Source organism: Rhodobacter maritimus (assembly GCF_058747975.1).
Map to the genome: position 1 here is coordinate 2,274,566 of NZ_CM179095.1, position 57,030 is coordinate 2,331,595.

General features: G+C 67.1%; 50 protein-coding genes (2 of these 50 only partly in view). 20 read left to right on the forward strand and 30 right to left on the reverse strand.

Annotation, left to right across the window (positions count from 1 at the left end; translation table 11 throughout):
* On the reverse strand, positions 1–402 hold the beginning of the coding sequence (locus AC4PTO_RS11625) for a DUF808 domain-containing protein (RefSeq protein WP_492728633.1). 570 nt of this gene lie to the left of the window's left edge; only the first 402 of its 972 coding nucleotides appear in the window; its start codon is at positions 400–402; its stop codon lies beyond the left edge, outside the window.
* A gap of 236 nt (positions 403–638) precedes the next feature.
* Here AC4PTO_RS11625 and cobS point away from each other — a divergent pair, with 236 nt between their 5' ends.
* The 5 genes from cobS to AC4PTO_RS11650 all read left to right on the forward strand — a co-directional run bounded on the left by cobS (position 639) and on the right by AC4PTO_RS11650 (position 7,216).
* The gene (gene cobS / locus AC4PTO_RS11630) at positions 639–1,625 is read left to right on the forward strand and encodes a cobaltochelatase subunit CobS (RefSeq protein WP_492728635.1); all 987 of its coding nucleotides are present in this window, start codon (positions 639–641) and stop codon (positions 1,623–1,625) included.
* Between the two features lie 18 nt (positions 1,626–1,643).
* The gene (gene cobT / locus AC4PTO_RS11635) at positions 1,644–3,518 is read left to right on the forward strand and encodes a cobaltochelatase subunit CobT (RefSeq protein WP_492728637.1); all 1,875 of its coding nucleotides are present in this window, start codon (positions 1,644–1,646) and stop codon (positions 3,516–3,518) included.
* Between the two features lie 9 nt (positions 3,519–3,527).
* Positions 3,528–5,336, forward strand: a complete 1,809-nt coding sequence (locus AC4PTO_RS11640; protein WP_492728639.1) for an aminopeptidase P family protein — start codon at positions 3,528–3,530, stop codon at positions 5,334–5,336.
* A 114-nt stretch (positions 5,337–5,450) separates the two neighbouring features.
* Positions 5,451–6,830, forward strand: coding sequence for an FAD-binding oxidoreductase (locus AC4PTO_RS11645; protein ID WP_492728641.1), 1,380 nt, complete (start codon positions 5,451–5,453; stop codon positions 6,828–6,830).
* Positions 6,827–7,216, forward strand: a complete 390-nt coding sequence (locus tag AC4PTO_RS11650; RefSeq protein WP_492728643.1) for an SgcJ/EcaC family oxidoreductase — start codon at positions 6,827–6,829, stop codon at positions 7,214–7,216. The genes AC4PTO_RS11645 and AC4PTO_RS11650 overlap by 4 nt, the downstream gene beginning before the upstream one ends.
* 7 nt (positions 7,217–7,223) lie before the next feature.
* On the opposite strand, the gene recN is transcribed toward AC4PTO_RS11650, so the two are convergent.
* The 12 genes from recN to ftsW all read right to left on the reverse strand — a co-directional run bounded on the left by recN (position 7,224) and on the right by ftsW (position 21,240).
* On the reverse strand, positions 7,224–8,873 hold the full coding sequence (gene recN / locus AC4PTO_RS11655) for a DNA repair protein RecN (RefSeq protein WP_492728645.1): 1,650 nt from the start codon (positions 8,871–8,873) through the stop codon (positions 7,224–7,226).
* 51 nt (positions 8,874–8,924) lie between these two features.
* Entirely contained in the window at positions 8,925–9,770 is an 846-nt protein-coding gene (locus AC4PTO_RS11660) for an outer membrane protein assembly factor BamD (RefSeq protein WP_492728647.1), read from the reverse strand.
* Between the two features lie 186 nt (positions 9,771–9,956).
* Positions 9,957–10,874: a UDP-3-O-acyl-N-acetylglucosamine deacetylase gene (gene lpxC / locus AC4PTO_RS11665; protein ID WP_492728649.1), complete on the reverse strand. Its 918-nt coding sequence runs from the start codon at positions 10,872–10,874 to the stop codon at positions 9,957–9,959.
* Between the two features lie 224 nt (positions 10,875–11,098).
* Positions 11,099–12,736, reverse strand: coding sequence for a cell division protein FtsZ (gene ftsZ / locus AC4PTO_RS11670; RefSeq protein ID WP_492728651.1), 1,638 nt, complete (start codon positions 12,734–12,736; stop codon positions 11,099–11,101).
* Between the two features lie 201 nt (positions 12,737–12,937).
* Complete coding sequence (ftsA, locus tag AC4PTO_RS11675) at positions 12,938–14,272, reverse strand: cell division protein FtsA (RefSeq protein WP_492728652.1); 1,335 nt, start codon at positions 14,270–14,272, stop codon at positions 12,938–12,940.
* Positions 14,269–15,201, reverse strand: coding sequence for a cell division protein FtsQ/DivIB (locus AC4PTO_RS11680; RefSeq protein ID WP_492728654.1), 933 nt, complete (start codon positions 15,199–15,201; stop codon positions 14,269–14,271). The genes ftsA and AC4PTO_RS11680 overlap by 4 nt, the downstream gene beginning before the upstream one ends.
* Complete coding sequence (locus tag AC4PTO_RS11685; RefSeq protein WP_492728656.1) at positions 15,189–16,112, reverse strand: D-alanine--D-alanine ligase; 924 nt, start codon at positions 16,110–16,112, stop codon at positions 15,189–15,191. Before AC4PTO_RS11685 ends, AC4PTO_RS11680 begins: the two co-directional genes overlap by 13 nt.
* A gap of 40 nt (positions 16,113–16,152) precedes the next feature.
* On the reverse strand, positions 16,153–17,103 hold the full coding sequence (gene murB / locus AC4PTO_RS11690) for a UDP-N-acetylmuramate dehydrogenase (protein ID WP_492728657.1): 951 nt from the start codon (positions 17,101–17,103) through the stop codon (positions 16,153–16,155).
* A 174-nt stretch (positions 17,104–17,277) separates the two neighbouring features.
* Positions 17,278–17,526: a DUF2484 family protein gene (locus tag AC4PTO_RS11695; RefSeq protein WP_492728659.1), complete on the reverse strand. Its 249-nt coding sequence runs from the start codon at positions 17,524–17,526 to the stop codon at positions 17,278–17,280.
* 33 nt (positions 17,527–17,559) lie between these two features.
* Complete coding sequence (gene murC / locus AC4PTO_RS11700) at positions 17,560–18,969, reverse strand: UDP-N-acetylmuramate--L-alanine ligase (RefSeq protein WP_492728661.1); 1,410 nt, start codon at positions 18,967–18,969, stop codon at positions 17,560–17,562.
* Positions 18,966–20,072: a UDP-N-acetylglucosamine--N-acetylmuramyl-(pentapeptide) pyrophosphoryl-undecaprenol N-acetylglucosamine transferase gene (locus AC4PTO_RS11705; protein ID WP_492728663.1), complete on the reverse strand. Its 1,107-nt coding sequence runs from the start codon at positions 20,070–20,072 to the stop codon at positions 18,966–18,968. Before AC4PTO_RS11705 ends, murC begins: the two co-directional genes overlap by 4 nt.
* A 1-nt stretch (position 20,073) precedes the next feature.
* Positions 20,074–21,240 (reverse strand): putative lipid II flippase FtsW, encoded by a 1,167-nt coding sequence (ftsW, locus tag AC4PTO_RS11710; RefSeq protein WP_492728665.1) that lies wholly within the window; start codon positions 21,238–21,240, stop codon positions 20,074–20,076.
* Positions 21,241–21,441: 201 nt separating this feature from the next.
* Here ftsW and AC4PTO_RS11715 point away from each other — a divergent pair, with 201 nt between their 5' ends.
* Positions 21,442–21,876 carry an HIT family protein gene (locus AC4PTO_RS11715; protein ID WP_492728667.1) on the forward strand — a complete coding sequence of 145 codons (435 nt, stop codon included), beginning with the start codon at positions 21,442–21,444 and terminating at the stop codon, positions 21,874–21,876.
* Between the two features lie 3 nt (positions 21,877–21,879).
* Here the strand turns inward: AC4PTO_RS11715 and murD are convergent, their stop codons facing one another.
* From murD to AC4PTO_RS11760, 9 genes are all read right to left on the reverse strand, one after another.
* Positions 21,880–23,280, reverse strand: a complete 1,401-nt coding sequence (gene murD, locus AC4PTO_RS11720; protein ID WP_492728669.1) for a UDP-N-acetylmuramoyl-L-alanine--D-glutamate ligase — start codon at positions 23,278–23,280, stop codon at positions 21,880–21,882.
* A gap of 91 nt (positions 23,281–23,371) precedes the next feature.
* A complete protein-coding gene (gene mraY, locus AC4PTO_RS11725; RefSeq protein ID WP_492728671.1) occupies positions 23,372–24,454 on the reverse strand; it encodes a phospho-N-acetylmuramoyl-pentapeptide-transferase in 1,083 nt (360 codons plus the stop codon).
* Complete coding sequence (locus AC4PTO_RS11730; RefSeq protein WP_492728673.1) at positions 24,454–25,911, reverse strand: UDP-N-acetylmuramoyl-tripeptide--D-alanyl-D-alanine ligase; 1,458 nt, start codon at positions 25,909–25,911, stop codon at positions 24,454–24,456. The genes mraY and AC4PTO_RS11730 overlap by 1 nt, the downstream gene beginning before the upstream one ends.
* A complete protein-coding gene (locus AC4PTO_RS11735) occupies positions 25,911–27,407 on the reverse strand; it encodes a UDP-N-acetylmuramoyl-L-alanyl-D-glutamate--2,6-diaminopimelate ligase (protein WP_492728676.1) in 1,497 nt (498 codons plus the stop codon). The genes AC4PTO_RS11730 and AC4PTO_RS11735 overlap by 1 nt, the downstream gene beginning before the upstream one ends.
* A gap of 53 nt (positions 27,408–27,460) precedes the next feature.
* Entirely contained in the window at positions 27,461–29,242 is a 1,782-nt protein-coding gene (locus AC4PTO_RS11740) for a peptidoglycan D,D-transpeptidase FtsI family protein (RefSeq protein WP_492728678.1), read from the reverse strand.
* Complete coding sequence (gene ftsL / locus AC4PTO_RS11745; RefSeq protein WP_492728679.1) at positions 29,239–29,598, reverse strand: cell division protein FtsL; 360 nt, start codon at positions 29,596–29,598, stop codon at positions 29,239–29,241. The genes AC4PTO_RS11740 and ftsL overlap by 4 nt, the downstream gene beginning before the upstream one ends.
* On the reverse strand, positions 29,595–30,572 hold the full coding sequence (gene rsmH / locus AC4PTO_RS11750; RefSeq protein ID WP_492728681.1) for a 16S rRNA (cytosine(1402)-N(4))-methyltransferase RsmH: 978 nt from the start codon (positions 30,570–30,572) through the stop codon (positions 29,595–29,597). Before rsmH ends, ftsL begins: the two co-directional genes overlap by 4 nt.
* Before the next feature lie 3 nt (positions 30,573–30,575).
* Positions 30,576–31,040, reverse strand: a complete 465-nt coding sequence (locus tag AC4PTO_RS11755) for a division/cell wall cluster transcriptional repressor MraZ (protein WP_492728683.1) — start codon at positions 31,038–31,040, stop codon at positions 30,576–30,578.
* Between the two features lie 633 nt (positions 31,041–31,673).
* Positions 31,674–32,744: an Mrp/NBP35 family ATP-binding protein gene (locus AC4PTO_RS11760; protein ID WP_492728685.1), complete on the reverse strand. Its 1,071-nt coding sequence runs from the start codon at positions 32,742–32,744 to the stop codon at positions 31,674–31,676.
* 264 nt (positions 32,745–33,008) lie between these two features.
* On the opposite strand from AC4PTO_RS11760, the gene AC4PTO_RS11765 reads away from it, so the two are divergent.
* Both AC4PTO_RS11765 and AC4PTO_RS11770 read left to right on the forward strand, forming a co-directional pair.
* Positions 33,009–33,224, forward strand: a complete 216-nt coding sequence (locus tag AC4PTO_RS11765) for a DUF1127 domain-containing protein (protein ID WP_492728687.1) — start codon at positions 33,009–33,011, stop codon at positions 33,222–33,224.
* A gap of 501 nt (positions 33,225–33,725) precedes the next feature.
* Positions 33,726–34,508 (forward strand): 23S rRNA (adenine(2030)-N(6))-methyltransferase RlmJ, encoded by a 783-nt coding sequence (locus AC4PTO_RS11770; RefSeq protein WP_492728689.1) that lies wholly within the window; start codon positions 33,726–33,728, stop codon positions 34,506–34,508.
* Positions 34,509–34,517: 9 nt separating this feature from the next.
* Here the strand turns inward: AC4PTO_RS11770 and AC4PTO_RS11775 are convergent, their stop codons facing one another.
* Together AC4PTO_RS11775 and folE2 are read right to left on the reverse strand one after the other, a co-directional pair.
* Positions 34,518–36,875, reverse strand: a complete 2,358-nt coding sequence (locus AC4PTO_RS11775) for an ATP-dependent helicase (protein ID WP_492728691.1) — start codon at positions 36,873–36,875, stop codon at positions 34,518–34,520.
* A gap of 114 nt (positions 36,876–36,989) precedes the next feature.
* Positions 36,990–38,087 carry a GTP cyclohydrolase FolE2 gene (gene folE2, locus AC4PTO_RS11780; protein ID WP_492728692.1) on the reverse strand — a complete coding sequence of 366 codons (1,098 nt, stop codon included), beginning with the start codon at positions 38,085–38,087 and terminating at the stop codon, positions 36,990–36,992.
* A gap of 221 nt (positions 38,088–38,308) precedes the next feature.
* On the opposite strand from folE2, the gene AC4PTO_RS11785 reads away from it, so the two are divergent.
* On the forward strand, positions 38,309–39,133 hold the full coding sequence (locus AC4PTO_RS11785) for an FkbM family methyltransferase (protein ID WP_492728694.1): 825 nt from the start codon (positions 38,309–38,311) through the stop codon (positions 39,131–39,133).
* 34 nt (positions 39,134–39,167) lie between these two features.
* Here the strand turns inward: AC4PTO_RS11785 and metZ are convergent, their stop codons facing one another.
* Positions 39,168–40,343, reverse strand: a complete 1,176-nt coding sequence (gene metZ / locus AC4PTO_RS11790; RefSeq protein ID WP_492728695.1) for an O-succinylhomoserine sulfhydrylase — start codon at positions 40,341–40,343, stop codon at positions 39,168–39,170.
* Positions 40,344–40,481: 138 nt separating this feature from the next.
* Here metZ and AC4PTO_RS11795 point away from each other — a divergent pair, with 138 nt between their 5' ends.
* Entirely contained in the window at positions 40,482–41,174 is a 693-nt protein-coding gene (locus tag AC4PTO_RS11795; RefSeq protein WP_492728697.1) for a glutathione S-transferase N-terminal domain-containing protein, read from the forward strand.
* Here the strand turns inward: AC4PTO_RS11795 and AC4PTO_RS11800 are convergent.
* From AC4PTO_RS11800 to AC4PTO_RS11810, 3 genes are all read right to left on the reverse strand, one after another.
* Positions 41,171–41,773 carry an inner membrane-spanning protein YciB gene (locus AC4PTO_RS11800; protein WP_492728699.1) on the reverse strand — a complete coding sequence of 201 codons (603 nt, stop codon included), beginning with the start codon at positions 41,771–41,773 and terminating at the stop codon, positions 41,171–41,173. The two genes, AC4PTO_RS11795 and AC4PTO_RS11800, sit on opposite strands and share 4 nt — an antisense overlap.
* A 114-nt stretch (positions 41,774–41,887) precedes the next feature.
* Complete coding sequence (gene ftsY / locus AC4PTO_RS11805; protein WP_492728701.1) at positions 41,888–43,015, reverse strand: signal recognition particle-docking protein FtsY; 1,128 nt, start codon at positions 43,013–43,015, stop codon at positions 41,888–41,890.
* Between the two features lie 92 nt (positions 43,016–43,107).
* Positions 43,108–43,746 (reverse strand): lysoplasmalogenase family protein, encoded by a 639-nt coding sequence (locus AC4PTO_RS11810; RefSeq protein ID WP_492728703.1) that lies wholly within the window; start codon positions 43,744–43,746, stop codon positions 43,108–43,110.
* A gap of 105 nt (positions 43,747–43,851) precedes the next feature.
* Between AC4PTO_RS11810 and AC4PTO_RS11815 the strand changes: the two genes are divergently transcribed.
* Together AC4PTO_RS11815 and AC4PTO_RS11820 are read left to right on the forward strand one after the other, a co-directional pair.
* A complete protein-coding gene (locus AC4PTO_RS11815) occupies positions 43,852–44,985 on the forward strand; it encodes an alkane 1-monooxygenase (RefSeq protein WP_492728705.1) in 1,134 nt (377 codons plus the stop codon).
* An 85-nt stretch (positions 44,986–45,070) separates the two neighbouring features.
* Positions 45,071–45,487 (forward strand): hypothetical protein, encoded by a 417-nt coding sequence (locus AC4PTO_RS11820; protein ID WP_492728707.1) that lies wholly within the window; start codon positions 45,071–45,073, stop codon positions 45,485–45,487.
* A 6-nt stretch (positions 45,488–45,493) separates the two neighbouring features.
* On the opposite strand, the gene xseA is transcribed toward AC4PTO_RS11820, so the two are convergent.
* A complete protein-coding gene (gene xseA / locus AC4PTO_RS11825; protein WP_492728708.1) occupies positions 45,494–47,035 on the reverse strand; it encodes an exodeoxyribonuclease VII large subunit in 1,542 nt (513 codons plus the stop codon).
* Positions 47,036–47,117: 82 nt separating this feature from the next.
* Here xseA and purD point away from each other — a divergent pair, with 82 nt between their 5' ends.
* Both purD and AC4PTO_RS11835 read left to right on the forward strand, forming a co-directional pair.
* Positions 47,118–48,380, forward strand: coding sequence for a phosphoribosylamine--glycine ligase (gene purD / locus AC4PTO_RS11830; protein ID WP_492728710.1), 1,263 nt, complete (start codon positions 47,118–47,120; stop codon positions 48,378–48,380).
* 195 nt (positions 48,381–48,575) lie between these two features.
* Positions 48,576–49,565 (forward strand): hypothetical protein, encoded by a 990-nt coding sequence (locus tag AC4PTO_RS11835; protein WP_492728712.1) that lies wholly within the window; start codon positions 48,576–48,578, stop codon positions 49,563–49,565.
* Positions 49,566–49,665: 100 nt separating this feature from the next.
* Here the strand turns inward: AC4PTO_RS11835 and AC4PTO_RS11840 are convergent, their stop codons facing one another.
* Positions 49,666–51,045 (reverse strand): L-serine ammonia-lyase, encoded by a 1,380-nt coding sequence (locus AC4PTO_RS11840; protein ID WP_492728713.1) that lies wholly within the window; start codon positions 51,043–51,045, stop codon positions 49,666–49,668.
* 206 nt (positions 51,046–51,251) lie between these two features.
* Between AC4PTO_RS11840 and rpiA the strand changes: the two genes are divergently transcribed.
* The 6 genes from rpiA to AC4PTO_RS11870 all read left to right on the forward strand — a co-directional run.
* Positions 51,252–52,037 carry a ribose-5-phosphate isomerase RpiA gene (rpiA, locus tag AC4PTO_RS11845; protein ID WP_492728715.1) on the forward strand — a complete coding sequence of 262 codons (786 nt, stop codon included), beginning with the start codon at positions 51,252–51,254 and terminating at the stop codon, positions 52,035–52,037.
* Positions 52,038–52,163: 126 nt separating this feature from the next.
* Entirely contained in the window at positions 52,164–53,528 is a 1,365-nt protein-coding gene (gene gorA / locus AC4PTO_RS11850) for a glutathione-disulfide reductase (RefSeq protein WP_492728717.1), read from the forward strand.
* A 67-nt stretch (positions 53,529–53,595) separates the two neighbouring features.
* Positions 53,596–54,771, forward strand: coding sequence for an FtsH protease activity modulator HflK (gene hflK / locus AC4PTO_RS11855; protein ID WP_492728718.1), 1,176 nt, complete (start codon positions 53,596–53,598; stop codon positions 54,769–54,771).
* Complete coding sequence (hflC, locus tag AC4PTO_RS11860; protein WP_492728720.1) at positions 54,771–55,658, forward strand: protease modulator HflC; 888 nt, start codon at positions 54,771–54,773, stop codon at positions 55,656–55,658. The genes hflK and hflC overlap by 1 nt, the downstream gene beginning before the upstream one ends.
* Complete coding sequence (locus AC4PTO_RS11865; RefSeq protein WP_492728722.1) at positions 55,655–55,852, forward strand: DUF2065 domain-containing protein; 198 nt, start codon at positions 55,655–55,657, stop codon at positions 55,850–55,852. Before hflC ends, AC4PTO_RS11865 begins: the two co-directional genes overlap by 4 nt.
* Positions 55,853–55,984: 132 nt before the next feature.
* Positions 55,985–57,030, forward strand: partial view of a DegQ family serine endoprotease gene (locus tag AC4PTO_RS11870; protein ID WP_492728724.1) — the 5' portion only. 424 nt of this gene lie beyond the right edge of the window; 1,046 of the gene's 1,470 nt are visible here — the first part of the coding sequence; the start codon lies at positions 55,985–55,987; its stop codon lies beyond the right edge, outside the window.

A 57,030-nucleotide genomic window follows, 5' to 3' on the forward strand; every position in this document is an offset into this window, starting at 1 on the left:
CAGCGGATCGCCCTCCGGCGCGACATGGCCATCGGCATAGGGCGCGTGCGGCCGGAACAGATGATAGACCTTCTCGGCCCCCTCGAAACACAGATAGCTGCCGCCCAGCATCAGCAGGGGAACGATGGCCCAGGGCGCGAAGGCCGACAGCAAAAGCGCCGCGGGCAGCAGGATCAGAACCTTGTTGCGGATCGAGCCGAAGGCGATCTTGCCGACGATCGGCAACTCGCGCGCAGGGGCAAAGCCGTGAACGTATTTCGGCGTGACCGCGGCATCGTCGATCACCGCCCCCGCCGCCTTGGCGCCCGCCTTGGCCGCCTGCCCCGCAATATCGTCGACCGAGGCCGCGGCGACCTTCGCAATCCCCGCCACATCGTCCAGAAGCGCCAACAAACCACTCATGCCAAACCCCTATGCGTTTTGGGAAAACTAGGGGGCGCGACGCGGCCTGACAAGGCGTCAGGCGATCCGCGGCGCACAAGCGGGCCGCCCGCGCCCGCCCTTGTGCGGGCCGCCGATCCCTGCGCCGCCCCCCGGCACCGGCTTGTGTCAGGAACAATCGCCCCCTTGCGAAGCCCCTACCGATGGTCCACTAATTCCGGGTTAAGCCGCGCAGGCTCGGCACAGCTCAGGAAACGATGGCGGACGGTATGCTGGATCAGAACGCAAAACCCACCGAGGAAATCTCTGTTCGGGAAATCTTTGGAATCGATACGGAAATGAAGGTCAGGGGGTTTTCTGACCGCAGCGAGCGCGTGCCGGATGCCGATCCCACCTACAAATTCGATCCCGATACCACCCTCGCGATTCTGGCGGGCTTTGCCTATAACCGCCGGGTGATGATCCAGGGCTATCACGGCACCGGCAAGTCGACCCATATCGAACAGGTCGCGGCGCGGCTGAACTGGCCCTGCGTGCGCGTCAACCTTGACAGCCATGTCAGCCGGATCGACCTGATCGGCAAGGACGCGATCAAGCTGGTGGACGGCAAGCAAGTGACGGTGTTCCACGAAGGCATCCTGCCCTGGGCGCTGCGCAACCCCACCGCGATCGTCTTCGACGAATACGATGCGGGCCGGGCGGACGTGATGTTCGTGATCCAGCGCGTGCTGGAGGCGGACGGGAAGCTCACGCTTCTAGACCAGAACGAGGTGATCACGCCGAACCCCTATTTCCGCCTTTTCGCCACCTCGAACACGGTGGGCCTGGGCGACACGACGGGGCTTTATCACGGCACGCAGCAGATCAACCAGGGCCAGATGGACCGCTGGAGCCTTGTCGCCACGCTGAACTATCTCAGCCATGATGCGGAAACCGCGATCGTGCTGTCGAAGAACCCGCATTACAACACCGACAAGGGCCGCAAGACGATCAGCCAGATGGTCCATGTCGCCGACCTGACGCGCACGGCCTTCATGAACGGCGACCTGTCCACCGTCATGAGCCCACGCACCGTCATCGCATGGGCGCAGAACGCCGAGATCTTCCGCAATGTGGGTTACGCGTTCCGCCTCACCTTCCTGAACAAATGCGACGAGCTGGAACGCCAGACCGTGGCCGAGTTCTATCAGCGCCTGTTCGACGAGGAACTTCCCGAAAGTGCCGCCGCGCAGAGCATCCGCTAAGAAGGCATCCGGTGCGGCATGAAACCCTCTGACAACCCTGCGGATCCGTTCAAGAAAGCCCTGGCCGAGGCGACCAAGACCCTCGCCCATGACGGCGAGCTGACGGTGACCTATTCGGTCGATCCTCCGGGGATGGCGGGCGACACGATGCGCCTGCCGCAGGTCAGCCGCCGCATGACCCGCGACGAGGTCTTGCTTGCGCGCGGCACGGGCGATGCGCTTGCGCTGCGCCGCCGTTATCACGACGCGGCCACGTTCACGCGCTACACGCCCTCGGGGCAGATGGCGCGCGATCTGTTCGAGGCGATGGAGATGGCCCGCTGCGAGGCGCTTGGCGCGCGCGAGATGCCGGGCACCCTGACCAATATCGACGCCAAGATCGCCCATGAGGCCGAGCGCAAGGGCTATGGCCAGATCCGCAACCAGCAAGAGGCGCCGCTGGCCGTGGCCGCAGGGTATCTGGTGCGCGAAATGGCCACCGGGCGCAAGCTGCCCGCGGGGGCGGCCAACGTGCTTGAGCTGTGGCGCCCGTTCATCGAACAGACCGCGGGTGGCGATCTGGAAAACCTCGATCATGTGCTGGACGATCAGGCCGCCTTCGCGCGGCTGGCGCGTCAGGTAATCGCCGATCTGGGCTATGCCGACCAGTTGGGCGACGATCCCGATCAGGACCAGGACGACGACGGCGACGAGGATCAGGCAGAAGAAGACGAGGAATCCGGCGACAACCAGGCGCGCGACCAGTCCGAAGAGGACGAGGCCGAAGCCTCGCCCGAACGCTCGCAAGAGGAAACGCAGGACCAGACGCAGACCACCGTCAGCATGGACGACCTTGCCGATCAGGAGATGGGCGAAGAGGTGGACATGCCGCAGGCCGATGCGCCGCTGGAACCGCCGCCGCCCGCGCCCCATTCGCAGGCCGACCCGAACTATCAGGTCTACAGCACCGAATGGGACGAAGAGATCCGCGCCGAAGAGCTTGCCGAACCGGCCGAGCTGGAGCGGCTGCGCGCCTATCTCGACCAGCAGCTCGAACCGCTGAAGGGCGCGGTGTCGCGGCTGGCCAACAAGTTGCAGCGCAGGCTTCAGGCCCAGCAGAACCGCAGCTGGGAATTCGACCGCGAAGAGGGCATCCTGGATGCCGGCCGCCTTGCCCGCGTGGTCGCCAACCCCACGACGCCGCTGTCCTTCAAGGTCGAGAAGGACACCGAGTTCCGCGATACCGTGGTGACGCTGCTTCTGGACAATTCCGGCTCGATGCGCGGACGGCCGATCTCGATCGCGGCGATCTGCGCGGATGTGCTGGCGCGCACGCTGGAGCGCTGCTCGGTCAAGGTCGAGATCCTGGGCTTCACCACCCGCGCCTGGAAGGGCGGCCAAAGCCGCGAGAAGTGGCTGAACTCGGGCCGTCCGCAGCAGCCGGGGCGGCTTAACGATCTGCGCCACATCATCTACAAATCCGCCGATACGCCCTGGCGGCGGGTGCGCGAAAATCTGGGCCTGATGATGAAAGAGGGCCTGCTGAAGGAAAACATTGACGGCGAGGCGCTGGAATGGGCGCATCGGCGCATGCAGGCCCGCCCCGAGGCGCGCAAGATCCTCATGGTGATCTCGGACGGGGCGCCGGTGGACGATTCCACCCTGTCGGTGAACCCCGCGAACTACCTTGAAAAGCACCTGCGCGACGTGATCGCCATGGTCGAGCGGCGCCGCGCGGTCGAACTGATCGCCATCGGCATCGGCCATGACGTGACGCGCTATTATCAGCATGCCGTCACCATCACCGATGTCGAGCAACTGGCCGGTGCGATGACCGAACAGCTTGCCGGCCTGTTCGATGCCGATCCGCGCGCCAGGGCCCGCCTGATGGGCATCGGCCGCGCCGGACGCTAGGGGCCGGCGATGTTTCAGGACTTTACCGCGCAAAGCCGCCCGCAGGATGGACCGCCGCGGCTTGCCGCGCTGCGCGCGCGGCTTGCCCTGGACGGGCTTGACGGCTTCATCGTGCCGCGCGCGGACGCCCATCAGGGCGAATATGTCGCCCCCCGCGATGCGCGTCTGGCCTGGCTGACCGGCTTTACGGGATCGGCCGGGTTCTGCATCGTGCTGCCCCGGTCCGCAGGGGTCTTCGTCGACGGGCGCTACCGCGTGCAGGTCCGCGCCGAGGTCGACCTTGCGGCCTTCACCCCCGTCGACTGGCCCGAGGTGAAGTCCGGCCCCTGGCTGCGCGAGGCGCTTCCCCGGGGCGGGCGCATCGGCTTCGATCCCTGGCTGCACACCCAAAAGGACATTGCCGATCTGGAAGAGGCGCTGGAGGGCAGCGGCCTTGTTCTGGTGCCCTGCGCGCATAATCCGGTCGACGCGATCTGGCCCGACCAGCCCCCGCCCCCCGCCGCGCCCGCGCGCATTCACCCCGCCGATCTGGCCGGGTGCGACAGCGCCACCAGGCGCGCCGATCTGGCGCAGGGGCTGCGCGCGGCCGGGGTACAGGCCGCCGTCATCACGCTTGCGGATTCGCTGTGCTGGCTTTTGAACATCCGCGGCGCCGACATTCCGCGCAACCCGGTGGTGCAGGCCTTCGCCATCCTGCACGATACGGGCCATCTGACGCTGTTCGCCGATGGCGCGAAATTCGACGCGCCCCTGCGCGCGCATCTTGGCCCCGAGGTGACCCTGCGCCCGCCTTCGGCCTTTGCCGCCGCCTTGCGCAGCCTGCCCGGCCCGGTGCTGGTCGACCCCGCTTCTGCGCCGCTTCAGGTCTCGGCCGAGATCGCGGGCGAAGGCACCGAAATCCACTGGGCCCAGGACCCCTGCATCCTGCCCAAGGCGGTGAAGACCGGGGCCGAGATCGCCGGGATGAAGGCCGCCCATGCCCGCGACGCGGTGGCGATGGTCGAGTTCCTCGCCTGGCTCGACGCCGAGGCACCCAAGGGCGGGCTGGACGAGATTGCCGTGGTCACCGCGCTTGAAGGCTTTCGCCGCGCCTCGAACGCGCTGACCGAGATCAGCTTCGACACGATCTGCGGTGCGGGCCCGCATGGCGCGATCGTGCATTACCGGGTGAGCGAGGCCACCAACCGCCCCGTCCGCCCCGGAGAGATCCTGCTGGTCGATTCCGGCGGGCAATATGCCGATGGCACCACCGACATCACCCGCACCGTGGCCGTGGGCCCCGTGCCCGAAGAGGCCCGCGCCCCCTTCACCCGCGTCTTGCAGGGCATGATCGCGCTGTCGCGCATCCGCTGGCCGAAGGGGCTTTCGGGGCGCGATCTCGACCCGCTGGCGCGGGCGCCGCTGTGGATGGCGGGGCAGGATTACGACCATGGCACCGGCCATGGCGTGGGGGCGGCGCTCTGCGTCCATGAGGGGCCGGCGCGCATCTCCCGCATCTCGGAGGTGGCCCTGCGGCCGGGCATGATCCTGTCCAACGAGCCGGGCTATTACCGCGAGGGCGCCTTCGGCATCCGCATCGAGAACCTCGTTCTGGTGCGCGAGGCCGCCGCCCTGCCCGGCGCGGACGACCGCGCGATGCTGGAATTCGAAACCCTGACCTGGGTGCCGATCGACCGCCGCCTGATCGACCCCGCCCTTTTGTCGGGGGCCGAGCGCGCCTGGCTGGATGCCTATCACGCCGAGGTCCTGCGCCGCGTCGGCCCGCATGTCCAGGACGGCGCGCGGGGCTGGCTGACGGCGGCCTGCGCCCCGCTCTGAGTGACCCGGCGGCCCCGGCTTGGCGGGAAGGCGCCCGCCGCCGGCCATGGGCCTTTCCCTTCCGCGTGCAAAGACCTAAACCCGAAAACAGACCCCAGCGGAGCCATTGTCTCGATGCCCCATGATGCCGCCATTGCCGAACTTTCCCGCCTTCTGGGCGCGCGCCTGAGCGTCACCCGCGCCGAACGCGACCAGCACGGAACCTCGGAAAGCTGGTATCCGCCCACCCCGCCCGACGCGGTGGCATTCCCCGAGAACACCGAAGAGGTGTCGCAGATCATGAAGATCTGTTCGGCCCATAGCATGCCGGTCGTGGCCTGGGGGGCGGGCACCTCGCTTGAGGGGCACGCCCTGGCCGCGCAGGGCGGGCTTTGCATCGACTTTCGCAAGATGGATCTGGTGCTGGAGGTTCTGGGCGATGACATGCTGGCGGTGGTGCAGCCCGGCATCACCCGGCAGGCGCTGAACGACGAATTGCGCGCCACCGGCCTGTTCTTTCCGGTCGATCCGGGCGCGAACGCCACGCTCGGCGGCATGGCCTCGACCCGCGCCTCGGGCACGACGACGGTGCGCTACGGCTCGATGCGCGACAATGTCGCCGCCCTCGAGGTGGTGCTGGCGGACGGGCGGATCATCCGCACCGGCAGCCGGGCGGCGAAATCGGCGGCGGGCTATGACCTGACCGCGCTGATGGTCGGCGCGGAGGGCACGCTTGGCATCATCACCGAGCTGACCTTGCGCCTGCATGGCCAGCCCGAGGCGGTTTCCACCGCCGTCTGCGCCTTCGACACGCTGGATGCGGCCGTCGAAACCGTGATGCGGACGGTGCAGCTTGGCATTCCCGCCGCGCGGATGGAGTTCGTCGACGAGGATGTGGCGCGCGCCTTCAACGCCTATGCCCGCGCCGAGCTGCCGGAAAAGCCGCATCTTCTGGTCGAGTTCCACGGCTCGCCCGCGGGCGTGGCCGAACAGGCCGAGCGTTTCGGCGAGGTGGTGGCCGAGATGGGCGGCGCCGATTTCGACTGGGCCACCACGACCGAGGACCGCACCGCGCTTTGGCGCATGCGCCACGGCGCCTACCCGGCCTGCCTTGCGCTGCGGCCCGGCTCGGTCGGGCTGGCCACCGATATCTGCGTTCCGATCTCGCGCCTGTCCGAGGCGGTGCGCGCGGCGCGCGACGACATCGCCGCCGAGGGGCTTCTGGGCCCGATCGTCGGGCATGTGGGCGACGGCAATTTCCATGCGCTGCTGCTTCTGGAACCCGGCAATGCCGAGGACATGGCCCGCGCCAAGCGCGTGGCCCGCAAGATGAGCGAGCGCGCCCTTGCAATGGGCGGCACGATCACCGGAGAGCATGGCATCGGCATGGGCAAGCGCGCGCTGATGGCCGATGAGCACGGCCCCGCCTGGCAGGTCATGGGCGCGATCAAGGCCGCGCTTGACCCGCAGGGCCTCCTCAACCCCGGAAAACTCGTGCCCGGAGAAAACGAATGAGCCTGTCTTCGCCCGCCGACCTGCCCCGCTTCTTCGCCGCCTCCTGGGGTGCGCGGGATGCGCGGGCGCTTGCCGGGCTGTTTGCCGAGGATGCCGATTTCTTCAGCCTCACGGGCGGCGCGGCCGAGGGCCGGGGCGAGATCACCGAGCTTCTGGCCGGAGAGCTGGCCGGCGCCTTCGCGCGCGCGCGCCTTGTCACCGGCAAGACCAGGCTGCGCCCGCTCGGGCCGCATGCGGCGGTGGTGCTGCAACGCTTCGTGCTGACCGGTATCGTGCATGCCGACGGCTCGGACGCGGGCCGGATCGGCGCGCTTCTGGCAGCGACGATGGTGGCAACGCCGGACGGATGGGACATCGTCTCGGCCCAGTTCGTGGCCGAAGGATAAGGCCCGCTCAGCCCGCCAGCAGGGCCTCGGCGGCGGCGCGCGCGGCCGCGCTGACCTCGGCGCCCGAGATCATGCGCGCGATCTCGTCCACGCGCTCGCCCTCGGCCAGCGGCACGACGGTGGATGTGGTCATGCCGCCCTGCACCCGCTTTTCCACGCGCCAGTGATGCCCGCCCCGCGCCGCGACCTGCGGCGAATGGGTGACGACAAGCACCTGCGCGCCCTCGGCCAGGCGCGCCAGACGCCGCCCCACGGCATCGGCCGTGGCCCCGCCGACGCCGCGGTCGATCTCGTCGAAGATCAGCACAAGCGCGTCCGCGCCGCGCGCCAGCACCACCTTGAGCGCCAGAAGAAAGCGCGACAACTCTCCGCCCGAGGCGATCTTGTTCAGCGGCCCGGCCGGCGCGCCGGGATTGGTGGCCACGCTAAAGGCCACGGCATCGCTGCCCTCGGGGCCAGGATCGCCGGGTGTGACCTGCGTGGTGAAGACCGCGCGCTCCATGCGCAGGGGCGCAAGCTCGGCCCCCATCGCCGTGTCGAGGCGGGCGGCCGCCGCATGCCGGGCGGCGCCCAGCTTCTGCGCGGCCGTCGCATACTCCGCCTCGGCCGCCGCAAGCGCCGCGCCAAGCGCGCGCAGGTTCCCCTCGCCCCCGTCCAGCGCCTGAAGCCGGGCGCGCAGGCCCTCGGCGAAACCGCCCAGATCGTCGGCCAGAACCTCATGCTTGCGGGCAAGCGCGCGGATCGCAAAAAGCCGCTCTTCGCAGGCCTCGAGCGCATGCGGATCGAAGGACAGCGCCTCAAGCGCCTCTTCGACGCCCTGCGCCGCTTCGCCCAGTTCGATCAGCGCGCGATCAAGCGCGGCAAGCGGCGCGTCAAGCTGCCCCTCGGCGCGGTCGGCCACGCCCTGCAACCAGCGATCGGCATCGCGCATCGCGCCCTCTGCCCCTTCAAGGCCAAGGGCCTGAAGCGCGCGCGCGACATCGGCGCGGATCCGCTCTGCGCCCTGCATCAGGCGGCGGCGGCGGTCCAGTTCGGCCTCTTCTCCGGGCCGGGGATCAAGCTTGTCCAGCTCGGCCACGGCATGGCGCAGGAACGCCTCTTCGCCGCGCACCTCGGCCAGGGCCGCCTCGGCAGCGCCCAGCCTGCGCCGCGCCTCGGCCCGCCCCTGCCAGGCTGCCCGGACCGCGGCAAGAAGATCCTCGTGCCCCGCGAACGCATCCAGCATGGCGCGGTGCCCGCGCGGATTGAGCAAACCGCCATCGTCCTGCTGGCCGTGCAGCTCGACCAGGGTTTCGGACAGGCTGCGCAATACCTCGCCCGAGACGCGGCGGTCATTGACGAAGGCGGTCTTGCGCCCGTCGCCGCCATTCACGCGCCGCAGGATCAGCTCATCCCCGCCGGGCAGCCCGGCATCGGCAAGGATCGCATGCGCCGGATGACCCGCCGGCAGGTCGAACACCGCCGTGACCTCGCCCTGCGCGGCCCCCTTGCGCACCAGGTCGGCGCGCCCCCGCCAGCCCAGAACGAAGCCCAGGCAATCCAGCAGGATCGACTTGCCCGCCCCGGTCTCGCCGGTCAGCACGTTCAGGCCCGGCCGGAAGGCAAGCTCCAGCCGGTCGATGATCAGCATGTCACGGATTTCAAGAGCCCGAAGCATCCTTGCCCCCGCAGCACATCCCTTCGCACCACCCCGCCGGGTGCCGCGCCGTCAGAGCCACTGGCCCTTGATGACCTGGCGATAGACCTTCGCCAGCCAGCTGTCGCCCTTCGCCTCAAGCGCAAGGCCGCGCCCGGTCAGCAGCTTGTAGCTGTCCTGATAGAAGGGCGAGGCCTGGAAGTTGTGGCCGAGGATCGCGCCCGCGGTCTGCGCCTCGTCGGTCAGGCCAAGCGCCAGATAGGCCTCGACCAGCCGGTGCAGCGCCTCGGGCGTGTGGGTGGTGGTCTGGAAATCCTCGACAACCACACGGAAGCGGTTGATGGCCGCCGTATAATGCCCCTTCTTGAGGTAGTAGCGCCCGATCTCCATTTCCTTCGCGGCCAGATGGTCGAAGGCAAGGTCGAATTTCAGAATCGACGAGCGGGCATATTCGCTGTCGGGATATTCCTCGATCACGGCGCGCAGGGCCTGAAGCGCCTGGAAGGTCAGGCCCTGATCGCGGCCGACCTCGTCGATCTGGTCGTAATAGGACAGCGCGAGCAGGTATTTGGCATAGGCCGCGTCTTCGTCACCCGGATAGGTGTCGATGAAGCGCTGCGCACTTGCGCGCGAGGCCTCGTAATCCTTGGCGCGGTGCTGGGCGAAGGCCTGCATGATCAGCGCGCGCTTGGCCCATTGCGAATAGGGGTAAAGCCGCTCGACTTCGGAGAAGTAGCGCAGCGCCTCTTCGGGGCGACGCGGGCTGCCGACCTCAAGCTCGTATTCCCCGCGTTTGTAGATTTCCTCGGCGGTGAAGCTTTCCAGCGGCGGCTCCTTGTTGCTGCCGCCACAGGCTGCAAGCGTCGCAACCAAAACAAGACTTCCGACCAGTTGAGCCGCCGATCTGCCGCGCGCCATGTCCTGCCCTATCCCGTTTCTGCTTTGGTTCTGCATTGCGTGGTGTGGAGTCACCCAAACCGCAAGCAGCGGTTTCGCCCGTCCTAGCACAGAAAAATCCGCTGCGCAAAACGCCTTTCGCACCAAAATGAAGGAGATATGCGATGCCCGCGACACCGGGCAGGACGGCCATGCATCCCGCGGCGCTCAGCGCGCGGCAACGGCCGCGCGGCAGACGCCCGCGCCGGGCAGGCTGTAGGCTTGGGCGGGGGTGCAGGTTTCCCATTCCCACGCGTCGGAATCGGCGAACAGCGCGCGCAGCAGGCGGTTGGTCATCGCATGGCCCGCCCGCGTGCCGGTATAGCGGCCCAGCACCGGCGCACCGGCCAAGGCCAGATCGCCAAGCGCATCCAGCATCTTGTGGCGCACGGCCTCGTCGCTGTGGCGCAACCCGCCGGGCGAGAGCACCCGGTCGCCATCGAACACCACGGCGTTTTCATAGGTGCCGCCAAGCGCAAGGCCGTTGGCGCGCATCGCGTCGACATCCGACTGGCGGCAGAAGGTGCGGCTGTCCATCAGTTCGCGCACGAAAGCGCCGTTGGCCATGTTCAGGTGCTTTTCCTGATGGCCGATCGCAGCATCGGTGAAGTCGATGGAAAAGTCGATCTCAAGCGCCGGGGCGGGCTCCAGCCGTGCCACGGCTTCGCCTTCGCGCACCTCGACGGGTTTGCGCACGCGGATCGCGCGCAGCGGCGCGCCCAGATTGCGCAGGCCCTTCGCCATGATGCCGCGCACGAACGGCGCGGCCGAGCCGTCAAGGATCGGAACTTCGGGGCCGTCGATTTCGATCAGGGCGTTGTGCACGCCCGCGCCCACCAGCGCGGCCATGATATGTTCAATCGTCGAGACGCGCACGCCGTCGGCATTCTCGATCAGCGTGCACAGGCGCGAGGGCGTGACCACATCCCAAAGCGCGGGGATACGGGGGCTTGCATCGGTGATGTCGGTGCGCAGGAATACGATGCCATGCCCGGCCGGTGCCGGGCGCACAACCATGCGCACGGGCTTGCCCGAGTGAAGACCCACACCCTCGAAAGTCGCGGCCGTTGCGATTGTCGTCTGCACGATCATGCCCTTTCACTGCTCGGTCGCTTCCATGGTCCAGGCCACGGCATTGCGACGCAGCATCAGGTAAACATGGCTGCCCTGCATCACAATTCACTCTTTGTAACGCAGTGAAACATTGCCGCCGCCGTTTGGCAGAACCCCGCCGAGCACGACACAACGCACTGAATAAAAACAAAAAATGGCCGGGAAACCCCCGGCCATATTCATGCTTTTGTGAAGCCTTAATTTGCCTGACGACGCAGGAATGCCGGGATTTCGATGCGGTCCTGCTCGGCACTGGCTTCGGCATCATCCTCATAGGCATGGTGCTGCGGGGCCGCCGGGCGGGGCTGTTGCACGGGGCGCGGAGCAGCCGCAGGTTCGGCCGCGTCACCATGGCCGGTCATCCGGTTGATCAGCGAATTGATCCCGAAGCGCGGTTTTTCGGCCTGCGGCGCGGGGGCCGGCGCGGCCGGGCGCATGGCCGTCATCGGCGATTGCGGCGCCATCGGGCGGCTTTGCGCGGGGGCCTTGTTCACGGCCGCCTGGAGGCGCGCAAGGGCCTCGGGCGACGGCGTTCCGGGTGCGCGCGGACGCGGGGCCACGAATTCGGCCGCGTCATCCTCGACATGCAGATCGCGCGGGGCGGGCTGCTGGGGCTGCTGCGGACGATAGGCGGGGGGCGGAAGCTCGGCTTCGGGCTCGGGCGCGCGGGGAGCGGTAGCCGCCGGCGCGGGCGCCGGGGCAACCGCGTCGAAAAGGTTGCGCTCTTCGGCCGGCTGCGGGGCCGCTTCGGCCGCCACGGCGGGTTGCACGGCCACGGCCGCTTGCGGGGCCTCGGCCACCGGCGCTTCGGCCGGGCGCAGCGGCTCGGCCAGCGAACGGCGCGGCACCGGCACTTCGGCGGTGGCGGGCACCGCGTCGATCCCCGTCGCCACGACCGAAACGCGCATCATGCCTTCCATGTCCGGATCGAGGGTCGAGCCGACGATGATATTGGCGTCGGGGTCCACTTCCTCGCGGATGCGGTTCGCAGCCTCGTCCAGCTCGAACAGGGTCAGGTCGTAGCCGCCGGTGATGTTGATCAGCACGCCCTTGGCCCCGCGCAGCGAGATTTCGTCCAGAAGCGGGTTGGCGATGGCCTTTTCGGCGGCCTGCACCGCGCGATCCTCGCCCGAGCCTTCGCCCGTGCCCATCATGGCCTTGCCCATCTCGTCCATCACGGCGCGCACGTCCGCGAAATCGAGGTTGATCAGGCCGGGGCGCACCATCAGGTCCGTCACGCCCTTGACGCCCTGATACAGCACGTCATCGGCCATGGCGAAGGCTTCGGTGAAGGTGGTGCGTTCGTTCGCAAGGCGGAACAGGTTCTGGTTGGGAATGATGATCAGCGTGTCGACCACCTTCTGCAACGCCTCGATCCCCTCTTCGGCCTGGCGCATGCGCTTGGAGCCTTCGAACTGGAACGGCTTGGTCACGACGCCGACGGTCAGCACGCCCAGCTCACGCGCGGCCTGCGCGATGATCGGGGCGGCGCCGGTGCCGGTGCCGCCGCCCATGCCCGCGGTGATGAAGCACATATGCGCGCCGGCCAGATGGTCGACGATCTCCTCGATGGTTTCTTCGGCCGCCGCGGCCCCGACCGAGGGACGCGCGCCCGCGCCCAGCCCTTCGGTGACCTTCACGCCCATCTGCACCCGCGCGCTTGAACGCGATTGCTGCAAGGCCTGCGCGTCGGTATTGGCCACCACGAACTCAACGCCTTCCAGCGCCTGTTCGATCATGTTGTTGACCGCGTTGCCGCCCGCGCCGCCGACCCCGAACACCGTGATGCGCGGCTTGAGGTCTTCCTGTTCCGACATGATCAGATTCAAGGTCATTGGTTCCGCCTGTTGATTAATGGGCCCTGTCCCGGCCGAGTTCCCCGAAATTCAAGCGATTTTAGCCGCGATTCCGTAATACGTCATCCGAAAAACACGCATTTTGCACAAAATCTGGAAGCAGAATACCCCGCGCAAGCGGTATTTCGCGCATGTGTCATCATCTTGTGATGGCATAGGCCGCCACCACAGGAATGTGAATCACCAGTTGTCGCGGAACCAGCGCATCGCGCGGCGCAGCGACCGGGCCGGATAGCGTTCGGCCGGGATCTCGAAATCCCACCATTCGTCCTGCGGATGGGCGGCAAACAGCGCCAGCCCGACGGCCGAGGCAAAGCCCGCCCCGGTCGCGGCCTGCGGCAGGCCCTGCACCCGCAGCGGCCGGCCAAGGCGCACATTGTGGCCCAGGATGCGCGCGGCCAGCCCGTCAAGGCCGGGGATCTGGCTTGCGCCGCCCGTCAGGACGATCTGCTGGCTTGGCAGATGCTCGAAGCCTGCGGCGTCAAGGATCGCGCGCACCTCTTCGAGGATTTCCTCGACGCGCGGGCGCATGATGCCGATCAGCTCGGCCCGGCTGATGGACTTGCGGTCCTTTTCCCAATCGCCGGAATTGCCCGCAAGCTCGATCCTTTCGCGGTCGTCCATGCCGGTGGCGTGCACGCCGCCATGCATGGTCTTGATCCGCTCGGCCAGCGTCATGGGCACCTGGAGGCCCGCGGCGATGTCATGCGTCACATGCTCGCCGCCAAGGCGCACCGCATCGGCAAAGATCATGTGCTTCTTGATGAAGATCGACACGCCCGTGGCGCCGCCGCCCATGTCGATGCAGGCCGCGCCCAGCTCCTGCTCGTCTTCGACAAGGCTCGAAATCCCCGAGACATAGGCCGACGAGGCGATCCCGGCCAGTTCCAGATCGCAGCGCCGGATGCAGTAGATCAGGTTCTGCACCGCATCGGCATTGATCGTCAGCAGGTGCATGTCCACCGCGACGCGGTTGCCCACATGGCCGCGCGGATCGCCCAGCCCCGTGCGATGATCGAGCGAGAAGTTCACCGGCTGCGCGTGCAGCACCTCGCGCCCGTGCCCGATATCGGGCAGATCGCACGCCGCCAGAACGCGCGCCACGTCCTGCTCGTCGACCTGGCCGCCCGCCACCTCGACCTCGCCCGCAAGGCCGTAGCTGCGCGGCCCCGCGCCCGAGAAACAGGCGATGACATGGTCGACGCGGGTATTGGCCATCTTCTGCGCGGCCTGAACGGCGGTGCGGATCGCGCGCTCGGTCTCGGCCATGGCGTCGATCTCGCCGAATTTCACGCCGCGCGATCGGGTCGTCGCCGCGCCGATCACGCGAAAGGCCGACTGCCCCGCCAACGGCCCCATGCCGTCGGTTTCGCGGAATTCCTCGGGGCCGTCGAAGCGCAGGACCAGGCACGCGATCTTCGAGGTGCCGACATCCAGAATGGCGATCACGCCGCGCTGCATCGCCGCCTTGCGCATGTTCCGCATCGCACGTTGGGATTGATAAAGATCGGTCATGGCCCAGCCTTCACTTTCGTCACTTGTCCGGTGATCCGGCGAAATTCATCGAGCGCCCCGGCCGAAAGCCGGATCGTCGGACGGTGTTCGTTACGCATGTCGAGATGGGTGAAATCCCGCGCGAGAATGTCCTCGGCCGCATCGAGCGCCAGCACGCGGTCGACCGCGCGCACCGGATCCTGTTCGGGCAGCATGATGCGCTGATCACGGTCCAGCACCAGGTCCCAACGCCGCTCGCCCACGCGCACAAGGCCGCGCGCGCGCTTCAGGATCGGCGCGGCGGCGGCCAGAACCTCAAGCGCCTCGGGCACGGCACGGTCGGCGCCACTGCCGGCGATCAGCGGCAGGTCGGGCCGCGCGGCGCGGTCGATCAGCGTGGCCACGCGGTGGCCGCCCTCGTCCAGCATCTCCACCCCCTGCGGCGTGCGCCACAGGATCGCGGGCACCCGCTCGGTCACGCTGGCTTCCAGCACGCCGCCCGAGCGGATCACCAGCTTCACATCGGCCACCGCATCCAGCTTGCGGATCGTGGCGCGGAACTCGTCCAGGTCGATCGTGAAGGACGACGCGGGCAGCCTGACGGGCAGCATCGCACGGATGGCGCTGTCCAGCTCGGGGTTGGCGCCCTCGATCTTCATCAGGCCGACCATGAATTCGGGGCGGTTCTGAAGGGCCACCTTCAGATCCTGATACTTGCCCGCCAGATCGGCCCGCCGCCCCTCGTCGCCCAGCCACAGGCCAAGGCCCAGCACCACCACGAAGACCGGCACTCCGATCCGCGTCAGCGACCGGAAGGCCGGCGTCAGCCACAGCCGCTGCATCCGGTAGCGCGTTCGCGAAGGCGCCGGATCGCGCAGCGGCGCCGCGGCCGGGACCGGCGCGCGCAACGGCGGCGCGCGCCGCGTCATGGCGGGGGTCAGCGGTCGCATGAGGCATCCTCCACCAGCCAGCGGCACAGCTCGGGAAAGCTCGTGCCCATATGCGCGGCCTGCTCGGGCGAGAGCGAGGTCGGCGTCATGCCCGGCTGGGTGTTCGTCTCAAGCAGGAACAGCCCGTCAAGGCCGCGCGCCTCGTCCCAACGGAAATCCGTGCGCGACATGCCGCGACAGCCAAGTGCGCGATGCGCGCGCAGCGCATAGTCGAGGCAGGCCGCCGAGACCTCGCCGGGAAGTGCGGCGGGCAGCACATGGCGCGATCCGCCGGGGCTGTATTTCGCGTCGTAATCATACCAGCCGGTGGTCTGGATCTCGGTCACGCAAAGCGCGTGATCCCCCAGCACCGTGCAGGTCAGCTCGCGCCCGCGCACATAGCTTTCCACCATCACCACATTGGGCATCGTGTCAGCCAGCTGCGGCGGGCTGTTCGCCCCGTCAAGCACGATATAGACCCCGACGGACGAGCCCTCGCTGTTGGGCTTGACGACATAGGGCGCGGGCATGACATGCCGCGCCATCACCTCGACCCTGGGGGCCAGAAGGCTTTTGACGACCGGCAGGCCCGCCGCCTGGAACGCGGTCTTCGCGCGCGTCTTGTCCATCGCCAGGGCCGAGGCCAGAACGCCCGAATGCGTGTAGGGAATGCGCAGCCACTCCAAGAGGCCCTGCACGCAGCCATCCTCGCCCCAGCGGCCATGCAGGGCGTTGAACACGCAATCCGGTTTTATTTCGGACAAACGATCCGCCAGATCGGGGCCCGCATCGACCTCGACCACATCGAATCCCGCCACCCGCAGCGCACGGGCACATTCGTGCCCGCTGGACAGCGACACCTCGCGTTCAGCCGAGGGGCCACCTTTCAGAACCGCCACACGGTGGGTTGTCCTGCTCGACACACCCGCCACAATCGCCTCTTCCCGGGTTAATCCCGTGGATTATTGATCTTTATTCCGCGTCGCGGGCACTTGCCGGTTCGCCAACGCGCATGATTTCCCACTCTAGCGAAATTCCCTGCGTCTGCAAAACCTTTTTGCGCACGTCCTCGCCCAGGCCTTCCAGATCGGCAGCACTCGCCCCGCCGGTATTGATCAGGAAATTGGCATGCATCGGCGACATCTGCGCGCCGCCGCGCACGGCCCCGCGCATGCCGGCGATCTCGATCACCTTCCAGGCCTTCAGATCGTGCACGTCATCGGCCCGCCCGGTCGAGGAATAGCCCGCCGGATTGCGGAAGGTAGAGCCCGCCGTGCGCTCTTTCGTGGGCTGCGAGGCATCGCGGCGGGCCAGCTGATCGGCCATCTTCGCCTCGAGCGCGTCGGGATCGCCCGGCGCCCCTTCGAAGGTGGCGCCCGTCAGCACCCAGCCCTCGGGCAGTTCGGAATGGCGATAGGCAAAGCGCAGATCCGCAGGCGACAGGACCACCCGCTCGCCCGCCCGCGTCAGCGCCCGCGCCTCGATCAGGTGATCGGCCACATAGGTGCCGTAGCAGCCCGCATTCATGCGCAGCGCGCCGCCGATCGCACCGGGGATCGTGCGCAGGAAGGTCAGGTCCACCCCGCCCTGCCCCGCGCGCCGCGCGACATGGGCATCCAGCGCCGCGGCCCCCGCATGCACGCGGTTGCCCTCGACCGTGATCGCGTTGAAGCCGCGCCCCAGCCGGATCACCACCGCCCGGATGCCGCCATCGCGCACGATGAGGTTCGACCCCACCCCCATCGGGAACACCGCCACCGCCGGGTCGAGCGCGGCCAGGAAGCCCGCAAGGTCATCCTCGTCCGCGGGCTGGAACAGCCAGTCCGCCGGCCCGCCCACGCGCAGCCATGTCAGATCGGCAAGCGGGCGGTCGGGCGTCAGCGCGCCGCGCGGTGTGAAGGGATGGGAAAAAAGTCGCTCCATGTCCGATTGCCTAGCGTCCCGTGCGAACGGGGGCAAGGACGGATATGCCCGGCGGGCGGCGGATGACTTGCAGGCCGCCCCGATGCGCAGCACCGAAACCGCCCGATGCGGCCGGGGCCAGTTTCAGACCGGTCCAGCCCTGGCGTCACGCCCCCTTGCCAATGCTTGGCGGGATTACTCCGCCGGTTCGACAGCCCGCAGGCGGCGCAGGAAGAATACCACCGGCCAGCGCAACACCGACACGCCCCCCGCCAGAACCAGAAGCCCAACCCAGGGGCCGTTTTGCAGCGTCACCCAGCCAAGGATCGGCACTCCTGCCGCGATCAGCGCCCAGGCCGCCGGCCAGTGGAACCGCCGCGGGCCAAGCGCGACCAGCGTCGCCGCCAGCCCCCAGATACAGGCGAGGATCAGCGAATAGGTCATGCGCGGCTCCGGTTCGGGTATGCATTCATCCGCTCAGGCCCCCAGCTTTTCGGGCAAGGCATTGGCCCAGGCCGAGATCGTGCCCGCCCCGAGACAGACCACCATGTCGCCCGGACGGGTCTGTTCGCGCACCAGTCGGGCCAGATCGTCCTCGGACAGGATCGCGCGGGCATGGCGGTGACCATGCGCGATCAGCCCCGCCACAAGGTCATCGCGGCTTGCCCCCTCGATCGGGTCTTCGCCCGCGGCATAGACCTCGGCGATGGCGACCACGTCAGCCTCGTTGAAGCAGGTGCAGAAATCCTCGAACAGGCTGTGCAAGCGGGTGTAGCGATGCGGCTGGTGCACCGCGACCACACGGCCCTTTGTGGCCTGACGCGCAGCCTTTAGAACGGCGGCAATCTCTACCGGGTGGTGGCCGTAATCGTCGATGATGGTCACGCCGCCCAGCACCTCGCCCACCTTGGTGAAACGCCGGTTGACGCCGCCAAAGCCCGCAAGGGCCGCGCGGATCTCGTCCTTTTTCATGCCCAGATGGCGCGCCACCGCCACCGCCGCAAGCGCGTTCGAGACGTTGTGGTCACCCGGCATCGGCAGCGTGCAGCCCTCGATCACAGACCCCTCGCCCTCGCCCCGCAGGGCGATGTCGAAATGCGCGACGCCGTTTTCATAGCTCAGGTTCACCGCGCGCACATCGGCCTGTGCGTTGAAGCCGAAGGTCACCACGCGCCGGTCGGTGATCCGGCCCACAAGCGCCTGCACCTCGGCATGATCGGTGCAGCACACCGCCAGCCCGTAGAAGGGAATGTTCGACACGAAGTCGTAAAACCCCTTGCGCAGCGCGTCGAAGCTGCCCCAGTGCTCCATATGCTCGGGGTCGATATTGGTCACGATGGCGATGGTCGCGGGCAGGCGGTTGAACGAGCCGTCGCTCTCGTCGGCCTCGACCACCATCCATTCGCCCGCCCCCGCCCGCGCGTTCGAGCCATAGGCGTGGATGATGCCGCCATTGATGACCGTGGGGTCGAACCCGCCCTTGTCCAGCAGCGTGGCCACCATCGTCGTGGTGGTCGTCTTGCCATGCGTGCCGCCGATGGCGATGTTCGAGCGCAGGCGCATCAGTTCGGCCAGCATCTCGGCGCGGCGCACCACGGGAAGGCCGCGGCGGCGCGCCTCTTCCAGCTCGGGGTTGCCCTTCTTGATCGCGGTCGAGACGACGACCACCGCCGCATCGCCCAGGTTTTCGGCGCGCTGCCCTTCGAAGAAGGTGGCGCCAAGGCCGACCAGACGCTCGGTGATCTTCGAGGCCTTCGCGTCCGAGCCCTGCACCGTGAACCCCTGCGTCATCAGCACCTCGGCAATGCCGGACATGCCGATCCCGCCGATGCCCACGAAGTGGATGGGGCCCAGTTCACCGGGCAGTTTCGTCGCGGCAGCACTCATGCGTTCTTCTTTCCTGCAAGCATCTCGACCAGTTCGACAAGCCGCGCGGCGGCATCGGGAATGCCGTAGCCAAGCGCGGAGTGGGCCATCTGCACGGCTGCGTCGGGATTGTCCAGCACCAGCGCCACCTGTTGCGCAAGGGAACCGGCGTTCAGCCGCGCCTCAGGGATCAGGATCGCGGCCCCCGCCTCGACCAGGCCACGCGCATTGGCGGTCTGGTGATCGCCCGTCGCCGCGGCATAGGGGATCAGGATCGCGGGCCGCCCGATCACCGAGATATCGGCCACCGACGAGGCCCCCGAGCGCGAGATCACCAGCTGCGCCTCGGACAGGCGGCGCGGCACATCGCGGAAGAACGGCGCGACCTCGGCCGAGATCCCGGCGCCTTCATAGGCGGCCACGACACGCGCCTGATCCTCTTCGCGGGCCTGATGGGCAACGCGCAGATTGCGGCGCAGCGCTTCGGGCAGTTGCGCAAGCGCGCCCGGCACCACATCGGACAGGATCCGCGCGCCCTGGCTGCCACCGATGACCAGAAGGCTCATCGGATAGTCACCCGGCGGGATATAGGGGGCGCCCTGCCGCTCGGCCACGGCCGCGCGCACCGGGTTGCCGGTATGCACGCCCTCGACGCCGGCGGGAAGATCGGTGGGCCAGGTGCCGCAGGCAAAGGCATCGACGCGGCGGGCAAACAGCCGGTTCACCTTGCCCATCACGCCGTTTTGTTCATGGATCGCGCGGGGCACGCGCAACAGCACCGCCGCCGACAGCGCCGGAATCGTCGGATAGCCACCAAAGCCTACCACCGCCGCGGGCCGGTCCGCGATACCCGCGGCAACCGCCTTCAGGACACCCCCCGCGATGCGAAACGGCACCGCCAGCCGCGCCAGAACGCCGCCTCGCGCGAATGTGGCCGAAGCGACCTGCTCGATCTGCACGACATGGGGAAACCCGCCCGCATAGCGCGCGCCCCGCGCATCGGTCGACAGCTTGACCCGCCAGCCGCGGCGCACCATCGCCTCGGCCAGGGCCTGGGCGGGGAACATGTGCCCGCCGGTACCCCCGGCGGCGATCAGCAGCAGCGGCGCGCGCGGATTGGCCATCCTACCGCCCCCCGCGCGTCAGGATGTCCGAGATCTGGCCCTGCGGACGGCTGCGCGTCAGCGCCAGCAGGATTCCCATCGCCAAACCGCTTGCGATCACCGACGAGCCGCCATAGCTGACGAAAGGCAGCGTCATTCCCTTGGCGGGCAACAGGCGCACGGCCACGCCCATATTGATCAGCGCCTGCACGCCGAAGGCACAGGTCATGCCCGCCCCCGCCAGCCGGGTGAAGGGATCGCGCTCGCGCATCAGGCGCACCAGCGAGCGCACCACGATGGTCGCGTAAAGCGCAAGAATGCACAGCACGAGGATCAGGCCGTATTCCTCGGCCGCGACGGCGATGATGAAATCGGTATGCGCATCGGGCAGCGACCATTTCACCGTGCCCTCGCCCACGCCCACGCCGAAGAACCCGCCTTCCTGAATGGCGTTGGTCGCATAGCCGATCTGGGTGCGGGGGTCGATATCGGCGGCAAGAAATCCGTCGATGCGGCGGGCGAAATGCTCGGACGCGTTATAGGCGGCGAACCCGCCCATCACCGTCAGCCCCGCAAGAACGGTCAGAAGGACGATCGGCGCGCCGGCCACGAAATAGATCACGCCCCAGGAAAAGAGCACGAGAGAGGCCTGCCCGAAATCCGGCTGCAACGCCAGAAGCAGCACCACGATCAGCGCGACGACGAAGGAATAAAGCCGCCCCGGCGGGCCCGCCACCTCCTGGCTGGCGGCCATGAACCATGCCACGAGGACGACGAAGCCGGGCTTGAGAAACTCGGACGGTTGCACCGAGGCGAAGCCGAACGAGAACCAGCGCACGGCGCCCTTGCCGAAATCGGTCCCGAAGACGGGCAGCAGCAGCAGCGCCACGAAGGCCCCGGCAAATCCCAGCACGCCCAGGCGGCGGATCTGCGTCGGGTTCAGCATCGACACCAGCATCATGACGCCAAGCGCGACGCCCCCGAAGAACGCCTGCCGCTTGACGTAGTAGAAGGGTTCAAGCCCGTTCTTCTCGGCCAGCGGAACCGAAGCGGCAAGGCCCAGAAGCATGCCAAGCGCAAATAGCATCAGCACGCTGGACAGCGCCCATTTGTCGATCGTCCGCCACCACCGTGGAAGAATCGGTTCACCGGCCCTTACGGGCACCGTGCCAAACACCATTTCTGTCATGGGCTACCGCCGTCACTGCCTCAGGATGCCCGTTTGCCGGGTCTGGGGAAAAGTGTAGCCCATTCCGTGGCCTATGGCTAGAACCGAGTTGCGCCGCGCGCACGCGCCCCGCGACGATGCAGCCGGTCACTCCCGGCTTGCGGGCGGCGGGGCCTTGCGGCAGGTTCGGCTGGATCGTCCACTTCAGCCCAAAGGCCCGAAATGACCGAATCCTGCCTGTTTTGCCGCATCGCGCGGGGCGAGTTGCCCGCCCGTATCCTGCATGAGGACGCGCATGTCATGGCCTTTCTGGACCTGCACCCGATCCGGGCGGGTCACGCACTTGTCATCCCCAAGGCGCATTACCCGTGGTTCGAGGATCTGCCGCAGGATCTGGCGACCCGGATCACCGCGCAGGCGCAGCGGCTGGCGCGGGCGATGAAGGCGCTTTATGGGGTGGAGCGCGTCTCGATGTTCTATACCGGCATCCATGTCGCCCATGCCCATGCGCATGTCGTCCCGATGCATCACATCCATGACGTGACCTCGCAGGCCTACCTGGCCGAAGGCCCCGGCGGGTTTTCCACCCCGCCCTCGCCCGCGCCGGACGTGCTGGAGGAGGTGGCGCGCGACCTACGCGCCCGCATGGAGGGCTAAGGCTCAGCCCCCGAGGGCTTCGACCAGTTCGATGAAATGCGCGCCGCGTTTCTCGAAATTCGGATACTGGTCGAACGAGGCCGCCGCCGGGGCAAGCAGCACCGTCTCGCCCGCCGCGGCCTCTTCGGCGGCGCGGGCGACCGCACGCTCCATCGTTTCGCAGATCTCATGGGGCAGATCGCCCAGTTCCAGCGCGAAATCGCGCGCCGAATGGCCGATCAGATAGGCCTTGACCACCGCGCCGAGGAAGGGCTGCAACGCCGCGATCCCGCCATCCTTGCCCAGCCCCCCGGCAATCCAGCGAATGCGCGGGAAGGCCTGCAATGCCTTGGCCGCGCTGTCGACATTGGTGGCCTTCGAGTCGTTGACGAAGCGCACGCCCCCGCGTTCCGCCACCAATTGCGAGCGGTGCGGCAGGCCTGCGAAGCTGTGAAAGGCGGCCTCGATATCGCGGGGCGACAGGCCGAGCGTGCGGCAGGCCGCATAGGCCGCGCAGGCATTTTGATGGTTATGCGCGCCGGGCAGTCCCGCCACCCCGCGCAAATCGATCGAGGCGATCTGACGCCCCTTGCGCCATTCGGCCAGATGCCCCTTGCGGGCAAAGACCGACCAGCCGAAATCGCCCAGCTTGCGCCCCGACGAGATCCGGATCACGCGGTCATCCCCGGGCCCGACGGCGATCTGGTTGGCAAGATAGACGCCCTCGGGCTCGTCCACGCCGATCACGGCGCGATCGGGGCCGCCCTCGGCAAAAAGGCGGCGTTTCGCGGCGAAATAGCCGCCCATGCCGCCATGGCGGTCCAGGTGGTCGGGCGAAAGATTGGTGAAGACCGCGATGTCGGGCGTCAGCGCGCGGGCCAGATCGGTCTGATAGCTGGAAAGCTCCAGCACCACGACCTCGCCGTCGGAGGGGGGATCGAGGTCAAGAACCCCGCGCCCGATATTGCCCGCCATCTGGGTCGGGCGGCCGACATGTTCAAGGATGTGATGGATCAGCGCGGTGGTGGTGGATTTGCCGTTCGATCCGGTGACGCAGATGCTGCGCGGGGCGGTGTCGAAGGCGTCCCAGTCCCGCGTGGCCCAGGAGCGGAAGAACAGCCCGATATCGTTGTCGACCGGGATGCCCTCGGCCATGGCGCGGGCGACGAGCCGGTTCGGCGCGGGGTAAAGATGCGGAATGCCGGGCGAGACGATCAGTGCCGAAACGCCCTGCCAGGCCTCGGCGCGGCCCAGATCGTGGAGAGGGAAGCCCGCGGCTTCGGCATTGGCGCGCGCCTCGGGGCTGTCGTCCCACAGGAGGGGCTCGGCGCCGCCGGCCCGCAGCGCCGCCGCCGTGGCCAGGCCCGAGCGCCCCAGCCCCAGCACCGCGACCTTGTGACCCTCGAAGCCCTGAACCGGAATCATGCCCGCCCCTTTCCGTGCAGGCGGGGGCGCCGCCCCCGCACCCCCGGGATATTTGAACGAAGATGAAAGGGGAAGAGGGAAGCGGCGGTCCCTAGCGCAGCTTGAGCGTGGCCAGCCCGATCAGCGCGAGGATCAGCGAGATGATCCAGAAGCGGATGACGATCTGCGGCTCGGCCCAGCCCTTCTTTTCGAAATGGTGGTGGATCGGGGCCATCAGGAAGACGCGCTTGCCGGTCTTCTTGAAATAGAGCACCTGGATGATCACGCTCAGCGCCTCGACCACGAAAAGGCCGCCGACGATGGCCAGGACGATCTCGTGCTTGGTGCAGACCGCGATGGCGCCGAGCGCGCCGCCAAGGGCAAGCGATCCGGTATCGCCCATGAAGACCGCCGCGGGGGGCGCGTTATACCACAAAAAGCCGAGCCCGCCGCCGATCAGGGCCGCGGTGAAGACGAGGATCTCGCCCGTGCCGGGCACGAAATGGACGCCGAGATATTCGGTGAAGTCGACGCGGCCGACGATATAGGCGATTGCGCCGAGTGTCCCGGCCGCGATCATCGCTGGCATGATCGCAAGGCCGTCGAGACCGTCGGTGAGGTTCACCGCATTGGCCGAGCCGACGATGACGATCATGGCGAAGGGGATGAACAGGTAGCCCATATTGATGAGCGCATCCTTGAAGACCGGCATCGCGAGCTGGTTCGACAGGTTTTCCGGATGAAGCCATGAGGCCGCGGCAGCCCCCCCCGCCGCCAGCAAAAGCCCCAGCAGCATACGCACGCGCGACGACACGCCCTTGGTGTTTTGCTTGGTCACCTTGGCATAATCGTCGGCAAAGCCGATCAGGGCATAGCCATAGGTCACGATCAGGACGATCCAGACATACCCGTTATCGAGCCGCGCCCATAGAAGTGTGGAGACGAGCATCGCCGAAAGGATCAGCAGGCCGCCCATCGTGGGCGTTCCGGCCTTGGCAAAATGCGTGGCCGGGCCATCGTCGCGGATCGGCTGCCCCTTGCCCTGCTTGCGGCGCAGGATGTTTATCAGCGGCCGGCCGAAGAGAAAACCGAACAACAGCGCGGTAAAGAACGCCGCGCCCGCCCGGAAGGTGATGTAGCGAAAGAGGTTGAAGAAATCCCCGCCATCCGAAAGTCCGGTCAACCAATACAGCATTACTCAGTTCCCCTTGCCGCGCCGTGCGCTTCGGCCGCGCCCGCCTGCCCCAGTTTGCGGATCGCGTCAACCACCATGCTGACCTTCGAGCCCTTGGAGCCTTTCACGAGCACCACATCGCCCGCATCCACAAGATGCACCGCACGCGCGGCCATGTCGGCCGCGGTTTCGTGCCATTCGCCGCGCTTGCGCAGCGGCAGCGCCTGCCACAGCGCGCGCATCATCGGGCCTGCGCAATGCACCGTGTCGATCGCCGCCATGGCGGGATGCGCGGCCAGATCGGCATGCATCTGCACCGCGTCGGGGCCAAGTTCCAGCATATCGCCCAGAACCGCGACGCGGCGTCCGTTCTTCACCCGCCCGACCCCGTCGCGCGGCGCGACCGCGCCCAGCACCTCGAACGCGGCGGCCATCGAGCCGGGATTGGCGTTGAAGGCATCGTCGAAAAGGTCGATCGTCTGCTGCTCGTCCACGATGTCGAGATAGACCCGTTCGCGCGCGCCGCGACCGGCGGGCGGGCGCCACAGCCCCATGTCGCAGGCCGCGACGGCCGGATCGGCGCCCACCGCCTCGGCCAGGGCCAGAACGCCAAGCGCGTTGGCCGCGAAATGCGCGCCGGGCGTCATCACCTTGAACAGAAGCGGATCATTGCCGCGCAGGGCCTGCACGATCGTCGCATCGCCCGAGATCCGGGCCGAGACAAGCCGATAGTCGCTGCCCTCGGCGGGGCCGAAGCGCAGCACGCGGCCGGCGCGCGCGGCGGCTGCCTCGAGGATCGGGGTGACGGCAAGCCCCGTGGGGATCACCGCAACGCCGCCCGGCTCCAGCCCCTCGAAGATGCTGGCCTTTTCGCGGGCGATCCCCGCGACATCGCCGAAAGCCTCCAGATGGGCGGCGGTGACGGTGGTGATCATCGCCGCATGCGGGCGTGCCATGCGGGCAAGGGGCGCGATCTCTCCGGGGTGGTTCATGCCGATCTCGATCACGGCGAAATCGGCATCCTGCGGCAGGCGGGCAAGCGTGATGGGCACGCCCCAGTGGTTGTTGAAGCTGGCCTCGGCGGCGTGGACCTTGCCCTGCGCCAGAAGAACGGCGCGCAGCATCTCCTTGCTCGAGGTCTTGCCGACCGAGCCGGTCACCGCGATCACCCGCGCCCGCGCGCGCGCCCGTCCGGCACGGCCCAGATCCTCGAGCCCGCGCAGGACATCGGGCACGATCAGCAGCGGATCGCGTTCCGAACAGCCTTCGGGAATGCGGCTGACCAGCGCGGCCGCGGCCCCGCGCGCAAGCGCGTCGGCCACGAAATCATGCCCGTCACGCACGTCCTTCAGCGCCACGAACAGATCGCCGGGGCGCAACGAACGGGTGTCGATCGACACGCCGGTGGCGGCAAAGCTGCGGGTGGCGCGCCCACCGGTTGCCGCCGCCGCATCGGCCGAGGTCCACAGAACGCCCATCAGATCTTTCCATCCAGCGCCGCGACGGCCACGCTGGCCTGTTCGGCATCGTCGAAGGGATAGACATCGGTGCCGATCACCTGCCCGCTTTCATGCCCCTTGCCCGCGACCAGAAGCGCGTCGCCCGGCCCAAGCGCATCGACCGCGCGCAGGATCGCCTCGGCCCGGTCGCCGACCTCGTGAATGCCCGGCCCGCCCGGAATGCGCGCGCCCTCCAGCACCGCGGCGCGGATCGTCGCGGGGTCCTCGGTGCGCGGATTGTCGTCGGTGACAAAGACCACATCGGCATTTTCCGCCGCCGCGCGCCCCATCAGCGGGCGCTTGCCGCGATCCCGGTCGCCGCCCGCGCCCAGAACCACGATCAGCCGCCCCATGACATGCGGGCGCAGGGCGCGCAGCGCGGTCTGCACCGCATCGGGCGTATGGGCGTAATCGACGAAGACCGCGGCGCCATTCTCGCGCGTGGCGGCCAGCTGCATGCGGCCGCGCACCGTGCTCAGCCGCGGCAGGACGGCGAAGACCTCGTCGGCATCGGCCGCGGTGCCGATCACCAGCGCCGCCGCGCCAAGCACGTTCATTGCCTGGAAGCCGCCGATCAGGTGCAGCCGGGCCATGTGGACCCTGCCCTGCCAGCTGAAGCGCAGATCCTGCCCCGTCGCGTCGAACCGCTGGCCCAGCAGGCGCATCTCGGCACCCTCGGCCTGGCCCACGCCGATCATGCGCTGCCCGCGCACCCGGACGTAATCGGCCAGCTTGCCCGCCACCGGATCGTCAAGATTGATCACCGCCACCCCGTCCTCGGGCAGAACGCGGGTGAACAGCCCCGCCTTGGCGGCGAAATATTCGTCGAAGGTGGCGTGGTAATCCAGATGATCCTGGGTGAAATTGGTGAAGGCCGCCGCCGACAGGCGCACGCCGTCCAGCCGCCGCTGCGCCAGCCCGTGGCTCGAGGCCTCCATCGCCGCATGCGTGACCCCCGCGGCGGCCATGTCGGCCAGAAGCCGGTGCAGGGTGACGGGTTCGGGCGTGGTATGGGCCGACGGCGCGCTATAGGCGCCCTCGACGCCGGTGGTGCCGATATTGGCGCCCTCAAGGCCGAGATGCTGCCAGATCTGGCGCGTGAAGGTGGCGACCGAGGTCTTGCCGTTGGTGCCCGTCACCGCGACCATGGTCTGCGGCTGCGCGCCGAAGAACAGCGCCGCGGCGAAGGCGAGCGCCTGACGCGGGTCCTCGGTCACGACCAGTGCGGCCGGCGCCCCGGCAAGCGCCTCGCGCGCGATCTCGGCGCCCGCGCGGTCGGTCAGCACGGAACGCGCGCCCATGCGCAGGGCATAGGCGATGAACTCGGCGCCATGCACCTTCGTGCCGGGCAGGGCCGCGAACAGATGGCCCGGCTTCACCAGCCGGCTGTCCACGCTGATGCCGGTGACCTCGGCATCGCCGCCATGCGATGCGGTCAGCCCCAGCCCGGCCAGCGTTCTTGCCCCGTCACCCATGTCATGCGCCCTTTCGATTGACCCGGCCATTTACCGGGCGGGCCAAGGCTGCGTCAATTCCGCACAAGCGTCAGCGCCTCCGGATCGGCGGGTTCCGCCACCGGGCGCAGGCCCAGAAGCGGCGCGGTGCGGCGGATCACCTCGGCGGCGACCGGCACGGCGGTCCAGCCTGCGGTGCGGCGCGCCTCGCCGGCGATCACCTCGACCGGCTCATCGAGCGTCAGCACGAGGACATATTTCGGGTCCGAGGCCGGAAAGACGCTGGCGAAGGTGGCGATCACCTTGTCCTTGTAATAGCCGCCGGTGGGCTTGGCCTTGTCGGCGGTGCCGGTCTTGCCCGCCACCTCATAGCCCTTGATCTCGGCGAAAGAGGCGGTGCCGCGCGTCACCACGGCGCGCATCATGTCAAGCGAGGTGCGTGCGACCTCGGGGCGCATGACCTGGGCGCCGGGGGTCGGGGCCGCGCCATGCAAAAGCGTCGGCGTGACCTTGCGCCCGCCATTGGCGATGGTGGCATAGGCCGCGGCAAGGTGCAGCGGGCTGGCCGAAAGCCCGTGCCCGTAGGCGATGGTCATCGAGGAAATCTCGGACCATTTCTGCGGCAGGATCGGGCGCCCGGTCGGGGCCTCGACCATCTCGACCCCGGTCGGGGTGAGGAAGCCCAGACCGTCAAGGAAGCCGCGCTGCCGCTCGCCCCCGATCATCATGGCGATCCGCGCCGTGCCGATATTCGAGGATTTGACGATGATGTCGGTGACCGACAGTTCCTTGCCGTAATTGTGGAAATCACGGATCCGGTGGCGGCCATAGACCATCGGGCTTTTCGTGGCGATCATGGTGTCGGGATTGACAAGCCCCAGTTCCAGCGCCTGCGCGACGGCAAATATCTTGAAGGTCGAGCCAAGCTCGTAGACGCCCTGCACCGCGCGGTTGAACAGCGGGCTGTCCGAGGCATCGCCCTTGGTCAGCGGCGCGGGGCGGTCGTTGGGGTCGAAATCGGGCAGGCTTGCCATCGCCACGATCTCGCCCGAGCCGACCTCCATCAGGATCGCGGTCGCGCCCTTGGCATCCATCAGGCGCATGCCGCCGGCCAGCACCTCTTCCATCGCGGCCTGCACCGTCAGATCAAGCGACAGGCTGAGCGGCGCGCCCTCGTTGCCGGGATCGCGCAGCCAGCCGTCGAACGCCTTCTCGACCCCGGCAACACCAAGGATCTCGGCGGAATCAACGCCTTCGCGGCCAAAGCTCGCGCCGCCCAGGATGTGCGAGGCAATCGCGCCATTGGGGTAAAGGCGCATCTCGCGCGGGCCGAACAGAAGCCCCGGATCGCCGATGTCATGCACCGCCTGCATCTGTTCGGGGCTGATCTTCTTCTTGATCCACAGGAACTTGCGCCCGCCGGTGAAGTCCTTGACCAGCCGGTCGCGGTCAAGATCGGGGAAGATCTCCACCAGACGTTCGGCCGCGCCCACCGGATCGACCATCATCTGCGGCTGCGCATAAAGCGCGTGGGTGACAAGGTTGGTCGCCAGCACGCGGCCTTCGCGGTCGACGATATCGGCGCGCTGCGCAAGGATCTCGGTGCCCGAAGAGGCAAGCTGCGGCTCATAGGGTTCGGACGCGGCAAGCGAGCCCATGCGCGTGCCCACGGTGACGAATGCGCCCAGAAACAGCAGCGCCATCACCAGAAGGCGCCCCTCGGCCCGCGAACGGGCCTTGTCGCGGTTCATCTCGCCCCGCAGGCGGATATTCTCGCGCTCGATCGCGTCGGGGTTCTCGCCCCTGGCGCGGGCCGAAAGGATGCGGGCCAGAGGGCGCAGCGGCGTGCGGATCATTGGGCATCCTCCGTGGCGGTTCCGGGCGTGGAGATCACGTCCACCGGCTCAAGCACCGGCAGATTCTCGGGCTTGGGATAGGCAACCTGCGACACCGCGCCGAACTGTTCCGGCGCCAGCGGCATCAGCGCGAGGCGCTGGAAGTTCAGGTTGGCCAGTTCGCGCAGCCGGTCGGGGCGGTTCAGATAGGCCCATTCCGCCTTCAGCACGCCCAGACCTTCGCGCAGCGATGCGATTTCAGTTTGCAGGCGGCGCATCTCGGATTGCCGCGACTGGGTCTGATAATTCTCGCGGTAGGCCCAGAAAGCCAGCCCCATCACGCAAAGCGCGGTGGCAAGATAGATCAGAGACCTCATCTGGACCCTCCTTTCAACACGGGCGCGGGCAGCCCGAGACTGGCGCGGTCGGCACGGCCTGCGGGCGCGTCCGTGCGCTGCGCAACCCGCAGCTTGGCCGAGCGTGCGCGCGGGTTTTCCGCAAGCTCTTCGTCATCCGGCGCGACAGCCTTGCTGAGCAGCCTGAAGGCGGGCGGCACGGTCTGGCGCGCGGGCGCGTATCTGGACCCCTGCCCCTCGGCCCCCGAACGCGCCTGGAAGAAGCGCTTCACCACGCGATCCTCAAGCGAATGGAAGGATACGACCGCCAGCTTGCCACCGGGCTTCAGCGCGCGCTCGGCGGCCTCCAGCCCCTCGATCAGCTGGCCGAATTCGTCGTTCACGGCGATGCGGATCGCCTGGAAGGACCGCGTTGCGGGATGGCTTTGCCCCGGTTTCGGGCGCGGCAGACACCGCTCGATCACCGCGGCAAGCTGCAAGGTGGTCTGGAACGGGCGCGCCGCCACGATGGCCCGTGCGATCCGCCGCGAAGCGCGCTCTTCGCCGTAATGGTAAAGGATTTCGGCCAGTGCGCCCTCATCAAGCGTGTTGACCAGATCGGCGGCGCTCGGCCCGCTGTCGCCCATGCGCATGTCGAGCGGCCCGTCGCGCAGGAAGGAAAAACCGCGCTCGGGCATGTCAAGCTGCATGGAGCTGACGCCGAGGTCCAGAACGACCCCGTCAAGCGGCTCGCCCGCCAGCCGGTCAAGGTCCGAGAACGTGCCCTCGACAAGGCGCAGCCGGTCGCCGTATTCGCCGCGCCAGCTTTCGGCCATGGCGATGACCATGGGATCGCGGTCCACCCCGATCACCCGCGCGGCCCCCGCGGCAAGCAGGCCACGGCTGTAGCCGCCCGCGCCGAAGGTGCCATCCAGCCACACGCCCTCAACAGGCGCGACCGCCCGCAGAAGCGGGCGCAGCAGGACGGGAATATGGGGGGCGGCAGCCGACGTCATGGGCTACCTCGGCGGCGTGGGCAGATTTACCAGCGGATCATAGCCCTTGGGCCGCTTTGCCGAACGTTCGGCGAAAATCTCGGATTGCGCGGCCTCATAGGCCGAGGGCTCCCAGATCTTGAACGAGGTGCCGGCCGACACGAAAAAGGCCTCGGTCTTCAGGCCGATCTTCTCGCGCAGCTTCTGCGGCAGGACAAGCCGGCCGTCATCGTCGATCTGCGCCTCGTGCGACTGGCCATACATCAGCTCTTCGATCTCTGCACGCTCGGGGCTGCCGCGCTGCATCATGTCGATCTGCGCGTCGATCTCGGCAACCGCCTCCATCGTATAGACCTGAAGCCAGTTCTGATCGGGGCCGCCATAGACGATGACGATATTGGGGCGATTGGTGGGGGCCCAGTCGGGATCGCTTGCCTCGATCACGCGGCGGAAAGAGGCGGGGATGGAAACGCGACCCTTCGCGTCCACCTTGAAAGTCTCCGAACCTCTGAACCTGCGTGCCACCGGCGCGCTCCTGTCCCGTTTCCCCTAGTGAGCCTGTAATGAAAACGGCGGATCGGACTGCTGCCACTGTCCGATCCGCCGCCCTCGTCCCATCTCTGGGCTTGTCCGACTGCGCGCGCCACCTGGGGGGATGTCTGCTCGCTCACGCGCCGGATCTCTTTTTTTCGTGAAGCGGGTGCCTGTATGAAACCTGCTTGTTTTCGCCGTGAGGTCTTTTTGCCTCTTGAGCCCGCCTTCTCGATGAACAAGGGATGACACGGGAATTCATGGGAAGCAACAGGAAATTATGGGCAGAGGCACGATATCTGGTGCCGGGAGCGCTATGAAAACAAGGCCTAGCTCGGCTGCGCACCCAGAAAAACAGGCACTTATAGTAAGGCCTGAAAGATCGACTACAAAATATAGACAAGAATGGGCGAAGGCCGGGCAGTCCCGCCATATCCCATTTTTCTTTCGAGGTGCGCCCGAATTTGCGTAGAAAAGCTCGGAAAATGCGGCTGGATCACAGCCAATCACAGCCAAGTGATTCGTCTACGGGGGGCCGAAGCCCCCCGTTTCCCATGAAATACCATGACACAGCGCCGGGGCCTGCGCGGATCAGATCGCGCCCTGCCCGATCAACTTCCGCGCAAGGGCGGCATAGGCCTCGGCCGCGGCACCTTCGCCGGCGGCCACCGGGGTTCCCGCATCGCCCGCAAGCCGAACCGACAGGTCCAGCGGCAGTTCACCCAGATAGGGCAGGCCCAGCCTTGACGCCTCGGCCCCCACGCCGCCATGGCCGAACAGATGCGCCTCATGCCCGCAGTTGGGGCATATATAAGTAGACATGTTCTCGATCAGGCCCAGCACCGGCGTGCCCAGCCGGTCGAACATGTTGAGCGCCTTGCGCGCATCCAGCAGCGCCACGTCCTGCGGGGTGGACACCACGATCGCACCGTCGAGCCGGGTCTTCTGGCACAGCGTCAGCTGCACATCGCCCGTGCCCGGCGGCAGATCGACGATCAGAACGTCAAGCGGGCCGTCATGCGCCCAGGCGACCTGCCCCAGCATCTGTTGCAGCGCGCCCATCAGCATCGGGCCGCGCCAGATCACCGCCTCGTCCTCTTTCAGCATGAGGCCGATCGACATCATCGTCACCCCATGCGCCTGAAGCGGCAGGATCGTCTTGCCATCGGGCGAGGACGGGCGGCGGTTCACCCCCATCATCCGCGGCTGGCTGGGGCCGTAGATATCGGCATCCAGCAGCCCCACCTTCTTGCCCGCCCGCGCAAGCGCCACCGCAAGGTTCGAGGCGACGGTGGATTTGCCCACGCCCCCCTTGCCCGATCCGACCGCGATGATCCTGCGCACGCCGGCCACCGGCTCGGGCCCCGCCTGCGGCTTGGGATGGCCGCCGATCTTGGGTGCCCCCATGCCGCCGGGCGCGTGCGTCGTCGTCAGGATCGAGACCTGTTCGACCCCCGGCAATCCCCGCACCGCCGACTCGAGGGCCGGGCGCACCGATTCCAGCATCTTCGCAACCTCGGCCGAACCGCCCTCGAGCACGAATCGCACCGTTCCGCCCTCGGCGGCAAGAGCGCGCACGAAATCGCGCGACACGACATCGCCGCCATCGGGCAGGGTGATTCCGCGAATTGCCGCCAGAACGGCGTCCTTGGTGACGGGCATGTGATCCCCTTTCGTGAAAGCTTTCGGGAAATGTGTTCTCTTTGCAGCATAAGGCAAGCCCCCGGACAAACATCGCCCATCTTTTAGACAAGATGACGCGGGGTTAGCCTCTTTTAGGTCAGCATCTGTTATGCACTTTCTGCATGGCAGAATTGACACTCCGAGGTATTGTGCAAGTGCAGCATTGAGCGCATGTTAGCCCCAACAAGATGACCGATCAGGTTCAGGCCGGTGGTGATCTGCAAAGACTAGAGGCGAAAGACAATGGCACTCATTCAGGACATCCGCGGCGCTCAGGGCGGCCTTGCCGAGCGCGTATCGGACTTCTTCGCGGCACTGGCCGAAGCGCGCGCCCGCCGCGCGGTCTACCGCCAGACGCTGCGCGAACTGAAGGCCCTTTCGGGCCGCGAGCTGGCGGATCTCGGGATCCCGCGCTCGACCATCACCCGGGTGGCGCTGGAAGCCGCATACGGGAAGTGAGTTTACATTCCTGAGGCCCCTCCTCCTCCCTGGGTCTCGGAAATCGGCGGCGCCCTCTTCCTCCTCCCTGAGGGCGTCGCCACAAGATACCGGCCCAAGGATCACCGCGTGATCCATGCCGGACGCCGAAGCGAAGACCTCCTCCTCCTCCCTGAGGTCTCGTGATGAAGGCGGCGACCCCTCTCCTCCTCCCTGGGGTCGCCGCACTTCGCCCGGCACGGAATGCGTGCGGCCCCTCCTCCTCCCTGGGTCGTGCGTGAAGAAGCGATGGCCTCCTCCTCCTCCCTGAGGTCATCGCTGGAAATACCGAAGGCCCCCTCCTCCTCCCTGGGGCCGACGGCAAAGATGCGGCGACGCCCCTCCTCCTCCCTGGGCGTCGCCGTTTTCTTTATCGGGGGGCCTTTCCATCACCGTTCCCCCGCCCGGAAGGGCCGATTGCACGGTTGCACAATGCGCCATGGCGGGGCATGGGTGGGCGGTCATGCGGCGCAAGGGGGCGGGATGCTTTCGTATCAGCACAGCTATCACGCGGGAAATCTGGCCGATGTGCACAAGCACGCGCTGCTGGCCACGATGCTGGATTACCTGACGCGCAAGGACAAGCCGCTGAGCTATATCGAATCCCATGCCGGGCGCGGGGTCTATGCGCTTGACGCGCCCGAGGCCACAAAGACGCAAGAGGCGGCGCAGGGCATCGGGCGCATCGAAGGCGCGGGCTGGTTCGCCCCCGACCACCCCTATATGCGCGCCTTGCAGGCAACGCGGCAGGCGCATGGCCGCATGGCCTATCCCGGCTCTCCCATGATCGCGGCCAGCCTGTTGCGCCCTGTCGACAGCCTGCACCTGTGCGAACTGCACCCGAAGGAATTCGCGGCGCTGCGCGCGGCGATGGCACCGCATGGCGGGATCTTCCACCAGAAGGACGGGTTGCAGATGGCACTTGCGCTGTGTCCGCCCACACCGCGCCGCGGCCTTCTGCTGATCGACCCGAGCTATGAGGTCAAGGCGGATTACGCCACCCTGCCCAGGGTCATCGCCCAGATCGCGCGCAAATGGAATGTCGGCACGCTGGCCCTGTGGTATCCGATCCTTGCCGCGCAGCCCCATCGCCCGATGGTCCGCGCCCTGCGCGCCGACCACCCCGAGGCCCTGCTGCACGAGGTCCGCTTCCCCCCCGCGCGCGAGGGCCATGGCATGACCGGATCGGGGATGTTCGTCCTCAACCCGCCCTGGGGCCTTGCCGAGGAGGCAACCCGCCTCGGCGCGCTGTTCCAGGGCCTCTGACCGCGCCCCCTAGAAGGGCAGATCGTCGACCGCATCGGCCGCGATCACGAACGAGGCGAGCAGCTTCTTCTCTCCCGCCTTGTCGAAATCGACGGTCAGCTTGTCCCCTTCGATCCCGCGCACCGCGCCATAGCCAAATTTCTGGTGGAACACCCGGTCGCCGATGTCAAAGGCGCTTGCCGCCTCATGGTCGATCACCTGGGGACGCGGGCGCGCGACCGGGCGCGCCGCCGCCCCGCGATCCTGCATCCGCTTCCAGCCCGGAGAGTTGTAGACATCGGCCCGCGCGGCCCGCTCCTCGATCCCGGCGGACGCGCCCCCGAAACCGCCCGCCGCGCCAAAGCCCCCGCCATAAAGCCCCGGCGGCGTCAGCACCTCGACATGGATCGCGGGCAATTCGTCGATGAAGCGCGACGGGAGCTGGCTTTGCCATTGGCCATAGACCCGCCGGTTCCCGGCGAAACTGATCGTGCAAAGCCGCTCGGCGCGGGTGATGCCCACATAGGCCAGCCTGCGCTCTTCCTCCAGCCCGCGCAGCCCGGTCTCGTCCATCGCGCGTTGGCTGGGGAACAGCCCGTCTTCCCATCCGGGCAGGAAAACGGCCGGAAATTCAAGCCCCTTGGCGGCATGCAGCGTCATGATCGACACTTTCGCCTCGGCGTCCTCGCTTTCATTATCCATGATCAGCGCGACATGTTCGAGAAAGCCCTGCAGGTTGTCGAACTGCTCCAGCGCCTTGACCAGCTCCTTGAGGTTCTCAAGCCGGCCCGGCGCCTCGGGCGATTTGTCGTTCAACCACATCTCGGTATAGCCCGACTCCTCCAGGATCGTCTCGGCCAGGCGGACATGGTCCTCGCCGGCCAGGACCGCGCCATGCCAACGCCCGATCCCCTCGACGAAGGCGCGCAACTGCCCCGCCCCGCGCGCCCCGATCAAGCCCTCGGCCAGAACCGCCTGCGCGCCCGTCACCAGCCCGGCCCCGGCCTCGCGCGCGCGGCGCTGGATCACCTGCTGCGCCTTGTCGCCAAGCCCGCGCTTGGGCGTGTTCACGACCCGCTCGAAGGCCAGATCGTCCTCCGGGCTGACCGCAAGGCGGAAATAGGCCATGGCATCGCGGATCTCCATCCGCTCATAGAATCGCGGGCCGCCGATCACCCGGTAAGGCAGACCGATGGTCAGGAAACGGTCCTCGAAGGCGCGCATCTGATGGCTGGCGCGCACCAGGATGGCCTGATCGTCCAGACTGACGGGATCAAGCCCCCGCGTGCCGCGCGCAAGCGCCTCGACCTCATCCCCGATCCAGCGCGCCTCGGCCTCGCCGTCCCAATGCCCGATCAGCCGCAGCTTCTCGCCGCCCTCGGCCTCGGTCCACAGGGTCTTGCCCAACCGCCCCGCATTGGCCGCGATCAACCCCGAGGCCGCCCCCAGGATATGCTCGGTCGAGCGGTAGTTCTGCTCCAGCCGGATCACCTGCGCGCCGGGGAAATCCTTCTCGAACCGCAGGATGTTGCCCACCTCCGCGCCGCGCCAGCCATAGATCGACTGATCGTCGTCGCCCACGCAGCAGATGTTGCGATGGCCCTGCGCCAGAAGCCGCAGCCACAGATACTGCGCCACGTTGGTATCCTGATACTCGTCAACCAGGATATACCGGAACCAGCGCTGATACTGCTGCAACACATCCTCATGCGCCTGAAAGATCGTCACCATGTGCAGCAGCAGATCCCCGAAATCCACGGCATTCAGCGTGCGCAGCCGCTCCTGATAGGCGGCATAAAGCTCGCCCCCGCGATGGTTGAACGCCCCCGCCTCCCCGCCCGAGATCCTGCCGGGCACCAGCGCGCGGTTCTTCCAGCCGTCGATGATCCCCGCCAGCTGCCGCGCGGGCCAGCGTTTCTCGTCCATGTTCGCGGCCACGATCAACTGCTTGAGCAGCCGGATCTGGTCATCGGTGTCGAGGATCGTGAAATTCGACTTCAGCCCCACCAGCTCGGCATGCCGGCGCAACAGCTTCACGCAGACCGAATGGAACGTGCCCAGCCAGGGCATCCCCTCCAGCGTATGGCCCAGAAGCCGGCCGACCCGCTCCTTCATCTCGCGCGCGGCCTTGTTGGTGAAGGTCACGGCCAGAATCTCGTTCGGCCGCGCCCGCCCGGTATTGAGCAGATGCGCAATCCGCGTGGTCAGCGCCCGGGTCTTGCCGGTGCCCGCCCCCGCCAGCATCAGAACCGACCCGTCCATCGCCTCGACCGCGGCGCGCTGCGCCGGGTTCAACCCCTCAAGATAGGGCTGCCCCCGCGCCGCCATGGCGCGTTGCGACAGGGGCACGGCTGCCTCGAAGGCACTTTCGTCATCATATCCGCTCATGGCCCCAATCTACCCCGCATGCCCGGCGCCGCCAAGGCAAGTTCCGCAAATGTTCTTCATCTTCGCAAAAATATCCCGGGGGGTGCAAGGGGGGCAGCGCCCCCCTTTGCCCGCTCAGCCCGGATGCACCAGCGATGCGAACAGACGCGGATCAAGGCTCTGCGCCGCGAATGTCGGCCCCTCGGTCAGAAGGCTCACCGCATCATGCGAATGCAGGCTTTCCTGATGGCTGGCCAGCACCCGGAAATCCCCGATCCTCGGATCGGCCAGAAGCTCCGCGGCAAAGGCACGGGCGGCATCCTCCACGAAGATCGGATTGGCGGCGTTCAGCTCGGCAAAGGCCTGCTCGTCCTCGCGCTTGACCATGACCTGCGTTTCCGTCGGCACCGCGCGGCGCGCCATGTCGATCAGATCCTCGAACCACAGGCAGCGCCCTTCCTCGGCCACGACCGAGATCCGCGCGACCGAACGCTGCGAATGCGGCGTGGCAAGCTGCCCGCGCGTGTAGCGCGCATGTTCGGACAGTTCCAGCGAACAGGGACAGGTCGAGGAATAGACGTAATCGAGATGGATGATCTTCCTGCGCACCCCCGCGGTTTCCACCAGTTCCAGCGCGATGTCGTAATACTGCCATCCGACAAGGCCGGAACGCAGGCTTTCCACCTTCGCCGGAAAGGAAAACCGCATCTGGATCCGCGCGTCGAAACTGTCCAGGTGGTCCTTGTAATCATCCAGCGCCGCCGCGATCACCTCGAACGAGAACGACCGCTCCGCATGACCGTAGAACGAGCGCATGATCCGGCTCATGTTGATGCCCTTCTTCTCGGCATCAAGGCTGACCGTCCCCGTCACGCTCGTCTCCAGCGTCAGATCGCCATTGTCGCGGGCATGGTAGCGGATCGGCAGGCGGAAATTCGAGATCCCCACATGCTGGATCTGCGCGCGCGCACCCACGATCAGGCTGGCCGGGCCGTTCTGAAGGTCGGGCAATCCGGCCTTGTAGGCGGCATCCGCGACGAAATCCTCGGGGTAGTCGCGCTTCAGGTCGGGGTAGTTGGACGGCACCCGCCCCGGCAACAACCGCGCGATCGCGGGATCGAGCGCGGCAATCTCCGCCTCGGTCGCCCCGGCGGCCCATGAACGCAGGACGCGCAGCGCCTCGCGGGCGTCATCGGGGGCCGGAGGCATCGGCCCCTTGCCTTGAATGTTCATCCTGTCACCCTCCAGCGCGAACCAGATGTCGCCAATATGGGCGCCGGGCTGCGGTTATCCAAGGAAATACGCGCGGGACTATCGCGGGCGGCCGGAACGGGCGCAATCGCAAAACCACGCACCGTTGCGCCCTTGCCATGGCTTTCCCTTATCGGTCGCGGCGGTTTGCGCGCATGACGGGAACGTGCTTAATGGCCCGCAGAGGTTGAGGGGAGCATGCGATGATCCGCAGGACATTGTCCGCCGTTCGAAAGAAGCTTGGCCTTGTGAGCTATTCCGAAATGATGCTCCTGCACGACGCCAACCTGCTGGCACAGGCGCGGATGGGCAATTTCTGGCAAGACGTGCCCAAGCGCAAGAAATCGAACGAAGCCCTTACCAAGCTGTTTTACGGCCTCGTGCGCGAAACCGAACCGCGGCTGTTCATCGAGGCGGGCGCGGAAACCGCCTTCGCCTCGCGCCATGTGCGCACGTTCCTGCCCAAGGCCCGCATCGTCGCCTTCGAGGCAAGCCCCGAGAATTACGCGACCTATTCGGCCAGCCAGCCCTTCGAAAAACTGCGCATCGACTATCGTCACTGTGCCGTCTCGGACCATACCGGAACGCTGACACTGAACATGCGCGACGACGGGACCGAGAATTTCGCGGCAAACAGCCTTTTGCCCCGCAGCGAGGACAACTACCCCGTCCGGCAGGTCACGGTCCCCTGCACAACGCTGGACGACGCCTTTCCGGACTGCCCGCGCTGCGCCTTGTGGATCGATGTGGAAGGCGCCTCCCGCCAGCTGATCTCGGGCGCGCAGGACGTGCTGAAACGCGCCAATGTCGTGATGATCGAGGTCGAGGAAAAGCAATACTGGAAAGACCAGTGGCTAGCGACCGATGTCAGCATCGCTATGATGAAAATGGGCCTTGTTCCCGTGGCGCGCGATTTCGAGATGACGGCGCAGCACAATATCGTCTTCCTGCGCGCCAGCCTGTTGCGCCACCATGACCGGGCGCGCCGCTGCGTGGAATATTTCCACAGCGTGCTGTCACGGATCTGAGCAGCGGGCGGGCGGCGAACCGCCCGCACCCCGCTCAGGCGCGGTCAAGCGCCTGCATCACATCCGCAACCAGATCCGCACCGTCCTCGATCCCCATCGAGATCCGCACCAACCCCGGCGTGATACCCAGCAGGTCCTTCTGCTCTTGCGGCAGACGCTGATGCGTCGTCGTGGCCGGGTGGGTGGCGATGGATTTCGCGTCCCCGAGGTTGTTGGAGATCTTGACGATCTCAAGCGCGTTGAGAAAGCGGAACGCCGCCTCCTGCCCGCCCGCGATATCCAGCGAAACCATCGTGCCGCCCGAACCCATCTGCTCCATCACCAGCGCATGCTGCGGGTGATCCATCAGGCCCGGATAGATCGCGCGCGCAACCTTGGCATGCCCCGCCGTGGCCGAGGCGACGGCCGCGGCATTGGCCGCCTGCGCACGGACCCGCAGATCCAGCGTCTGCATGCCGTTCAGCATGATCCAGGCGTGAAAGGGACTCATCGCGCCGCCGGTATGCTTCATGTAGGTCTCGAGCGGGCCGCGGATATAGTCACGCGTGCCGCAGATCACCCCGCCAAGCGCGCGCCCGCCGCCGTCGATATGCTTCGTCGTGGAATAGACCACCACATCGGCACCCAACGCGACCGCGCGGCTGAAGACCGGCGTGGCGAAAACATTGTCCACGATGACCAGCGCACCGACGCCATGCGCGATCTCGGCCACGGCCCGGATGTCGATCACCTCGAGCGTCGGGTTCGACACGCTTTCGAAGAACACGGCCTTCGTGTCGGCGCGCACCGCACCGCGCCACTGGTCCAGGTCAAGCCCGTCGACCAGCGTCACCTCGACCCCGAAACGGGCAAGGATCTCAAGCACATAGAGGCAAGATCCGAACAGCGCCCGCGCCGCGACGACATGATCGCCCGCTTTCAGGATCGCGGTCAGCGCCCCGTTGACCGCGGCCATCCCCGAGGCGGCGGCAAAGGCGTCCTCGGTGCCCTCGATCGCGGCGATGCGATCCTCGAACATCCGGGTGGTGGGGTTGCCGTAGCGGGCATAAATGAATTCGTCATCGCCCGCCTGGACAAAGCGCGCCTGCGCCTGCTCGGCGCTGTCATAGACGAAACCCTGCGTCAGGAAGATGCCCTCGGCCATCTCGCCATACTGGCTGCGGCGGATACCTTCGTGAACAAGCTTGGTGCGGGTCTTCCAATCGGCCATGGGCGCCTCCTGCGACAGGCTGTCGCGATTCCGCTCTGGCGATAACAAGCGCGCGCGCGCCGGTCAATGGAAAGGGCGGCGCGGCGCTTGCGGATCGTGGCCCAACTGTCATGCTGCGCACCCGAACAGGAGGCTGAGATGATCGAACTTTATTACTGGCCCACGCCGAACGGCTGGAAAATCACCATCGCGCTGGAAGAGATGGGGCTGCCCTACCGGATCAACCTGGTCAATATCGGCGCGGGCGAACAGTTCGCGCCCGATTTCCTGAAGATCGCGCCGAACAACCGCATGCCCGCCATCATCGACCCCGATGGCCCCGACGGCGCGCCCCTGTCCATCTTCGAATCCGGCGCGATCCTGCAATACCTTGCCCGCAAGTCCGGCCTCTTCTGCGGCAGGACCGAGCGCGAACGGGTTGCCGTGGATCAATGGCTGATGTGGCAGATGGGCGGGCTTGGCCCCATGGCCGGACAGGCGCACCACTTCCTGAAATACGCCCCGGCCATGGACCCGCCGCAGGACCTGCCCTACGCCAAGGATCGCTACCGGCGCGAGGTTGCGCGGCTTTACGGCGTGCTGGACCGGCAACTGGCGCAGGGCGCGTTCGTGGCCGGCGATGCGCCCACGATCGCGGATTTCGCAATCTGGCCCTGGGCCAGTCTCTGGGAAGGCCAGGAACAGACCCTTGAGGACAAGCCCAACATGGCCCGCTGGCTTGATACCATGGCCGTGCGCCCCGCGGTGCAGCGTGGCCGCGCCGTGGCCGCCGAAATGCGCAACGATCCCGCGAAGGACCGCGCCGCGCAGTCGGTCCTGTTCAGGCGTTAGGGGTCTTTCCTCTCGATCCCGTAGCGGGCGAACAACCGGCCCTGCGCCATGAAGAAGGCGAACATCAGCACGGTCAGGCCGAAGGTCTTGAAGTTGACCCAGGCCTGATCGGACATGTTGCGCCAGATCACCTCGTTGGCGACGGCAAGCGCCAGGAAGAACAGCGCCATTCGCTGCGTCAGGATGCGCCAGCCCTCGGCCTCCATCGGCAGGGTCTCTTCCATCACCAGCGCAAGCCACGGGCGGCGCAGGAACAGGCCCAGCCCCAGGATGCCCGCGAAGATCAGATAGATGATCGTCGGCTTCATCTTGAAGAAACGCTCGTCATTCAGCCAGACCGACAGCCCGCCGAACACCACCACCAGAACCAGCGTGGCGATCTGCATCGGCGCAAGCCGCCCGGTCAACCGCCACAAGACCAGCGTGCTAAGCACGATCAGCGGCACGAACCCCGCCGTGGCAAGGATGAAGCCCGAATATTCCGTGCCCGCGATGACATGGGTTTCGCCCTTCAGCCGCGCGAAGGCCACGAAGAATATCAGCAGCGGGCCAAATTCCAGCGCAGCCTTGAGCCAGGGGTTGATCTTGCGTCCAGCCATCTGTTCGTCCTGCATTCCTCGCATCACGCGAAATGTTCGATTTGTTCAACTATCCGCCATTGCAGGCGGCGAAACCGGCACGCGGCTGTCGGTTTTGCACCAGCCGCGCAGCGCCTAAACCTCTTGCCCGACAAGCGCGCGGGCGAATTCTCCGGGGTCGAAAGGCGCCAGGTCGTCGATCTGTTCGCCCACGCCGATGGCATGGATCGGCAGGCCGAAGCGGTCGGCAAGCGCCACCAGGACGCCGCCTTTCGCGGTGCCGTCGAGCTTGGTCATCACCAGCCCCGACACGTCCGAGATCTTGCGGAACGTCTCGACCTGGCTCAGCGCGTTCTGCCCCGTGGTCGCATCCAGCACGAGGATCGTGTTATGCGGTGCGGTCTCGTCCTTCTTGCGGATCACGCGCACGATCTTGGCCAGTTCCTCCATGAGGTCGGCGCGGTTCTGCAACCGGCCCGCGGTGTCGATCATCAGCAGGTCCGCGCCATCGGCCTGCGCCTTGGTCATCGCGTCGAAGGCAAGGCTGGCCGGGTCCGAGCCCTCGGGCGCGGTCAGCACCGGCACGCCGGCCCGGTCGCCCCAGACCTGAAGCTGCTCGACCGCGGCGGCGCGGAACGTATCGCCCGCCGCGATGACCACCTTCTTGCCCGCCGCGCGGAATTGCGAGGCCAGCTTGCCGATCGTCGTGGTCTTGCCCGAGCCGTTGACCCCGACCACCAGCACGACCTGCGGGCGCTTGGGATAAAGCGGCAGCGGGCGGGCGACGGGCTCCATGATGCGGGCGATCTCGGCGGACAGAAGGCCCTGGATCTCGGGCACGGAGAGGCGCCTGCCCATGCGGCCCTCGGCCAGGTTGGCGGTCACGCGCAGGGCGGTATCGACCCCCATGTCCGAACGGATCAGCAGCTCTTCCAGGCTTTCGAGCATCGCATCGTCCAGCACCCGGCGCGGCACCTCCGCCTCTTCGGTGCGCCCCAGAAGGCGGCCGAACAGGCCCGCCTTCTTCGTAGGCGCCTCGGGTTCGGGGGCCGGGGCCGGTGCGGGCTGCGGCTCTGGCACCGGGGCGGGCGTTGCGACCGGCATGGCGGGCGCGGGCGCCTCGGGCGCAACGGCCTCGGGTTCGGAAGGTTCGGGCGCGGCCTCTTCCGGCGCGGGGGCCTCGGCGACGATATCCTCAAGCCCCTCCTCCAGTTTCGAGGAAGACTTCGTGAGCCGCGCTTTCAGCTTCTGGAAAAAGGACATCGGGGGCCTTTCGCTTGGATCGGGGCCGCCTTCCGGGGCGCCGGATGTCTTTTCACCTAATCAATCCGGGGCCGCGATGGAAGGGTCGGCGATCATGCGGGCAACGATCCCAGCACGATCAGCGCCTGCCCGCACCAGTAAAGTGCCCATAAAAGCCGCTTTACCCCCGCCCGCAATGGACCATCGCCCAGTACGAACATCTCCAGCGCCAGAAGCAGGTCCGAGGCGACGAAGGCCAGCACGCCAAACACCAGAATGCCCCGCCCCTCGGGCAAGCCCAGGGCGGCAAGCGCCATGGCCACGATCACCACGACATAGCCCCGCACCGGCCATCGCAGCGCCCCGGTGCGCGGCGCCAGCCACAGCTCGGTCGAGGCGCCAAGCGCCGCAAACCCCAGCAGCGCGGGCCAGGACGGCACGCCCGCGCCCAGCCCGACGAAGGCCGCGACATAGCACAGATGCCCCGCCGCAAAGGCCGCCATGCCGGCCAGAAAGGCGCGCGATCCAGGAAGCGACAAGGCCAGATCGCCAAGCGCCCCAAGCGCGAGCCCCAGAACGATCCAGCCCGGCGCGCCCGCCACCAGCCCAAGCAGGACAAGCGCCGCCACCGCCCCGGTCTTCACGATAGTTTTCGTGACCCCCGGCCCTTTTGTCGCAAGAAACACGCCCTGCCAAAGCGCAAGCGCAGCAGCGGAACCCAGCAGGATGAAGGCGGGAAAGGACAGCGGCATGCGGGCCACAAGCTCAGAAAACCTCGCACGGCGCAAGCCCTTGCCCTATTCTTGTCGGAATGATGCAATAGCCGCGCTTAACCCGAGCTTTTGCCAAGGCCTGTGATGAACGCGTTGCTTTCCCGCCTGAAGAAGTCCGCACCCGGAAATCCGCAAGGACCGGCGGCGCGTGCAGCCTTCGGGGTGCGCAGCTTTGCCATCGCCACGCTGGCGCCGCTGGCATTTCTGATTCTGGGCGCGTTTTTAGGCGGAATCGTTGCCTGGGGTGCCTTCGTGACGCTTGCGATCCTGTTCCCGTTGGCCGACCGGCTGATCGCCACCGCCGCGCCGGATGCCCCCGAAGGGACCGAGTTTCCCGCCGCCGACCGGCTTTCGGCCACGCTTGCCATCGCCCATTTCGCGGCGCTTGGTCTTACGCTTTTCGCGCTGACCGGGGGCACGGGCCTGTCGGGCTGGGACCGCGTCGCTGTGTTCCTCGGCTTTGGACTGTTCTTCGGGCAGGTTTCGAATTCAAACGCGCATGAATTGATCCACCGCTCGAACCGGTTCCTCTTCCGGCTGGGCAAATGGGTATATATCTCGCTGCTCTTCGGCCATCACACCTCGGCGCACCGGCTGGTGCATCACCGTTTCGTCGCCAGCCCCGACGATCCGAATTCCGCCCAACTTGGCGAGGGGTTCTGGGATTTCGCGGCGCGCGCCTGGCCCGGTTCTTTCGTCGCAGGGTTCGAGATGGAGCAGAACCTGCGCACTACCCGGCCGCCGGCACAAGGCATCGGCGCGCAGATCCGGGTCATGAATCCCTATTACAGCTACATTCTGGGCGGCGCGGGTTTCATCGCGGCGGCCATGGCGGTTTTCGGTCTGGGCGGGTTGCTGGCCTATCTGCTCCTGTGCGCACATGCGCAACTTCAGATTCTTCTGGCCGATTATGTGCAACATTACGGATTGAGCCGCCGCCAGCTTGCGCTTGACCGGCTGGAGCCGGTGGGCCCGCAACACAGCTGGGACGCGCCGCATCCGGTCTCGTCGCTATGGATGCTGAACGCGCCGCGCCATTCGGACCACCACGCACATCCGACCCGCGCCTACCCCGCATTGCGCCTTGGCGATGCAGGCGATTCTGCACGGCCGCTCCTGCCGCGCCCGCTTCAGGTGATGGCCGCAATCGCCATGGTTCCCCCGCTGTGGCGGCGTATGATGGACCGCCGCGTGGCCGCCGTCACGGGCGGGCGCTAGGCGGCGGGTTGCGCATTCACGGCCCTGTGGCTGGCGATGATGCGTGCTTTCTGGCAGTCTGGCCCAAACCGCGACGGAGACATTCATGCACCCTGCACATGCCGCTGCCACGATTGCGCTTGGCCTGTCGCTGGCCTTCCCCTCGCTTGCGGCCCTGGCCGAACCGCCGCTGAGCGCCGAGGAATTCGACGCGCGCACGATCGGGCGCACGATCACCTATTCCGCCTTCGGCCAGCCCTACGGCGTTGAACAATACCTGCCCGGCCACAAGGTCATCTGGGCGTTCGCCGAGGGCGAGTGCAAGGAAGGCACCTGGTTTCAGGACGGCGATTACATCTGCTTCGACTACCGCGACGACAGCGGCCTGCAATGCTGGACGTTTCACGACACCCCCGAGGGGCTGATGGCGCGCTTTCTTGGCGATGACGAGAACGAACCCCTCGTCTCGCTGAGCGAAAGCCCCGAACCGCTAAGCTGTCAGGGCCCCGAGGTCGGCGTCTGACCCCTGTCAGAACAGGCTGCCCTGATCGGGCGGCACATCGTCCTTGTCCTTGCGCGCGGGCCGTTTCGCCGCCGGCCGGACCTCTGGCGCGGCATCGGGGGCGGGGGTCCCGACCGGCAGGCGGCCATCGTGGAACTCGATCTCCAGCACGGGATGGCGAAGCGCCTCGGCCCGGCTGGTGACAAGGGCGTCCGCGCCGCGCACCACGGCATAACCCCGGCGCAGGGTTTCGGTATAACCCAGCGTCTGGCGCAGCCGGTCCAGCCGCTCCAGCCCCTTACGCAGATCGGCAAGCTGCACCTGCGGCGCGCGCTCCAGCCGTGCGCCAAGCACCTCCAGCGCCTCGCGGTCGCGCCGGTTGCGCCGCGCCGCCTCGTCGCGGGTGCGGGCAAGCGCGGGGGCAAGGCGCGCGCCCAGGCCGGTCAGGCGACGGCGCTCATCGGCCATGTAACGGCCCAGCATGCGCGGAGAGATCAGCGCGGCCAGCGGCGCGAAGGCCTCGCGCTTGCGCCCGGTGACGGCGCGCAGGGCCGGAACCAACCGGTCGGACATCAGATCGAAACGCTGCCGCGCGGGCGTGGTCAGCGCCTGCGGGCGGCCCAGGCCACGCGCCAGATCCACCAGCCGCTGGCGCCGCGCCTCGTTGCGCGCGCGGACCGCGCGGGTCATCCGGCTGGCCCCCTCGTCGACGCGCGCCAGCAGCTCCAGGCGCACCGGCACCGCCATCTCGGCCGCCGCCGTGGGCGTGGGCGCGCGCCGGTCGGCGGCATGGTCGATCAGCGTGGTATCGGTTTCATGCCCCACCGCCGAGATCAGCGGGATACGGCTTTCGGCGGCCGCGCGCACCACGATTTCCTCGTTGAAGCCCCACAGGTCCTCAAGGCTGCCGCCGCCCCGCGCCACGATGATCAGGTCGGGGCGCGGGATCGCCCCCCCCTCGGGCAGCGCGTTGAAGCCCCGGATCGCGGCCGAGACCTCGGGCGCGCAGGCCTGGCCCTGCACCGCGACCGGCCAGATCAGCACGCGGCGCGGAAACCGGTCGCGCAGGCGGTGCAGGATGTCGCGGATCACCGCGCCCGAGGGCGAGGTGACGACGCCGATCACCACAGGCAGCCATGGCAGGGGCTGCTTGCGCGCGGGATCGAACAGGCCCTCGGCGGCAAGCGCCTTGCGGCGCTTTTCCAGCATCGCCATCAGCGCACCGGCGCCCGCGGGTTCGACATCATCCACGATCAGTTGGTATTTCGACTGCCCCGGAAAGGTCGTCATGCGGCCGGTGGCGATGACCTCCATCCCCTCTTCGGGGCGCACCTGCATCCGCGCGACCTGCCCCTTCCAGCTGACCGCCGCGATCACCGCGCGGTCGTCCTTGAGGTCGAAATACATGTGCCCCGAGGCCGGGCGCGACACGCGCCCCACCTCTCCGCGCACGCGGACGCGGCCGAACTCGCACTCGATCACGCGTTTGACGGCGCCGGAAATCTCCGAGACGGTATAGTCATGGGCATTGCCGCCCGGCCCGCTGCTTTCGTCGTCCAGAAGGTCCATCCGCCTGCCTTGCCTGCCCGCCTTGCCTGATCGTCCCCCAGACCTTAGAAGGCCAGCAACCGAAGGCCAAGAGGGACAGGCGATGAATATTCTGGTGCTGGGCGGCGGCGGGCGCGAACATGCCCTAACCTGGGCGATCAAGCAAAACCCCAAATGCGACCGGCTGATCGTGGCACCGGGCAATGCCGGGATCGCGCAGATCGCGGAATGCGCCGATCTGGACCCCGAGAACGGCGCGGCCGTGGTGAATTTCTGCGAAGAGAACGCCATCGACTTCGTCGTGATCGGCCCCGAGGCGCCGCTGGCCGCGGGCGTGGCCGACCGGCTGCGCGATGCGGGCCTGCGCTGCTTCGGCCCCTCGGCCGCGGCGGCACGGCTCGAGTCCTCGAAGGCCTTCACCAAGGAAATCTGCGATGCCTGCGGCGCCCCCACCGCCGCATGGGCGCGCTTTGCCGAGGCCGGGGCCGCGAAGGACTATGTCACCGCGCAGGGCGCGCCGATCGTGGTCAAGGCCGACGGGCTGGCCGCGGGCAAGGGCGTGATCGTAGCGATGACGCTGGACGAGGCGCTTGCGGGCATCGACGAGATCTTCGGCGGCGCGTTCGGTGCGGCCGGGGCCGAAGTGGTGATCGAGGAATTCATGGAGGGCGAGGAGGCAAGCTTCTTCATCCTGTCGGATGGCGAAAACGTGCTGCCCGTCGGCACCGCGCAGGACCACAAGCGCGTGGGCGACGGCGATACCGGGCCCAATACCGGCGGCATGGGCGCCTATTCCCCCGCCCCGGTGCTGACCGATGCCATCCAGAACGCGGTGCTGGAGCAGATCGTGCGCCCCACCGTGGCCGAGATGGCGCGGCGCGGAACCCCCTTTCAGGGCGTGCTTTACGCAGGCCTGATGATCCGCGACGGGCAGGCGCGGCTGGTCGAATACAATGTCCGTTTCGGCGATCCGGAATGCCAGGTGCTGATGATGCGCCTGGGCGGGCAGATCCTCGATCTTCTCCTCGCCTGCGCCGAGGGCCGCCTGAACGAGGTTGAGGCGCAATGGGCCGATGACCACGCCCTGACGGTGGTCATGGCGGCCGGGGGCTATCCGGGCAGCTACAAGAAAGGCAGCGTGATCCGCGGTCTGGACGCGCTGCCCGAGGACAGCTTCTCGATGGTCTTTCATGCGGGCACCGCGGCGCGCGACGGGGGCGTCGTGGCCACCGGCGGGCGGGTTCTGAACGTCACCGGGCGGGACAAGACGCTGGCAGAGGCGCGCGCGCGGGCCTATGCGATGATCGACGCGATCGACTGGCCCGAGGGCTTCTGCCGCCGCGACATCGGCTGGCGCGCGCTCTGATCAGCGCGCGACAGTTGGATTTCGGGAACCGCTACGACCATTCGGCGCACTCACCGGAATGTCAGCAAAGCGGACGAAGCGGCCGTTGAAAATGAAACTAACACTAACACCTAGCAGCATCTTCCGCGCACTTGGTATGTACGTATCGAGACTGGGGGCGTAGTGTCTCCTCCGAAACCTTTTTTGGTGGGAACGATGGATTTTGTGCTTCGCTGTGAGATGCCGGTAGACCTCGTTGTCGTCGCGGAGTTGCTGGGCTCGGCTCATGAGTTCGTCTTTGAAGGTCGAAAAGTTAGCGTCTCACTATCCCGCAACTTCTACTTCATGGATGACGAGAAATCAGACATCGCCCACAAGAAGATTGCAAGATGTGTCGCTTCGCGCGGCAGCCAGTGCCTAGAGGTCTCCGTCAATCTCATCTTCGTAACCGTCGAACTGCAGGAAAATGACGGGATCGTTTTTGATGAGGCAATGTTCAAATCTGAGGAAAAGGCCAACGCACTTTTCTGGGAGAGGAACTCGCATGAGAAGTTCCAAAAGGCGGGCAGGTCGATCTCAAGCATCGCCTCCCGTGCTTTTGACCTCTGGTGTCGCATCCTAAGATGGAAGACCAGTTGCCACCTGTTTGGGTCACCTACGGTAGGCTATGATGCGCACCCAAGCTGGCGTTATATCGCGTCTGCCGATCCCTTGAAGTATGTTGCTAGCTTCAACGACACCATTGTGATCACCCGGTTGCCAGCGGTTTCAGTTGAAGCCTGGAGCGCGATGCGGGAAGCACTGGATGCAAGACTACAGCCACCAATCTGGATTGATCTTTGGCACGAAGCCATGCGGCGACATTCTGCAGGCGACTTGCGAGGCGCGATCTTGGATGGGGCCGTCTCTCTGGAGAGTTTCTTAAGGCACAAATTGTTGCATGCACTTGACCCGTTGCCTGAGGAAGATGCCGCAATTCGTAAGCGAATAGAGAATTGGAATATGACGGATGTTCTCAGCAACCTTGGCAAAGTCAGCACGCTACGCGCGCTGGAAATTGATTCGGATATTGAGAAACGGATGCGGAAAATTTTTGAAACCAGAAACTCGCTAATGCACGGCAGACAAATTGATTTGGACGAAGAAATGGTTGGGCAGACCCTAAAGATGGTTAGGAGCCTTATTCAAGCCCAACTGACCAAGTGACAGATCTTCGTTGCCGCCTGCCCAATTAGCAAGATGGGCTCCACGCCGACATTCGCCATAGCGCCTTGAACGCGCCATTATGGAAAAGCCGCCGCTCCGCTCAGCAATTTGGCACGTTGACGGCCAGCCCGCCAAGCGAGGTTTCCTTGTATTTCTCGTGCATGTCGCGGCCGGTCTGGCGCATCGTCTCGATCGCGGCATCAAGCGGCACCAGATGCGTGCCGTCGCCGCGAAGCGCAAGCGAGGCCGCCGAGACCGCCTTGATCGCGCCAAGCCCGTTGCGTTCGATGCAGGGCACCTGCACCAGCCCCTTCACCGGATCGCAGGTCATGCCGAGGTGATGTTCCAGCGCGATTTCGGCGGCGTTTTCGATCTGTTCGGGGGTGCCGCCCAGAACCGCGCAAAGCCCCGCCGCGGCCATCGCGGCGGCCGAGCCGACCTCGGCCTGGCAGCCGCATTCGGCCCCCGAGATCGAGGCATTGTGCTTGATCAGCCCGCCGATGGCGGCGGCGGTCAGCAGGAATTCGGGGATCCGGGCCGAGGTTGCGCCGGGCACATGGTCCAGCCAGTAGCGGATGACGGCGGGCACCACGCCCGCGGCGCCGTTGGTGGGCGCGGTCACGACCTGCCCGCCGGCGGCGTTTTCCTCGTTCACGGCCATCGCATAGGTGGACATCCAGTCGTTGATCACATGCGGCGCGGTCAGGTTCATGCCATGCTCGGCCTTGAGGCTTTCATGGATGGCCTTGGCGCGGCGGCGCACCTTCAGGCCGCCGGGCAGGATGCCGTCGGTCGACAGGCCGCGTTCGATGCAATCGTTCATCACCGCCCAGATCCGGGCAAGGCCCGCGTCGATCTCGGCCTCCGGACGGAAGCGGCGTTCGTTGGCGCGCTTCATCCCCGCGATGCCCAGGCCCGAGCCATGGGCCATGGTCAGCATCTCTTCGGCGGTGCGGAAGGGAAACGGCACCGGCGAGGGCGCGGAAAGCGCGCGATCGTCAACGGCCGACAGCTCGGCCTCGGTCAGCACGAAGCCGCCGCCGATCGAATAATAGATCTCTTGCAGGATCACGTCGCCCTGCGCGTCGGTGGCCATCAGGATCATGCCGTTGGCATGGCCCGGCAGGGCGTGGTCGAAATCGAAGATCAGGTCCTGCGCGGGCCGGAACTGCAACGCGCCAAGCCCCTCGGGGGAAAGCACGCCGGTGTCGCGGTTGGCCTGCAAGACGGCCTCGGCGGCCTCGGCCTCGTAGCTTTCGGGCAAGAATCCCGCCAGCCCGAGGATCGTGGCCCGGTCGGTGGCGTGCCCCTTGCCGGTGAAGGCAAGCGAGCCGTGCAGGCTTGCGCGCAGACCATGGGCATGAAACGGCGAGGCGCGCAGCAGGTCCAGGAACCGCCCGCCCGCCACCATCGGACCCATCGTATGCGACGAAGACGGCCCGACGCCGACCTTGAACATGTCAAAGACGCTCAGAAACATGTATCCCCCGTTCGCGCGATCTGGTCCACCATGCCAAACCCCGCGCGCAGACCGAAGGCCGAAAACGACAAGCCGGGGTGATTTCACGCTGTTGCCCCACTGGGGGGCGGGGCCATTGCGGCGATGGGCGGGGCGGATTCGCACTCGCGCCCCGCGGCGCGATTGCCTATAAGCGGGGCGTCCCACCCCACCGCAAGGAGCCGCCGATGCCCGCCGAACTTTCACCGATCGACAAAGCCAAGTTTGCCGCCGCGAAGCGCGCGGTGGAATTCGTCGAGGATGGCATGCGCGTGGGGCTTGGCACCGGATCGACCGCCGCCTGGATGGTGCGCTGCCTGGCCGAACGGATGCGCGACGAGGGGATGCAGGTCACGGGCGTTCCCACCTCGACCCGCACGGCAGAGCTGGCGCGCCAGCTCGGGATCCGGGTGATCACGCTGGACGAGGCCCGCTGGCTTGACCTGACGATCGACGGGGCGGACGAATTCGACCCGCAGCTGAACCTGATCAAGGGCGGCGGCGGGGCGCTGTTGCAGGAAAAGATCGTGGCGACGGCCTCGGACCAGATGATCGTCATCGCGGATGCCGCGAAAGAGGTGGTCAACCTAGGGGCATTCCCGCTTCCGGTCGAGGTGGTGCCGTTCGGCTGGCAGACCACGCGCGCGCTTCTGGAAGAGGTGCTGGCGGGCATGGACGTACTGGGGCGCACCACCGCGCTGCGCATGAACGGCGCGCAGCCTTTCGTCACCGACGAGGGCAACTATATCGTGGATTGCCACCTGAACCGGATCGGCAACCCGCGCCAGCTGAGCCTGGTGCTGAACCAGATCCCCGGCGTGGTCGAGAACGGGCTGTTCATCGACATCTGCGACGTGGTCGTGATCGGCAGCGGCGACGGCAAGGTCGAGGTGCGCGACATCAACGAAGGCACCGTCGCCCATGACAGCGTGGACATGGGCGATTCCGGCAATATCTTCGCCGATCTGGACTGAGGCCCGGCCCCGGCCCGCCCGCAACAGGCCACCCCCAGCCGCGCCCTTTGGCTTGCCCCTTGGGGCGGGCGTGGTTAAGTCCTGTGCTGCGGTGCCCGGCGGTGCCGCCAAACGGAAGGACGGCAGATGCGCTTCGATCATGATCTTTTCGTCATCGGCGGCGGCTCGGGCGGGGTGCGGGCCGCACGGATCGCGGCGGGCGAGCATGGCGCCAATGTTGCCCTGGCCGAGGAATACCGCATGGGCGGCACCTGCGTCATTCGCGGCTGCGTGCCCAAGAAGCTGATGGTGTTCGCCTCGGGCTATCGCGCCGCGATGGAGGACGCGCAGGCCTATGGCTGGAACGTGCGGCAGGAGGGTTTCGACTGGGCCCGTTTCCGCGGCCAACTCGACCGCGAGCTTGACCGGCTGGAGGCGGCCTATCGCGGCGGGCTTTCGGGCGCGGGGGTGGTCGTGCACGACAGCCGCGCGACGCTGGTCGATCCGCATACGGTGCGCCTGGCCTCGGGGCGGACGGTAAGCGCGAAACACATCCTGATCGCCACAGGCGGGCGGCCGTTCATTCCCGATTTCCCCGGGGCGGAGCTGGCCATCACCTCAAACGAGGTCTTCCGGCTCGACACCCTGCCCCGCTCGGTCCTGATCGTCGGCGGCGGCTTCATCGCCTGCGAATTCGCCTGCATCATGAATGGGCTGGGCGTCGAGGTGACGCAATTCTACCGCGGCGCGCAGATCCTGCGCGGCTTCGACGACGAGGCGCGCGGCCATGTCGCCGAACTGATCCGCGAAACCGGGGTGACGATCCATTGCGGCACCGATGTGCTTTCGATGGCGCGCGCCGAAGGGGGCGGCATCCGGGTGAAGGCCACCGACGGCTCGGACCGGACCTATGACGCGGTGGTCTATGCCACGGGGCGGGTGCCCAATACCGACGGGCTGGGGCTGGCCGAGGCCGGCGTGACGCTTGGCCGCAAGGGTGAGGTGCTGGTCGATGGCTGGTCGCAAAGCAACATCCCCTCGGTCTATGCGGTGGGGGACGTGACCGACCGCATCAACCTGACCCCGGTGGCGATCCGCGAAGGCCATGCCTTTGCCGATACCGTCTTCGGCGCCATGCCGCGCCAGGCCGATCACGCGCTGGTCGCATCGGCCGTCTTCACCCAGCCCTTCGAGATTGGCACCGTGGGCATGACCGAAGAGGCCGCGCGCGAGGCCGGCCCGATCGAGGTTTACGCCACATCCTTCCGCCCGATGAAATCCATGTTCGCCGGGCGCGATGCACGGGTGATGATGAAACTGATCGTTTCGGCCGAAAACCGGCGCGTGCTGGGCTGCCATATCGTCGCCCCCGAGGCGGGCGAGATGATCCAGCTTGCCGCGATCGCGGTGAAGATGGGCGCGACCAAGGAAGAATTCGACCGCACCTGCGCCGTTCATCCGACCATGTCGGAAGAGCTGGTGACGATGCGAAAACCCGTGCGGAGTGCTTGAATTCTCCGCTAACATGCCCAAGTCGCTGGGTAAGACCATTGAAGATATTGAAGAAGGTGAGGAACGGATGAGCAACGGAGGTCCCTGGGGAACCGGCGGCGGTTCGGGTGGCGGAGATGATGACGACCGCGACAGCCGGAACGACCGCCCGCGCGGCCCGCGCCGGCCCGGCGAGGGTGCGCCGATCCCCGAGATCGAAGAGATCATGAAAAAGGGGTCCGAGCAGTTGCGCGTTCTGATGGGCGGACGCGGCGGGCGTGGCGGCGGGCGCGGAAACGGCGGGGCCGGCGGCCCCTCGGGCCCGGCCTTCACGCGCGGCACGATCGGCCTTGCGGCCCTGGCGGCCGCGGGGCTTTGGGCCTTTTCCTCGTTCTACACCGTGAAACCCGAGGAACGCTCGGTCGAGTTGATGTTCGGCCGCTACCAGGCGACGGGCAATCCCGGCCTGAACTTCGCACCCTGGCCCGTCGTCACCGCCGAGATCGTGCAGGTGACGGGCGAGCGGACCACCGAAATCGGCACCGGACGCAGCAGCGCGGTGGACAGCGGCCTGATGCTGACGCGCGACCAGAACATCGTCGATATCGAATTCCAGGTGGTCTGGAACATCTCGGACCCGGCGAACTACCTGTTCAACCTGGCCGATCCCGAAGACACGATCCGCGCGGTTTCGGAATCCGCGATGCGCGACATCATCGCGCGGTCCGAGCTTGCCCCGATCCTCAACCGCGACCGGGGCGTGATCGCCGCCGACCTGCGGCTTGCGGTGCAGACCACGCTCGACAGCTATCAGGCCGGGATCAACGTGGTGCGGGTGAACTTCAACCGCGCCGACCCGCCGCGCGAGGTGATCGACAGCTTCCGCGAAGTGCAGGCCGCGCAGCAGGAACGCGACCGGCTTGAGAAAGAGGCCGACGCCTATGCCAACCAGGTCACGGCCGGCGCCCGCGGTGAAGCCGCCCGGCTGCTCGAGGATGCCGAGGCCTACCGCGCGCGCGTCGTGAACGAGGCGCAGGGTGAGGCCGCGCGCTTCATCTCGGTCTATGAGGAATACGCCAAGGCGCCTGATGTGACCCGGCGCCGGATGTATCTGGAAACGATGGAGAACATTCTGGGCGGGGTGGACAAGGTCATCCTCGACGGTGTGTCGGGATCGGATGGCGGATCGGGGGTCGTGCCCTATCTGCCGCTTGACCAGTTGCGCCGCGGCAGCAATGACGCCAGCACCGGGGGGACCAACTGATGAACCGCATGCAACTTATCGTTCCCGCCCTGGTAATCCTTGCCGGTCTGGTCCTGTCCTCGCTCTTCGTGGTGGACGAGCGCGAAAAGGCGCTGGTGCTGCAATTCGGTCAGGTCAAGCAGGTCAAGGAAGATCCCGGCCTCGGCTTCAAGATCCCGCTGATCCAGCAGGTCGTCACCTATGAGGACCGCATCCTCAGCCTGCCGACGCAACCGCTTGAAGTGACGCCGCTGGACGACCGCCGCCTTGTCGTGGACGCCTTTGCCCGCTGGCGCATCGTCGATCTGGTCGAGTTCCGCGAGGCCGTGGGCGCGGGTGGCGAACAGGTCGCCAAGTCGCGGCTTGACAGCATCATCAACGCCGCCATCCGCGAGGTTCTGGGTTCGGTCCCGTCGACCTCGGTGCTGTCGGCCGACCGCACGCCGCTGATGAACCGGATCCGCGATCTGGCCCGGCGCGAGGCAGCGGCGCTTGGCGTCGACGTGATCGACGTGCGCCTGACGCGCACCGACCTGCCCGAGCAGAACCTTGCCGCAACCTTCGCCCGGATGCGCGCCGAGCGCGAGCGCGAGGCGGCGGACGAACGCGCCCGCGGCGGCGAGGCCGCGCAGCGCGTGCGCGCCACCGCCGACCGGACCGTCGTCGAGGTGACATCGGAGGCGCGCAAGCAGGCCGAGATCACCCGCGGCGAGGCCGATGCCGAACGCAACGCGATCTATGCCGAGGCCTTCAACCGCGATCCGGACTTCTTCGCCTTTACCCGCTCGCTCAACTTCTATACGCGCAGCATGCGGGCGGGCACCTCCTCGCTGGTGACGCAGCCCGACAGCGTCTATTTCGATTACGAGCGTTTCCTGCGTTCGATCGGAGAAGGCCAGGCGCAATGATCGAGGCGATCCTTTTCGGGATCGGGCTTGTTTTCGTGATCGAGGGGCTGGCGCTTGCGCTGGCCCCTTCGCGTATCGAACAGGTGTTATTCTTCTTCGCAAGCCTGTCGCGCGACCGGCGCCGCGCGCTTGGCCTGATTGCCGTGGCGCTTGGCACTGTGGCACTCTGGCTGTCGCGGGTGGTGACGGGATAGGGGCATCACGCTGATTTGAGTCCGCGCGACGGGCTTTCATTTGCCTCCGACCCCACCTAGGTATCTATGCAAGAGCATGGCGTCCGGCCAGAAGCAGGGGGCCAGCCGACAACCAGCAAGGGGAGCAATGCAATGACCTCACAGCAACTTGCGCTTGCAGTGCCGGGCGGCGCGCGCCGCGTCATGACGGCGGCAATGCTTGCGCTTTCGATCGCCATGGCACCGATCAACGAAGCCGAGGCACGCGCCGCGCCCGAGAGCTTTGCCGAACTCGCCGAACAGGTCTCGGATTCGGTGGTCAACATCACGACCTCCACCACGGTCGCGGCCCCGGCCCAGCCCGGCCCGATGTTCCCGCCCGGATCGCCCTTCGAGGACCTGTTCCGCGATTTCGGCTTCCCGAACGGCCCCAACGGTCCGGCCGAGCGCGCCCCGCGCCGGTCGAACGCGCTCGGCTCGGGTTTCGTGATCTCCGAAGACGGCTATATCGTCACCAACAACCACGTCATCGAGGGCGCCGACGAGATCAAGATCGAGTTCTTCTCGGGCAAGGTGCTGGACGCCAAGCTGATCGGCACCGATCCGAAAACCGACGTGGCGCTTTTGAAGGTCGAAGCCGACAGCCCCCTGCCCTTCGTCAGCTTCGGCAACAGCGACACGATGCGCGTGGGCGACTGGGTGATGGCCATGGGCAACCCGCTTGGCCAGGGCTTTTCGGTTTCGGCCGGAATTGTCTCGGCCCGCAACCGCGAGCTTTCGGGAACCTATGACGACTATCTGCAAACCGATGCGGCGATCAACCGGGGCAACTCAGGCGGGCCGTTGTTCAACATGGACGGACAGGTCGTCGGCGTGAACACCGCGATCCTGTCGCCCAATGGCGGCTCGATCGGGATCGGGTTCTCGATGGCGTCGAACGTGGTGCAGAAGGTGGTCAACCAGCTCAAGGAATACGGCGAGACCCGCCGCGGCTGGCTTGGCGTCAAGATCCAGGACGTGACCCCCGACATGAGTGAGGCGCTTGGCCTGTCCGGCGTTTCGGGCGCGATGGTGACCGATGTTCCCGAAGGCCCGGCCAGGGATGCCGGCATGCTGGCGGGTGACATCATCACCGCCTTCGACGGCGGCGAGGTGAAGGACACCCGCGACCTGGTGCGCCGCGTGGCCGATGCCCCCGC

Coding starts and splice junctions, on each gene's coding strand:
- hflC (WP_492728720.1), top strand. CDS start 54,771: ATGAACCGCATGCAACTTATCGTTCCCGCCCTGGTAATCCTTGCCGGT.
- AC4PTO_RS11715 (WP_492728667.1), top strand. CDS start 21,442: ATGACCGAATCCTGCCTGTTTTGCCGCATCGCGCGGGGCGAGTTGCCC.
- recN (WP_492728645.1), bottom strand. CDS start 8,873: ATGCTTCGGGCTCTTGAAATCCGTGACATGCTGATCATCGACCGGCTG.
- gorA (WP_492728717.1), top strand. CDS start 52,164: ATGCGCTTCGATCATGATCTTTTCGTCATCGGCGGCGGCTCGGGCGGG.
- AC4PTO_RS11815 (WP_492728705.1), top strand. CDS start 43,852: ATGAACGCGTTGCTTTCCCGCCTGAAGAAGTCCGCACCCGGAAATCCG.
- AC4PTO_RS11820 (WP_492728707.1), top strand. CDS start 45,071: ATGCACCCTGCACATGCCGCTGCCACGATTGCGCTTGGCCTGTCGCTG.
- murD (WP_492728669.1), bottom strand. CDS start 23,280: ATGATTCCGGTTCAGGGCTTCGAGGGTCACAAGGTCGCGGTGCTGGGG.
- AC4PTO_RS11865 (WP_492728722.1), top strand. CDS start 55,655: ATGATCGAGGCGATCCTTTTCGGGATCGGGCTTGTTTTCGTGATCGAG.
- rpiA (WP_492728715.1), top strand. CDS start 51,252: ATGCCCGCCGAACTTTCACCGATCGACAAAGCCAAGTTTGCCGCCGCG.
- AC4PTO_RS11735 (WP_492728676.1), bottom strand. CDS start 27,407: ATGGGTGACGGGGCAAGAACGCTGGCCGGGCTGGGGCTGACCGCATCG.
- ftsL (WP_492728679.1), bottom strand. CDS start 29,598: ATGAGGTCTCTGATCTATCTTGCCACCGCGCTTTGCGTGATGGGGCTG.
- hflK (WP_492728718.1), top strand. CDS start 53,596: ATGAGCAACGGAGGTCCCTGGGGAACCGGCGGCGGTTCGGGTGGCGGA.
- AC4PTO_RS11640 (WP_492728639.1), top strand. CDS start 3,528: ATGTTTCAGGACTTTACCGCGCAAAGCCGCCCGCAGGATGGACCGCCG.
- AC4PTO_RS11740 (WP_492728678.1), bottom strand. CDS start 29,242: ATGATCCGCACGCCGCTGCGCCCTCTGGCCCGCATCCTTTCGGCCCGC.
- murB (WP_492728657.1), bottom strand. CDS start 17,103: ATGGAGCGACTTTTTTCCCATCCCTTCACACCGCGCGGCGCGCTGACG.
- AC4PTO_RS11770 (WP_492728689.1), top strand. CDS start 33,726: ATGCTTTCGTATCAGCACAGCTATCACGCGGGAAATCTGGCCGATGTG.
- rsmH (WP_492728681.1), bottom strand. CDS start 30,572: ATGACGTCGGCTGCCGCCCCCCATATTCCCGTCCTGCTGCGCCCGCTT.
- AC4PTO_RS11650 (WP_492728643.1), top strand. CDS start 6,827: ATGAGCCTGTCTTCGCCCGCCGACCTGCCCCGCTTCTTCGCCGCCTCC.
- AC4PTO_RS11840 (WP_492728713.1), bottom strand. CDS start 51,045: ATGTTTCTGAGCGTCTTTGACATGTTCAAGGTCGGCGTCGGGCCGTCT.
- AC4PTO_RS11800 (WP_492728699.1), bottom strand. CDS start 41,773: ATGGCTGGACGCAAGATCAACCCCTGGCTCAAGGCTGCGCTGGAATTT.
- ftsZ (WP_492728651.1), bottom strand. CDS start 12,736: ATGACCTTGAATCTGATCATGTCGGAACAGGAAGACCTCAAGCCGCGC.
- AC4PTO_RS11680 (WP_492728654.1), bottom strand. CDS start 15,201: ATGCGACCGCTGACCCCCGCCATGACGCGGCGCGCGCCGCCGTTGCGC.
- AC4PTO_RS11695 (WP_492728659.1), bottom strand. CDS start 17,526: ATGACCTATTCGCTGATCCTCGCCTGTATCTGGGGGCTGGCGGCGACG.
- cobS (WP_492728635.1), top strand. CDS start 639: ATGGCGGACGGTATGCTGGATCAGAACGCAAAACCCACCGAGGAAATC.
- AC4PTO_RS11705 (WP_492728663.1), bottom strand. CDS start 20,072: ATGGCCAATCCGCGCGCGCCGCTGCTGCTGATCGCCGCCGGGGGTACC.
- ftsW (WP_492728665.1), bottom strand. CDS start 21,240: ATGACAGAAATGGTGTTTGGCACGGTGCCCGTAAGGGCCGGTGAACCG.
- AC4PTO_RS11795 (WP_492728697.1), top strand. CDS start 40,482: ATGATCGAACTTTATTACTGGCCCACGCCGAACGGCTGGAAAATCACC.
- ftsY (WP_492728701.1), bottom strand. CDS start 43,015: ATGTCCTTTTTCCAGAAGCTGAAAGCGCGGCTCACGAAGTCTTCCTCG.
- metZ (WP_492728695.1), bottom strand. CDS start 40,343: ATGGCCGATTGGAAGACCCGCACCAAGCTTGTTCACGAAGGTATCCGC.
- cobT (WP_492728637.1), top strand. CDS start 1,644: ATGAAACCCTCTGACAACCCTGCGGATCCGTTCAAGAAAGCCCTGGCC.
- murC (WP_492728661.1), bottom strand. CDS start 18,969: ATGAGTGCTGCCGCGACGAAACTGCCCGGTGAACTGGGCCCCATCCAC.
- AC4PTO_RS11765 (WP_492728687.1), top strand. CDS start 33,009: ATGGCACTCATTCAGGACATCCGCGGCGCTCAGGGCGGCCTTGCCGAG.
- AC4PTO_RS11775 (WP_492728691.1), bottom strand. CDS start 36,875: ATGAGCGGATATGATGACGAAAGTGCCTTCGAGGCAGCCGTGCCCCTG.
- AC4PTO_RS11730 (WP_492728673.1), bottom strand. CDS start 25,911: ATGGGCGTTCTGTGGACCTCGGCCGATGCGGCGGCGGCAACCGGTGGG.
- mraY (WP_492728671.1), bottom strand. CDS start 24,454: ATGCTGTATTGGTTGACCGGACTTTCGGATGGCGGGGATTTCTTCAAC.
- AC4PTO_RS11645 (WP_492728641.1), top strand. CDS start 5,451: ATGCCCCATGATGCCGCCATTGCCGAACTTTCCCGCCTTCTGGGCGCG.
- purD (WP_492728710.1), top strand. CDS start 47,118: ATGAATATTCTGGTGCTGGGCGGCGGCGGGCGCGAACATGCCCTAACC.
- AC4PTO_RS11835 (WP_492728712.1), top strand. CDS start 48,576: ATGGATTTTGTGCTTCGCTGTGAGATGCCGGTAGACCTCGTTGTCGTC.
- ftsA (WP_492728652.1), bottom strand. CDS start 14,272: ATGACCGATCTTTATCAATCCCAACGTGCGATGCGGAACATGCGCAAG.
- AC4PTO_RS11660 (WP_492728647.1), bottom strand. CDS start 9,770: ATGGCGCGCGGCAGATCGGCGGCTCAACTGGTCGGAAGTCTTGTTTTG.
- AC4PTO_RS11760 (WP_492728685.1), bottom strand. CDS start 32,744: ATGCCCGTCACCAAGGACGCCGTTCTGGCGGCAATTCGCGGAATCACC.
- xseA (WP_492728708.1), bottom strand. CDS start 47,035: ATGGACCTTCTGGACGACGAAAGCAGCGGGCCGGGCGGCAATGCCCAT.
- folE2 (WP_492728692.1), bottom strand. CDS start 38,087: ATGAACATTCAAGGCAAGGGGCCGATGCCTCCGGCCCCCGATGACGCC.
- AC4PTO_RS11785 (WP_492728694.1), top strand. CDS start 38,309: ATGATCCGCAGGACATTGTCCGCCGTTCGAAAGAAGCTTGGCCTTGTG.
- AC4PTO_RS11810 (WP_492728703.1), bottom strand. CDS start 43,746: ATGCCGCTGTCCTTTCCCGCCTTCATCCTGCTGGGTTCCGCTGCTGCG.